Here is a 57,671-nt window from a genome sequence, read left to right on the forward strand (position 1 = left end):
GCCCCGGAACCGCAGCTTGGCGAAGGCGAAACCGGCGACCGTGGAGAGGACCACGATCGTCGCCGCGGACGTCCCCGCCACGATCGTGGTGTTGAGGAACGCCTTGCCGAGGTTGGCGTCGGTCCAGGCGACGTCCAGCTTGTCGAACAGGTTCGAGCCGAACCACAGCGGCGGGGGCGTCTGCGCCAGCCGGTTGTTGTCCCGCGAGGCGGCGATCGCCGTCCACACCAGCGGGAACAGCGAGCCGACGGTGAACAGGATCAGGACGGCGTACGCGAGCGGGCCGCCGTGCAGCTGGCCGCCCGCCCGGGCGGACTTCGGCCGGCGCACGCGGCGGGGCGCCGCCGCGGCGTCCTCCGGCTCGCTCTTGGTCAGGGTCGTCGTCGTCACGGCCGGTCCTCCTAACTACTGGCGCGCAGCCGGCGCGAGATGACGTAGTTGACGATGCCGACGACGATCAGGATCAGGAACATCGTCCAGGCGATCGCCGAGGCACGGCCCAGGTGCTGGTTGACCCAGCCCTGCTCGTACAGATACAGACCGAGCGTCTGGAACTGGTGCTCCGCGCCGCCCGAGGCGCCCTTGTTGGCGTCGAACAGCAGCGGCTCACCGAAGACCTGACTGGCGCCGATCGTGGAGACGACGACCGTGAACAGGATCGTCGGCCGCAGCGACGGCAGCGTCACATGGAAGAACTGCTGCCAGCGGTTCGCGCCGTCCAGGGCCGCCGACTCGTACAGATCCTGCGGGATCGCCTGCATCGCGGCCAGGTAGATCAGCGCGTTGTAGCCGGTCCAGCGCCAGATGATGATCGAGGAGACCGCGATCTGCGAGGGCCACTTGTCGTTCTGCCAGTCGATCGCGTCGATTCCGACGAAGTGCAGCCCCCAGTTGATCATGCCGTAGTCGCGGCCGAAGAGCAGCACGAAGACGAGGGACGCGGCGGCGATCGAGGTGGCGTACGGGGCGAGCATCGCGACCCGGTAGAAGGTCGAGGCGCGCAGCCGGTAGTTGAGGATGTGCGCGAGGCCCATCGCCATCAGCAGCTGCGGGACCGTCGAGATGATGCCGATGGTCAGGGTGTTCTTCGCCGCGTTCCAGAAGAACTCGTCGTCGAAGATCCGGGTGTAGTTGCGCAGCCCCACCCAGGTCATGTCGGTGGGGGCGGTCATCTCCACCTGGTGCAGCGACGCCCAGCCCGTGTAGACCAGCGGGAACAGGCCGAAGGCGAGGAACAGCAGGAAGAACGGCGAGACGAAGGCGTACGGGGACCAGCGGATGTCCCGCTGCCAGCGGCGCGAGAGCCGGTCCCGGCGCCGCCGCTCGGCTTCCGTGGCCTCCGCGGGCACGCGGCCCGGGGCCGCGCCCCCCTCCTTCGCGGGGGGCGCGGCGGTGTCGTGGCGGGTGGCCATACGGGTCACTTGTCCAGGTTGTTGTCGATGGTCTTGGTGGCCGTCTCCCAGGCCTCCTTCGCCGACTTGCCCTTCGTCACGAGGAACACGCCGTTGTCGCTCAGGCCCTGCTGGATGATCTGGTCCTTCGGGCCGATCACCTGGACCGGGGTGGTCTTGGCGGCCTCGGCGAAGATCGTGCCGATCGGCGAGTCACCGGTCATCTCGTTCTTGGCGCCGGTCACCTCGGGGGAGGTGTACGTGCTCGGCGCGCTCGGGAAGTTGCCCTGCACCTTGAACAGCTTCGTCTGCTGCTCGGGCGCGGTCAGCCAGGTGATGAGCGCCTCGGCCTCCTTCACGTGCTTGCCGCTCTTCGGCACGGCCAGGAAGGAACCGCCCCAGTTGGCGGACTTGGGCGCGACGGCCACGTCCCACTTGCCGGCGTCCTCCGGCTTGGCCTTGCCCTTGATGGTGCCGAGCATCCACGGCGGGCAGGCGATGGTGGCGAACTTGCTGTTCGCGATCGTCTGCTCCCAGGTCGGCTGGAACTGGGTCTGGGACTGGACGAGTCCCTCCTCGGCGGCCTTCGCCGTCAGATCGAAGGCGGCCTTCACGGCCGGGTTCGACTTGTAAATGATGTTGCCGGAGGAGTCGTAGAACTTCTCCTTCTCGCTGCCCAGGATCGCGTTGATCAGACCGCCGGGGGAGTCCATGAAGAAGGTGCCCGCCTTGGCCTTCTTCTTGTACTGCTCGCCGGCCTGGACGAACTTGTTCCAGTCGCCCGCCCACAGCTTGCCGACCTCCGCGCGGTCGGTGGGCAGGCCGGCCGCCTGGTACAGGTCCTTGCGGTAGCAGATGGCCATCGGACCGACGTCGGTGCCGAGCCCGATCGTCGAGCCGTCCTTGGCGGTGGCCTGGGCCCACTTCCAGTCGAGCCAGTTGCTCTTGTCCACGCCGGAGATCTTGGAGACGTCCACGAACTTGGCCGCCTGGGTGGCCACGACCTCGGCGATGTTGCCGACTTCGATGGCCTGGACGTCCATCAGGCCGCTGTTGGTGGTGAGGTGGTTGACGAGCGCCGGGTAGTAGTTCTCGTTGCGCTCGGTGACGTTCTCCTCGATCTTGATGTTCGGGTGGAGCTTCTCGTACTCGGCGTAGAGGCCGGCCTCCTTGAAGCCGAACGTGCCGAACAGACCCAGAGTGATCGTGGTCTTGCCCTTGCCGCCGCCGGACGACGAACCGTCGGTTGCGTCGTCGCCGCCGTCGTCGGCACAGCCGGCCAGCAGCCCGGCGCCCAGCGACGCGACCGCCGCGAGGACTACCGCCCGGCGGGCGGTTCGGGTACGTGCGCGCATTGCGTCCTCCTGTTGCCCTGACGTGCCGACCCCCCGGCCAACTGCATTGTTGGGCCCGTTGTTTCTCGCTGCGGCTCGGGCGGGGAACGTGCGGGATGTGTATGTGTCAGGTACCGTGGGAGCGCTCCCACAAGTGATGTGTTGAAGAGTCGTCGGTTCGGGCGGGGGTGTCAAGGGTGGGAACACGGAGAGGTGCGTTCAGTTATCCGGCTGTTAGGTAACCCCGGCGAGTGATGCACATATGGTCCAGTTCGGTGCATAACCGACCGATGGGCTCCGGACGGGCCGAGTGGTCGGGACTGTTAGATTCCAGGCCAGCGTGATGACGACGGCGGGAAGGCGGAGCCCATGGCAAGCCACGGAGTGCGGGGCCGCAGCGGTGGCAGGCCCACCCTCGAAGAGGTGGCCGCCCGGGCCGGCGTGGGCCGCGGCACGGTCTCCCGGGTGATCAACGGGTCGCCCCGGGTCAGTGACGCGACCCGGGCGGCGGTGGAGGCGGCGGTCGCGGAACTCGGCTACGTCCCCAACACGGCCGCCCGCGCCCTCGCCGCGAACCGCACGGACGCGATCGCGCTCGTCGTGCCCGAGCCGGAGACCCGCTTCTTCACCGAGCCGTACTTCTCGGACATGCTGCGCGGTGTGGGTGCCGAACTCGCCGACACCGAGATGCAGTTGCTGCTGATCTTCGCGGGCAGCGACCGGGAGCGCCAGCGCCTGGCCCAGTACCTCGCGGCGCACCGGGTGGACGGCGTCCTGCTGGTCTCGGTCCACGCCGACGACCCGCTCCCGGACCTGCTGGCCCAGCTGGAGATCCCGGCCGTGATCAGCGGCCCGAGGTCCGCCGGGGAGACGCTGCCCTCCGTGGACTCCGACAACTACGGCGGCGGCCGCTCGGCCGTGGAGCACCTGCTGTCCCGGGGCCGGACCCGGATCGCCCACATCACCGGCCGCCTCGACGTGTACGGCGCCCAGCGCCGCCTCGACGGCTACCGCGACGCCCTGCGCGACGCGGGGTACGCGGCGGACGCGGGGCTCGTCGAGCACGGTGACTTCACCGAGGAGGGCGGGCACCGGGCCATGGCCGCGCTGCTCTCCCGCCACCCGTCGCTGGACGCGGTGTTCGCCGGCTCGGACGTGATGGCGGCGGGCGCCCGCCAGGCCCTGCGGGAGGCGGGCCGCCGTATCCCCGAGGACGTGGCGCTGGTCGGGTACGACGACTCGGCCATCGCCCGCCACATGGACCCGCCCCTGACGAGCGTGCGCCAGCCGATCGAGGAGATGGGGCGGCGCATGCTGGACCTCCTCCTGACGGAGATCGCGGACCGCCGCCCGGCGGCCTCCCGCGGCCTGGAACGCCGCCAGGTGGTCCTGGCGACCGACCTGGTGGGACGGGCCTCGTCCTAGTGCCGTGACCGGAAAGGTTCACCGGCTCGCGACGCCCGGCACGGCACCTCGCCGCGTTGTCGCATCACCCGAGTACATCCCGTACGCGGGCGACGCTCTGCCTTGCGATGCACCGCACCGGACGCCGCGAGCTTCCCGGCAAACCTTCCCGGTCACGGCACCAGCCGCGTCGCCCCGCGGCGCCCCGCGTGCCCACGTCGCCTCTCGGCCGCCCCGAGCGGGGTGTGGTGCGTGCGGCTGCGGGGCGGAGGGAGGAGTCGGGTACCGGCGACAACGCCGCAGACGTGCCGCGCCACGCCCCGCCAACGGGACCCCCTAGTCCGCCCGCTCCGGCGGAGGCGCGTCGAGACGCCAGACGGTCTCGCCGTCCTGCTCCTCCTCGGTGGGGGAGAGGCCGGCCGCGCGGGCCACGGCGGCCGAGGCGTGGTGGTCGGGGTGGACGTGGGCGGTGATCGTACGGACGCCCTGCTGCCGTAGCTGTCGTACGAGCCCCCGGGCCGCCTCGGAGGCGAGACCGCGGCCCTGCCAGGGGGTGCCGACCACCCAGGCGATCTCGGCGTGCTCCGTGCCGCCCAGCGTGGCCTGGACGGTGCCGACGAGGCACCCCTCCCCGGTGAGCCGCAGGACCCAGTTGTGCCAGGAGACGGCCGGGTCGGGGGAGCCGGCGACGAGACGCTCGTAGCGGGCGCGCAGGGCCTCGGGGGTGCTCGGGGTGCCGCCGATGAAGGTGTGCAGGGCGGGGTCGGCGAGGACGGCGGCCATCTCCGTGGCGTACGTCACCCGGAGGGGGAGGAGGGTGAGGCGGGGGGTGGAGATCGATGCGGTGCGGATGGCGGTCCCCCGTGCTCCCGGTGCTGCCTGGAAAACGCATCAGCCGGTGACCTCCCTCTCGGGAAGTCACCGGCTGATGACTCAGGGTGAGTGACGGGACTCGAACCCGCGGCATCCTGGACCACAACCAGGTGCTCTACCAGCTGAGCTACACCCACCACGACCGGCTGTTGACTTTGTGTCGTCTCCGACCGGCCGAGAAAAAGTGTACAGGGTCCGAAGGGGTGCTCGCGCACGGCTTTTCCCGGAACCGTCCGAGCGCCGCTTGCGGCGCCTACTGGGCGGGCAGCACGTGCTTCGCGGCGATCGTCCTCGCGGTGTCGGAGTCGGGTCCGGGCTGCGGTACGAAGACGGCCTCGCGGTAGTAGCGCAGTTCCGCGATCGACTCGCGGATGTCGGCGAGGGCGCGGTGGTTGCCGTTCTTCTCGGGGCTGTTGAAGTACGCCCTCGGGTACCAGCGGCGGGCCAGCTCCTTGACGGAGGAGACGTCGACGATCCGGTAGTGGAGGTACCCCTCCAGGGTCGCCATGTCACGGGCGAGGAAGCCGCGGTCGGTGCCGACGGAGTTGCCGCACAGCGGGGCCTTGCCGGGTTCCTTCACATGCTCGCGGACATAGGAGAGGACCTGGGCCTCGGCCTCGGCGAGGGTCGTGCCGCCGGCCAGCTCGTCCAGCAGCCCGGACGCGGTGTGCATCTGGCGCACCACCTCCGGCATCGTCTCCAGCGCCTTGGCCGGCGGCCGGATGACGATGTCCACCCCTTCGCCGAGGATGTTCAGCTCGGAGTCGGTGACGAGGGCGGCAACCTCGATGAGCGCGTCGTCGGACAGCGAGAGGCCGGTCATCTCGCAGTCGATCCACACCATGCGATCGTTCATGCGACCACCCTAAAGCGGAGGTCCGCTTTTGTGGCGCCCCCGTGCTGCGGCGGACCCGCACCGGGGACTCCGTGCCCGCCCGGAAGAAGAACGGGCAGGGGCGGTGGGGGCGACATCGTCGGCCCCACCGCCCCGCTCACGCTGCTACATCCCGCTCCGCTGCCCCGGCAGGCTCGCCCGCGACGTCGCGTACGCCTCGTGCGCGAGGCCGGACGCGGGGCCCAGCGCGCCCGAGGTCGCCGTGCGCCTGATCTGGGGCGGGACGGGGCCCGGGCCCTCCGGGTGGAGGGACGGGGGCGGACCCGCCGGTGACGGCGGTTCGGCCTCCAGTACCCGCTCGCCCTGCGGCCGGCGCGCCCGGTACGCCGCCCGGTAGGCGGCCGGGGACGAGCCGAGCTGGCGGCGGAAGTGGCCGCGCAGCGCCACCGGGGACCGGAAGCCGCAGCGGCCCGCGACCTCGTCCACCGAGTAGTCCGACGTCTCCAGCAGGCGCTGCGCCTGGAGCACCCGCTGGGTGATCAGCCACTGGAGCGGCGCGCTGCCGGTCAGCGACCGGAAGCGGCGGTCGAAGGTGCGGCGCGACATGTACGCCCGTGCGGCCAGCGTCTCCACGTCGAACTGCTCATGGAGGTGTTCCAGCGCCCAGGCGACGACCTCGGCGAGCGGGTCGGCGCCGATCTCCTCCGGTAAAGAACGGTCGAGGTAGCGCTCCTGGCCGCCCGACCGGCGCGGCGGGACCACCAGACGGCGGGCCAGTGCCCCGGCCGCCTCGTTGCCGTGGTCCGTCCGCACGATGTGGAGACAGAGATCGATGCCGGCGGCCGTGCCCGCCGACGTCAGGACGTCGCCGTCGTCCACGAAGAGTTCTCGTGGATCGACGTGCACCGACGGGTAGCGCTTGGCCAGCGTCGGTGCGTACATCCAGTGGGTGGTGGCCGGGCGGCCGTCCAGCAGACCCGCGGCGGCCAGCACGAACGCGCCGGTGCACAGGCCCACGATGCGGGCACCCTCTTCATGCGCCCGTCGCAGCGCGTCGAGCGCGTCCTCCGGTGGCGGAGAAGTGATCGAACGCCAGGCCGGCACGACGACCGTGCCCGCCCGCGAGATCGCTTCCAGGCCATGCGGTGCGGTCAGTTCCAGGCCCCCTGTGGTCCGCAGTGGGCCTTCCTCGCCGCCGCACACCAGAAGGCGGTATCGCGGCACGCCGGCGTCCTGGCGGTCAATCCCGAACACCGACAGCGGAATGGAACTTTCGAAAATGGGGCCGCCGCTGAACAGCAGCACCGCGACGATCTCCTTGCGGCGTCGCCCGGAAAGTTTCCGGGCCGCGGCTTCCGGCGCGGCAGTGGAGTCGTGGCTCATCCTGCTAAGCCCCCCTCGGTGGTCGCGGCTCCTCGGTTGTGTCGCTCCTGCACGTTTCCCCTCGGTCCTGCACGAGTCCCCCGCCGTAGACAGTCAAGATCGAATCTACTGTGTCGCGCGACGCCGGAGTGGCCAGTTCGGCACCCGGCGGATTGTCGACTTGGCAACTTGGCGTGAAGCATTCGATCACGAAGCGTTGCACTCGGGGAGCGTGCAGGGAAGTGCGCCTCGTCGTAGTGGCCAATCCCCGTAGGGTGCGCAGGGCTCCCGAGGGGTTATACGCGCAGGTGGCACGGGGGGTGGGGGGTGGTTACGGCAAGAGATGCGCAGGGGGCGGAAGTTGGCTGAAAAGCACCGGTCCTGTGCGTGAAAACCGGTCAACCGGCCGGTGAGTTTCCCCCGGAGTGACGACCGCCACGGTGGGACCCCGTTCCGGTGCGCTGACGGCGCCCCCGGTGGTGCGCCTGCGGCGCGTGTTCCGTGGTCCGGGCGCCCCGCGCATCCTCCTCCTCGGCGAGCAGCCGGGCCGCGCCGCGCTCGGACTGCCTCAGCAGCAGCCGGCAGACGGCCGTGACGGCGGCGAGGCCCAGCGCGGTCGCGGTGGCGCCGGCGAGGGAGGTGCCGTACCAGAGGAGGACCACCGGGACGAGGGCGCAGGAGAAGGCCGCCCAGCGGATGAGGTCGGTGGTCGCGCGCTCGCCGCCGGGGCGGGGGGTGGACGGCGGGCGCGAGGGGTGCATGGAGCGGGTCTCTCCCTGGGGCGGCGGGTAGGGTGCGGCCGGGGCGACTCCCGGCGCACGGTGCTCAACGCCGGCGGGGCCGGTCGGTCACTCCACGGCCCCCTCCGGTCGGCCACGGGTAAGTGAATCCTGTGCAAACCGCCTGTACGGGGCAGCAACCATTGCGTTACGGGCGCCCCCTCGTGCATGCTCCCTGGAACCCCCACCGAGGGTGCTCGGGGTCTGGGCGGAGGAAGAGTGGCGCCGTACCCTTGGGGGTATGGGGTGGGGAAGACGATTCCCGGACACAGCTCCGACGCTCCAGCCGTCCAACCCATACAAGGATCGATACGCCGAGACAGCCATGGCCGGTCACGAATTCTTCGAACCCGCGGACCGCAAGCGGCCCGTCGCCGACCCCACGGCGGCCGAGCCCCTGGCGGCGGAAGAGGCACGCCCCACCTGCGATCCCGCCTTCAAGCACGGCGTGGTCGTCGGCTTCGACGGCTCCACCTCCAGTGAGCGCGCCCTCGCGTACGCCATCGGCATGGCCCACCGCTCCCGCGCGGGCCTGATCATCGTCCATGTCGCCAACCGGCTGCCCACGACCGTGTGGGCGGGCTGCGAGCCGCCGGTCTTCGTCGATGTGCCCGACCACCGCACCGAGGTGCTCGGCCTGGAGCTGGCCTGTGCGGACTACCTCGCCGAGGTGCCGTGGATCCTGGTCGAGCGCGGCGGTGACATCTGCCACGAACTCGAAGAGGTGGGCCGGGAGTACGAGGCGGACGCGATCGTCGTGGGCTCCACGCACGGCATCGTGGGCCGGATCTTCGGCTCCGTCGCCGGACGCCTCGCCAAGCGGGCGAAGCGGCCGGTCGTCGTCATCCCGTAGCCCTCTCCAGGCCCTTCCGCAACTCCCCTGCTCCCCCTTCGTACGGTGTGCGCGCGCCCCCCGGATTCCCCTGCCCCCGCAGGTGTTTGTGCCCTTGTGAAGGGCATATATCGGTCACCGCGCATCGCACAACCGCATGAAGGGAGCCCGCCGTGGACAATGATGTCTCCGCGGGAAGCAGCACCACGATCGTCGGCCGACTCGCCCTGGGCATCACCCTGTTGGCGTTCGGACTCGGGAACACCGACCTGCTCGACGGCGTGACGGCGGCGGACGCCGTGACCATCGCTCACTACATCGGCGGCGTCGCCCTGTTCGTCGCCGGTCTGCTGGCCCTGCGCGACCGCGACACGGCGGGCGGCACGGCCTTCACCGCTCTCGGCGCGTTCTGGTTCACCTGGGCCGTCTCCGCGGGCTCCCAGGCCTCCGACAACGCCGCCGGGCTCTTCCTGCTCCTGTTCGCCCTCGTCGTGCTCTCCCTGGCCGCGGCGGGCGGGGACCAACTCACCCGGGGGACCTACGGGTTGTTCCTGGTGGCGCTGGTGCTGATGGCCGTCGCCGCGTTCGCCGGCAACGACTCGCTCACCAAGGTGGGCGGTTGGTTCGCCGTCGCCGCGGGAGCGGTCGCCTGGTACGCCGCCACGGCGGCGATGGCCCACTGGCCCACCGCGCTCCCGCGACGGGCTGCCGGCCGCGGTGTGACGGCCGCCGGCTGAAACGGCAGCCGATGCCGGGGAGTTCGGGCAGCCCCCCGGCCGACCGGGCGGACCCCCGCGACCGACGACGTCGCGCGGGGTCCGTTCCCGTTCTCGCCGACGGCTACTCGACCGTGACCGACTTCGCCAGGTTGCGCGGCTTGTCGATGTCCCGGTCCAGGGCCTTCGCCGTGTAGTAGGCGAGGAGCTGGAGCGGGATGCCCATCAGAATGGGGTCGAGCTCGTCCTCGTTCTTCGGCACGACGATCGTCTGGTCGGCCTTCTCCTGGTGGTCGTGGGCCACCGCGAGGATCCTGCCGCTGCGGGCTTTGATCTCCTCCAGGGCCGCGCGGTTCTTCTCCAGCAGGTCGTCGTTCGGGACGATCGCGACCGTCGGCAGGGCCGGCTCGATCAGGGCGAGCGGGCCGTGCTTGAGCTCGGAGGCCGGGTACGCCTCCGCGTGGATGTAGGAGACCTCCTTGAGCTTCAGGGAGGCCTCACGGGCCACCGGGTAGCCCCGGACGCGGCCGATGAAGAGCATCGAGCGGGCCTCGGCGAACTCGTCGGCCAGCTTCTTGATCTCGTCCTCGTGGGAGAGGATCTCCGCGATCTGCCCCGGCAGCTTGCGCAGGCCCTCGATGATCCGCTTGCCGTCGCGGACCGAGAGGTCGCGGGTGCGGCCGAGGTGCAGGGCGAGGAGGGCGAAGGCCACCGTGGTGTTGGTGAAGCACTTGGTGGAGACCACGCAGACCTCCGGGCCGGCGTGCACGTAGACGCCGCCGTCGGCCTCGCGGGCGATCGCCGAGCCGACCACGTTCACCACGCCGAGGACCCGCGCGCCCTTGCGCTTCAGCTCCTGCACGGCGGCGAGGACGTCGTACGTCTCACCGGACTGGGAGACGGCGATGTACAGGGTGTCGGGGTCGACGACCGCGTTGCGGTAGCGGAACTCGGACGCCGGCTCGGCGTCGGCGGGGATCCGGGCCAGCTCCTCGATCATCTGGGCGCCGATCATGCCCGCGTGGTACGAGGTGCCGCAGCCGAGGATCTTCACGCGGCGGATCTGCCGCGCCTCGCGGGCGTCCAGGTTGAGGCCGCCGAGGTGCACGGTGGAGAACCGGTCGTCGATGCGGCCGCGCAGCACGCGGTCCACGGCGTCGGCCTGCTCGTGGATCTCCTTGTGCATGTAGGTGTCGTGGCCGCCCATGTCGTAGGAGGCGGCCTCCCACTCCACGGTGGTGGGCTCGGCCGTGGTGCGGGTGCCCTCCGTGGTGTAGGTGCGGAAGTCGTCGGCCTTGAGGGTGGCCATCTCGCCGTCGTCCAGCGTGACGATCTGACGGGTGTGGGTGACCAGCGCGGCGATGTCCGAGGCGACGAACATCTCCTTCTCGCCGATGCCGAGGACGACCGGGGAGCCGTTGCGGGCGACGACGATCCGGTCCGAGAAGTCGGCGTGCATGACGGCGATGCCGTACGTGCCCTCGACGACCCGCAGGGCCTGGCGGACCTTCTCCTCCAGGGTCTCCGCCTGGGAGCGGGCGATGAGGTGGGTGAGGACCTCGGTGTCGGTCTCGGAGAGGAACTCGACGCCGTCCGCCTCCAGCTTGCGGCGCAGGTCGGAGGCGTTGTCGATGATGCCGTTGTGGACGACGGCGACCTTGTGGTCGGCCGACATGTGCGGGTGGGCGTTCACGTCGGAGGGGGCGCCGTGGGTGGCCCAGCGGGTGTGGGCGATGCCGGTGGTGCCCTTGAAGCGCGCCGGGACCTTGGCCTCCAGGTCGCGGACCCGGCCCTTGGCCTTGACCATCTTCAGACCGGCCGTCTTCGGCGTGGTCACGACGATGCCGGCCGAGTCGTAGCCGCGGTACTCCAGCCGCTGCAGGCCTTCCAGCAGCAGCGGGGCCACGTCACGCTTCCCGATGTATCCGACGATTCCGCACATGTAAGAGGTGTCCCCAAGCTTTCTGTGGTGGTTGCTGTCACCCGTAGACGATGCGCCGCAGCTGCCGTACGGACAGCTCCGGCGGCGCGACGGCCCGGTACTGCAGGTCCGCCGCGATCCGTTCGAAGATCTCCGCGTTCACCAGGCCGTCGGCCTGGAGCTCGCGGTGGCGGCGGCGGACGTAGTCCTCGGTCGTCTCGTCGAAGAAGGCGAGCACGTCCTGGATCACCCGCAGCGCCTCGCCCCGCTGGAGGGGCGTGGACCGCATCAGATGATCAACCAGTTCGTCGTGCACCCGGTAGATCCTGAGGTACCGGAGCGGGTTTCGCAAGAAATCTGCCCGATTTCGGGCAGGGCCCTGTTGAGAGGACTTGGGGGAACCTTGAATGTGTTATGAGCGCCTGTTCGCGAACCGTCCATTTGGCGTCTTGCGGTCCGTCGCCCGGGGCGACGACTTTCAGACGTCATGGACACTCCTCGCATGGGCGTACCCGACAGGCTCGCCGACCGCATGAGCATGGCCGAGCAGCACGAGTACCTGCGCGCACGATTCTCCCGGCGCACGATGATCAGGGGTGGCGCGGTCACCCTGGGCGCCGTCACCGGTGGCGCGTTCGTGACCGGGGCCACGGCCCAGGCCGCCGTTCCCACGCAGCCCCTGTCGCACACCGAGGAGGTCGACGGCTCGCTCGTCGCCCCCTTCGGCCGTCACCTCGCCTGGGGCAACGACCCCCGGACGGAGATCACCGTCTCCTGGCAGGTCCCGGTCGCCGTGAAGAAGCCCTTCATCCGCATCGGCGCCCACCCCTGGGACCTCTCCCGCAAGATCGAGGCCGAGGTGCGCACCCTCTACACCCCGGCCGGGGTCGGCGCGTCCGGCGACCACACCCAGTACTACCTGCACGCCGAGCTCACCCATCTGCGCCCCGGCCGGACGTACTGCTACGGCGTCGGCCACCAGGGCTTCGACCCGGCCGAGGCCCACCTGCTCGGCACCCTGGGCACCTTCACCACCGCCCCCGCCCACAAGGCGCCGTTCACCTTCACCGCCTTCGGCGACCAGGGTGTCAGCTACCACGCGCTGGCCAACGACAGCCTGATCCTCGGCCAGAACCCGGCCTTCCACCTGCACGCCGGTGACATCGCGTACGGCGACCCGGCCGGCCAGGGCAAGACCACCGACACCGGCTTCGACTCGCGCACCTGGGACCAGTTCCTCGCCCAGACCGAGTCCGTCGCCAAGTCCGTGCCGTGGATGGTGTCGTACGGCAACCACGACATGGAGGCCTGGTACTCGCCCAACGGCTACGGCGGCGAGGAAGCCCGCTGGAACCTCCCGGACAACGGCCCGGACCGCAAGAACCTCCCCGGCGTCTACTCCTTCGTCTACGGCAACACCGCGGTCATCTCGCTGGACCCCAACGACATCTCCTTCGAGATCCCGGCCAACCTCGGCATCTCCGGCGGCACCCAGACCACGTGGTTCGAGGGCCGGCTGAAGAAGTACCGGGCCGCCAAGGACATCGACTTCATCGTCGTCTTCTTCCACCACTGCGCGTACTGCACCTCCACCGCCCACGCCTCGGAGGGCGGTGTCCGCCAGGAGTGGGTGCCGCTGTTCGACAAGTACCAGGTGGACCTGGTCATCAACGGCCACAACCACCAGTACGAGCGCACCGACGTGATCAAGGGCAACACGGTCACCAAGAAGCTCCCGATCGGCGGCACGGCATACCCCGAGACCGAGGGTGTCGTCTACGTCACGGCGGGCGCCGCGGGCCGCAGCCTGTACGCGTTCACTGCCCCCGACTCCTACGAGGGCCACGTCAACGAGGTCGACTCGGTGGCGTCCTTCGTCAACACCAAGGACGGCAAGGTCAACGAGACCGTCGCCTGGTCCCGGGTCCGCTACCTGAACTACTCCTTCCTGCGCGTGGACGTCACCCCCGCCCCGAAGGGCCACTACACCACCCTGAAGGTCCAGGGCATCGCCGAGACCGGCGACCGCATCGACCACTTCACGGTGGCCCGCAGGGCCAAGTAGCACAGCGCAGCTCCAGGCGGTCCTCCCCGGCGTCACAAGCGCCTGAGGACCGCCTGCTTGGCCAGGGCGAACTCCTCGTCCGTCAGCACCCCGTCCCGGTGCAGCGCGCCCAGCTCACGCAGCCGGCGCAGCAACGCGTCGTGGTCGTCGTCGGCGGCCCGCGCGGCGGGGACCTCCGGCTCCGGGCCGGACGGCGCTGCGGCGGTCCGTACGGCGTCCCGTACCGCGGCGCCGGGGCCGGCGGGGACCGCGGCCGGATGCGGCAGCCGGGCCTGTACGGCCGCCGCGACCAGCGCCATCAGCGGGTCCTTCTTGAAGCCCCACAGCTCCACCGCGTTCGGGTCGTACTTGGGCGGTGCCTTCGTGGGCGCGTGGCGCACCGTGAACCGCAGATGCCCGTTCTCCAGGCCGACCGCCGGCTGCCACTCCACGCCCACGATGTCCTCGACCCGGATCACACGGGTCCCGGCGGCCGCCTTGGCGTCCTCCGTCTTCCAGTTCCACTCCAGCCGTACCCGCTCCCCGTCGAAGCTCGCGGTGCCGTCCCCGGCGGAGACGGACAGCGGCACGGCCGGGCCGGGCAGCAGGAACGCGGCCACCGGAGAGGTCGGCACCCGGTCCAGCAGCAGCGCGTGCCGCACCTCCTCCACGACGTACTCGGCGACCCCGTACCGGTCGGAGTCCACGAGCAGCTGATACGGGTCGTGCGGTTCGCCCAGCCGGCCGCCGGTGGCGTGCAGCAGGGGATCGGCGCCGTCCCGCAGGCGGAGCCTCAGCCGCCCGCTCCGCTTGCCCTGCTCGAACGAGATTCCCGCCAACGCCCCCAGCGGGACGACGAGTTCACCGAGCTCCTTGCGCAGCAGCCCGACGCCCTTGTCCCGGCCGGGCGTCAGCCGCAGCGCGTCGCCGTCGAAGACCCAGGTGCCGTCCTTCTGGAGGATTTCCGCCATGGGGTGATTCTGGCACCGGACCGTCGGGGCCGCCCCGATCAGAACCCTGCGACGGGATTCTGCAGGGTGCCGATCAGCTGGAGGGCGCCCGCGGGGTCGGACAGGTCCACCATCTGCCGGTTGTCGCGCAGCTGGAGCCGGTTGAGGCAGGACAGGGCGAACTCGGGGGCGAACATGTCGTACTGGCGGAACCGGTCGGCGAGTTCGGGGTTCGCCTCCTGGTAGGAGCGGGTGACCTCGGCGACCGTGCGCCAGAAGTCGTCCTCCTCCAGGATCCCCTCGGCGGCGAGGTTCGCGGCGAGGAAGCGGAAGAAGCAGTCGAAGACGTCCGTGAAGAGGGACAGCAGTTTCTGGTCCTCGGGCACGTCGACCCGGATGCGCCGCACCTCGGGCGGCAGCGCCGCGTCCGGGTCCAGCACCGCGATCTCCTCGGCGATGTCCTTGTAGATCGCCCGCTGCACGACCCCGTCCCGCAGCACGAGGACGGTGTTCTCGCCGTGCGGCATGAAGACCAGGTCGTAGGCGTAGAAGCTGTGCAGCAGCGGGGTGTAGTACGCCTGGAGGTAGTGGCGCAGCCACTCGGCGGGCGGGAGCCCCGACCGGGCGACGAGCGCTCCTGCCACCGAGTTCCCCTCATGGTCCACATGGATCAGGGCGGCCATGGTCGCGAGCGACTCGCCGTCGCGCAGGGAGGGCACCGGGCTCTCGCGCCACAGCGCGGCGAGCATCTTGCGGTACGGCGAGTAGCGGTCCGTCGCCGCCTCGTACTCCAGGTGCCGGTAGCCGACGGCCGCCCGCTCCCGGATGATCGACAGACCGGTCGACCTCAGCACCGGGTCGCGGTCGATGAGCCGCGCCAGCCAGTCGTTGATGGCCGGGGTCGCCTCCATGTACGCGGCGGAGAGTCCGCGCATGAAGCCCATGTTGAGGACGGACAGCGCCGTCTTCACGTAGTGCTTCTCGGGGTGCGAGGAGTTGAAGAAGGTCCGGATGGACTGCTGGGCCAGGTACGTGTCGTCGCCCTCGCCCAGGCAGACCAGGTTCCGGCGCGCGATCTCGGCGGCGAAGGTGACCGAGAGCTTGTTCCACCACTGCCAGGGGTGGACGGGGACGAGGAGGTAGTCGGCCGGGTCGAGGTGCTGCTCGCGCAGGATCGCGTCGAACCGCTCGACGGTCGCCGCGCCCAGCTCCTCGCGCAGGAAGCTCTCGTACTCGATGCCGGCGCCCGCCGTGAAGGCCGCCCGCGACCGGTGCGCGGCCAGCCACACCAGCCGGACCGGGCTCGCGGTCTCGGGGGCGTACGCCAGGTACTCGTGGACGCCGAAGCCGAGCCGTCCGTTGTTGGCGACGAAGCAGGGGTGGCCCTCGGTCATGCCGGTCTCGATGGCCTGGAAGCCGGCCTGGACGAGTTCCGCGGAGGTGACCTGGGGTTTGGTGAGCTTGTAGCAGGTGCCGGAGAGAGTGGAGGAGATCTCCTCCAGATAGACCGGCAGGATCTCGTCGCCGAGGCCGAGGGTCTTCTGCAGCTCGATGAAGAAGTCCAGCGCGGCGAGGGGGAGTTCGGCGCCGTCGCGGGTGCGGGTGATCGAGTCGGCGTCCACCTGCCAGTGGTCGAGGGCGCGGCGGACGGCGGTGAAGCGGTAGGACGTCAGACCGTCGTCGCTGCGGACGACGTACCGCCCGTCCCGCTCCTCGGGCGTGATCAGCCGCTCGTGCGCGAACTCCGCGAGGGCCTTGCGGACGAGCAGGCGGTTGGCCGTCTCCCAGCGCTCGGGGGAGAGGTGCGCCACGGCGTCGGAGAGGCTCACGCGGCCACCCCCGTCGCCGCCAGGAACCGCTCCCGGGTGCAGAAGCTCAGCAGCGCCCTTTTCTCCGGCTTCTCGATCTCGCGTGCGGCGACGAAGCCGACGGCCTCGTTCAGGGCGTGGACGGCCGTGTTGGCGACGTCCGGCTCGACGACGACCCGGGAGGTGGCCGGGTCCTCGAAGAGGTGCGTCATCACGGCGGTGATGACGGCGCGGGTGAAGCCGTGCACGGGCGTGTCGGTCGCCGGGGTGAGGAAGTGCATGCCGACGTCGCCCGGCAACGGCTCGTACAGACCGACCAGTTCACGGTGCACGGGGTCGTACTTCTCCATCAGGAAGACCGGGGTGCCGTCCTCGTCGAGGCCGAGCAGTGCGTGGTGGTGCGGGTCGGCGGCGATGTCCGTGTAGGCGCGCTCGACGTCCGCCGGTGTGGCGTCCTGCATCATCCAGTAGGCCGCTTTGGGGTGCGTCACCCAGGCGTGCAGCAGCTCGGCGTCCCGCGGCGGGTCGAGCGGGCGGAAGGTGAAGGTCATGCCGAGAACTCCTGGAACGCGATGGTCTTCTCGACCGGGTAGTACTCGCTGCCGAGCAGCTCACGGATGATGGTGCTGTTGCGGTACGGGCCCATGCCGAGGTCGGGGGACGTGATGGAGTGCGTGTGGACGCCGCCGTTCTGCAGGAACACGCCCCGGCCGGTGGTGTCCACGGCGTAGTTGCGGGCCACGTCGAAGCGGCCGTGCGCGTCGAAGCGGAGGCGGTCGCGGATCGGCGCCAGGAAGGCCGGCGGCTCGTAGTGGTAGCCGGTGGCCAGCACCAGGCCCTCGGTGGCGATCTCGTAGTCCTTGCCCTGCTCGTCCTGGCGGAAGCCGAGCCGGTACTCGCCGTCCTCCCAGCGGGCGCCGGTCAGGCTGGAGTTGGTGAGGAGGCGGGTGGGGACGGGCCGGTCGCCGTACTCGACGTCCTTCTGGTAGAGCAGATCGAAGATCGAGTCGATGAGGTCCGCGTTGATGCCCTTGAAGAGGCCCTTCTGCTGCTTCTCCAGCTGGTAGCGGGTCTCCTCGGGCAGCGCGCGGAAGTAGTCGATGTAGTCCGGGGACGTCATCTCCAGGGTCAGTTTGGTGTACTCCAGCGGGAAGAACCGCGGGGAGCGGGTGACCCAGTTGAGCCGGTAGCCGTGCACGTCGATCTCGGTGAGCAGGTCGTGGTAGATCTCGGCGGCGCTCTGCCCGCTGCCGACGATCGTGATGGACCTCTTCGTCCGGAGCTCGGCCCTGCGCCGCATGTACTCCGCGTTGTGGAAGAGCCCGCCGTCCAGGCCGCGGCAGACCTCCGGGACGTACGGGGTGGTGCCGGTGCCGAGGACCAGCCGGCGGGCGCGGTAGACCTCCCCGGCCGTGGTGCGCACGGCGTACACCGCCTCGCTCTCGTCGTACGTCACCTCGGCGACGGTCGTCGAGAAGCGCACGCTGCTCAGCTTGCCGGCGGCCCAGCGGCAGTAGTCGTCGTACTCGACGCGCAGCGGGTAGAAGTTCTCGCGGATGTAGAACTGGTAGAGCCGCCTCTTCTCCTTCAGGTAGTTGAGGAAGGTGTACGGCGAGGTCGGGTCGGCCAGGGTGACCAGGTCCGACATGAACGGCGTCTGCAGGTGGGCACCGTCGAGGAACATCCCGGCGTGCCACTCGAAGTCGGGCTTGGACTCCAGGAAGACGCCGTCGAGCGCGTCGATCGGCTCGGTGAGGCAGGCGAGGCCGAGGTTGAAGGGGCCGAGCCCGATCCCCACGAAGTCATGGGTGCGGCTGGCTTCAGCAAGCGCGGTCAAGGGACTCTCCCAGGTACTGCTCGGCGTGGCCGGCGATCAGGTCGAGGACGGCGGCGATGTCGGCCGCGGTCGTCTCGGGGTTGAGCAGGGTGAACTTGAGGTAGTGACGGCCCGCGACCTTGGTGCCCGCGACCACCGCGTCACCGGAGGCGAACAGGGCCTTGCGGGCGTGGAGGTTGGCGTGGTCGATCCGGGCCGGGTCGGTCACGGCCCGCGGGAGGTAGCGGAAGACCAGGGTGGACAGCGAGGGCCGCACGACGACGTCGAAGCGCGGGTCGGCGGCCAGCAGGGCCCAGCCCTCGGCGGCCAGGTCGCACACTTCGTCGAAGAGCTGTCCGACGCCGTCGGCGCCCATCGTGCGCAGGGTCATCCACAGCTTGAGCGCGTCGAACCGGCGCGTGGTCTGCAGGGACTTGTCCACCTGGTTGGGGATACGTTCCTGCACCATCCGGCGCGGGTTCAGGTACTCGGCGTGGTAGGTGGCGTGCCGCAGCGTGGCCGCGTCCCGGACCAGGACGGCGGACGAACTCACCGGCTGGAAGAAGGACTTGTGGTAGTCGACGGTGACGGAGTCGGCGCGTTCGATGCCGTCGATGCGGTGCCGGTACTTCAGGGAGGCGAGCAGCCCGCAGCCGTAGGCCGCGTCGACGTGCATCCAGGTGCCGTACTGCGCGCACAGCTCGGCGATCCCGGGCAGCGGGTCGATGGAGCCGAAGTCGGTGGTGCCGCCCGTGGCGACGACGGCCATGGGGACGAGACCGGCCTTCGTGCAGCGCTCCAGCTCGTGGGCGAGCGCGACCGTCTGCATCCGCTTGTCGTGGTCGACGGGGATCGACACGACCGCGTCCTCGCCCAGCCCCAGCAGTTTCGCGGACTTCTTCACGCTGAAGTGGCTGACCTCGGAGGCGAAGACGCGCAGTGTCGCGAGCGAGTCGCTCTTGGCCTCCTCCCGGGCGAGCAGCAGCGCCTGGAGGTTGGACTGCGTACCCCCGGAGGTGAACACCCCGTCCGCGGCCGGGCCGAGGCCGATGCGCCCGGTCGTCCAGTCGATCAGTTTCCGCTCGATGAGCGTGCCGCCCGCCGACTGGTCCCAGGTGTCCAGGGAGGAGTTGACGGCGGACAGGACGGCCTCGCCCAGCACGGCCGGGATGACCACCGGGCAGTTGAGGTGGGCGAGGTAGCGGGGGTGGTGGAAGTAGACCGCGTCGCGGAGGTAGACCTCCTCCAGCTCGTCGAGCACCGCCGCGGTGTCGTGCAGCGGCTGGTCGAGGTCGATGCCGTCGATGCGGGGGGCGAGGGCGTCGACCGTGACGCCGGTGAACGGACGGTCGGTGGCGGCGAGTTTGGCGGCCACCCGCTCGACTCCTTCGGTCACGGAGCGGCGGTACTGCTCCGTGGTGGTGTCGTTGAGCAGGTGCGAGCGCATGGGGAGCCTTCCGGGGGTGGGGACTGGTCCGCTGCGGGACGGGCCGAGGGGCGGAGCGCCGGGTTCAACTTAGGTTAGCCTAACCTAAGTCGCACTCCGAGGGCTCCGCCCCTCTTATGACGGTGATCACGTCACTCGCGCGCGGCGGTTCGCCTGGGGGCCGCGGGGACCCCGTTCCTCAGCTGACCTTCTTCGCCTTCTCCAGCGCCTCGGCGAGGTTCTCCAGGAGCGGCACGCACTTGTCGTACGACAGGATCGGCTCCGGCGACCGGGCGATGACCTGCCCCGCCTTCACCGCGGGTAGCTTCTTCCATGTGGCCTCGGTGATCGCCGAAGGCTGAAGCGCCGAGGTCCGGTCGTCCATCATGATGATGTCCGCCGCGTACTTGTCGACGTTCTCCCAGCTCAGCGACTCGTACCAGCCGCCGCCCTCCTTCTTCGCGCTCTCCGGCGGCTCCACGAAGTTCACGCCGAGCGCCTTGAAGTACTCCAGGTCGATCGAGAGGTCGGAACCGGAGACGTAGAACAGCTCGGCGCTGGCGGACCCGGCCATGACCTTGATGTCGGGCTTGGCCTTCGCCGCGGCGCGCAGCCGCGTCGCCGCCGCCTCGAACCGCTTCTTCGCGTCGGTCGCCTTCGCCGCGGTCATGTCCGCGCCGAGCGAGGCGGCCAGCTCCCACATCCGCTCCAGCGGAGCGGTGAGCTGACGGTCGTACACGGAGATGCCGACGCTCGGCGCGAGCTTGGCGATCTTGTCCTTGGAGGCCTCGGGGACGTACCAGAGCGTGCCGGCGTCGTCGAACATCGTGGAGATGAGGACGTCGGGCGCGAGGGCGGCGTACTTCTCCACGTTGAACTCGTCCCAGACGTTGCCGAGGATCGTCACCTTGGAGAGGTCCATGTCGCCGGCCTGGACGTCGGCCTTGCCGTCGGTGGTCTTCGTCGGGCCGAACACGCCCTTGACCTGGATGCCGTAGTCGTACAGGGCGGCGCCGACGCCGGTGAACGCGACGATGTCCGCCGGTGTGCTGTCGAGCTTCACGGTGGTGCCGCGGTCGTCCTTGAACGTCCAGGGGCCGGACTTGGCGGAGGAGCCCGCCGAGGAGTCCGGGCCACCGCTCTTCGCGTCGTCGTCCCCGCAGGCCGCGAGCACGGCACCGAGGCCGAGGGCGCCACCGGCGGCGAGGATGCCGCGGCGGGTGGGGTGGTTGGCTCTGGCGTTGGGCATGGGAGTGGCTGCTTTCGGACGTGCGGATCACCGCCGGACAAGTTCGAAGGTAGGTTAGCCTAACCTCAGAACCTGTCCAGGGCGGGGGTGAGGTGATCCCGATGCCGGGGGTTGTCCGGGCACGCTCCCGATCCGTCAACTTGCCGGGAATGGCGGCAAGCTGACGGTGTGTAAGGGGTGACTTCCGGTCAGCCGGCGAGCCCCAGCTCACGGGCGATCAGCATCCGCTGCACCTCGCTGGTGCCCTCCCCGATCTCCAGGATCTTGGAGTCGCGCCACATCCGGGCCACCGGATACTCGTTCATGAACCCGTATCCGCCGTGCACCTGCGTGGCGTCCCGGGCGTTGTCCACGGCGACCGTCGACGAGTACAGCTTCGCCAGCGCAGCCTCCTTCTTGAACGGCTCGCCCGCCACCAGCCGCGAGGCCGCGTCCCGCCACGCCAGCCGGGCCGTGTGCGCCTTCATCTCCATGTCGGCGATCTTGAACTGGATGGCCTGGTTGGCGCCGATCGGCCGCCCGAACGCCTGCCGCTCCCGGGCGTACTTCACCGACTCGTCCACACAACCCTGCGCCAGCCCGGTGGCCAGCGCGGCGATCGCGATCCGGCCCTCGTCCAGGATCCGCAGGAACTGCGCGTACCCGCGCCCCTCCTCGCCCAGCAGGTTCGCCGCCGGCACCCGCACGTCGGAGAAGGACAGCTCCCGGGTGTCGGAGGCGTTCCAGCCGACCTTGGAGTAGGGCTGGGCCACCGTGAAGCCCGGGGTGTCCGACGGGACGATGATCGCGGAGATCAGCGGCCGGCCGTCCGGCTTGCGGCCGGTGACCGCCGTGACCGTCACCAACCCGGTGATGTCCGTCCCCGAGTTGGTGATGAAGCACTTGGTGCCGTTGATGACCCATTCGTCCGTCTCCGGGTCGAGGCGGGCCGTCGTCCGGGTCGCCCCCGCGTCGCTGCCGCCGTCGGGCTCGGTCAGCCCGAACGCGCCCAGGATCTCGCCCGAGCACAGCCGCGGCAGCCACTGGCGCTTCTGCTCCTCGGTACCGAACAGATGGAGCGGCATCGCGCCCAGCGAGACACCCGCCTCCAGGGTGATCGCGACGGACGAGTCGACCCGCGCCAGCTCCTCCAGGGCGATGCCGAGCGCCAGGTAGTCCCCGCCCATCCCGCCGTGCTCCTCGGGGAACGGCAGTCCGAACAGGCCCATGCGGCCCATCTCGCGGACGATCTCGTAGGGGAACTCGTGCCGCTCGTAGAAGTCGCCGATCTTCGGCGCCACCACGTCGTGCGCGAACTCCTCGACCGTACGGCGGAGTTCCTCCAGCTCGGGGCTGAGACGGTGGTCCATGCTGATCACTGGTCCTTGTGGGAGAGGGCGCGGACGGTGCGGGACGGGCTGGGTCGGCCCAGATGGTCGGCCATCCACACGCTGGTGGCGACGAGACGGCCGAGATCGACCCCGGTGTCGATGCCGAGACCGTGCAGCATCCACACGAGGTCTTCGGTGGCGAGGTTGCCGGTGGCGGACTTGGCGTACGGGCAGCCGCCGAGGCCTCCCGCGGAGGCGTCGACGGTGGTGACGCCGTGTTCGAGAGCGGCGTAGGTGTTGGCCAGCGCCTGCCCGTAGGTGTCGTGGAAGTGCACGCCGAGCACGTTCGTCGGCACGCCCTCCTCGTTGAGCAGGGCGAGCAGTTCGAGGACATGGCCGGGCGTCGCGACCCCGATGGTGTCGCCGAGGCTCAGCTCGTCGCAGCCCATGTCGCGCAGCGCCCGGCAGACCCGGACGACCTGGTGCAGCGGGACCGCGCCCTCCCAGGGGTCGCCGAAGCACATGGAGACATAGCCGCGCACGTGCACCCCCTCGTCCTTGGCGCGCCGCACGACGGGCTCGAACACCCCGAGGGACTCGTCGAGCGTGCGGTTGAGGTTGGCCCTGGCGAAGGACTCGGTGGCGCTCGCGAACACGGCGATCCGGCGGGCGCCGAGCGTGAGGGCGCGGTCCAGCCCGCGCTGGTTGGGCACCAGGACCGGCAGCGCCACCGGCACGTCCGCGACCCGTGGGAACAGGTCCTCGGCGTCCGCGAGCTGGGGCACCCACTTCGGGTGCACGAAGCTGGTCGCCTCGATCGTGGTCAGGCCCGCGTCGGCGAGCCGGCGGATGAACTCGGCCTTCACCTCCGTCGGCACGGCCGACTTCTCGTTCTGCAGCCCGTCGCGCGCGCCGACCTCGTGGATCCGCACCCGGGCGGGCAGATCCTGGGCGGGCACGGTCATCGGGAGCCCTTCGGCGGTCATGGCGCTGCCTCCTCGTACGGGGTGACGACGGCCAGCACCTGGTCCATGGCGACCGTCGTGCCCGGGGTGACGTCCAGTTCGGCGACCGTGCCGGCGTGCGGGGCGGCGATGACGTGCTCCATCTTCATCGCCTCGACCACCAGCAGGCTCTGCCCGGCGGTGACCTCGTCCCCGACGGCGACCTTCACGACCGTCACCGTGCCGGGCATCGGCGCGGTGAGCGAGTCGGCGCCGGCGTGCGCGGAGCCGGTGAGGGACGCGGCCACCGGGTCGTGGTCGCGCACGTGCCAGGAGTCGCCGTCACGGCCCAGCCAGTCGGCGGCGCGGTGGAAGGTGTGCCGGACCCCGTCGAGGGTGACCGAGACCCGGTCGTCGGTGACGGTGTGGGCGCCGCGCCGTTCATGGACGACGGGTTCGAGTCCCGGCACTCGGAACGGGAAGCCCACCGGCTTCGGGGTGCCCCCCAGCCGCCAGCCGCTCGGCACCGAGAAGGGGTCCGTCCAGCCGCCGCCCGCCTGCGGCTTCAGCCCCTCCAGCCGGACGGCCGCCGCCGCCTCGTACACCTCCTGCGGCACGTCCGTGCCGACGAGGTCGTCCACCACCCGCTCCACCAGGCCCGTGTCCAGCTCGCCCGCCACCACCGCCGGGTGGCCGAGCAGCCGGCGCAGGAACCCGGCGTTCGTCTGCACGCCCAGGGTCACCGTCTCCGCGAGGGCGGCCCGGAGCTTCCTGAGCGCGGTCGGGCGGTCGGGGCCGTAGGCGATCACCTTGGACAGCATCGGGTCGTAGAGGCTGCCCACCTCGGTGCCCTCGCTGAGCCCGGAGTCGGTGCGCACGCCGTCGCCCTGCGGCTCGCGCAGCCGCAGGACCGTCCCGCCGGACGGCAGGAAGCCGCGGGCAGGGTCCTCGGCGCAGATCCGCGCCTCGATCGCGTGCCCGCTGAGCCGCACGTCCTCCTGCGCGAAGTCCAGCTTCGCGCCCGCCGCGACCCGCAGCTGCCACTCCACCAGGTCGAGGCCGGTGACCAGCTCGGTCACCGGGTGCTCCACCTGGAGGCGGGTGTTCATCTCCATGAAGTAGTACGAGGAGGGGTCGCCGCCCGGGACGATGAACTCCACCGTGCCGGCGCCCCGGTACCCGCAGGAGCGCGCCGCCTGCACGGCCGCCTCGCCCATCGCGGCCCTGGTCTCCTCGTCGAGGAGCACGCTCGGCGCCTCCTCGATCACCTTCTGGTGCCGCCGTTGCAGCGAGCACTCGCGCTCGCCGAGATGGACGACGTTGCCGTGGCCGTCGGCCAGGACCTGGATCTCGATGTGCCGGGGGCGGTCCACCCAGCGCTCGACGAGGAGCGTGTCGTCGCCGAAGGAGGCGCGGGCCTCGCGGCGGGCGGCGGCGATCTCCTCCTCCAGCAGCGTCAGGTCCCGCACCAGCCGCATGCCCTTGCCGCCGCCGCCCGCGGAGGGCTTCAGCAGGACGGGCGCGCCCAGCTCATGGGCCGCCGCGGCGAGGTCGGGGTCCCGGCCGCCGGGGACGACCGGCACCCCGGCCGCCCGCACGGTCTCCTTGGCGCGGATCTTGTCGCCCATGAGGGAGATGGCGTCGGCGGGCGGCCCGACGAAGACCAGCCCCGCCTCCTCGCAGGCGCGCGCGAAGGCGGCGTTCTCCGCGAGGAAGCCGTACCCCGGGTGGACGGCCTGGGCTCCGGTGCGGTCGGCGGCCTCCAGCAGCCGCTCCACCGACAGATAGCTCTCGGCGGCCGGCGCCGGGCCGAGCCGTACGGCGGTGTCGGCCTCCCGGACGTGCCGGGCGTCGGCGTCGGCGTCGGAGAAGACCGCCACCGAGCGCACGCCCAGCGAGCGCAGCGTGCGGATGACCCGGACGGCGATCTCGCCGCGGTTGGCGACCAGTACTGTCTCGAACATCGGTCCTCACATCCGGAAGACGCCGAACTGGGGGTCACCCAGGGGCGCGTTGGCGCAGGCGGTCAGGGCGAGGCCGAGCACCTGGCGGGTCTCCAACGGGTCGATGACCCCGTCGTCCCAGAGCCGGGCGGTGGCGTAGTAGGCGTTGCCCTGACGCTCGTACCGGTCGCGGATCGGGGCCTTGAAGGCCTCTTCCTCCGCCGGCGGCCAGCTCTCGCCGCCGGCCTCCAGCTGGTCCCGCTTGACCGTCGCGAGGACCGACGCGGCCTGCTCGCCGCCCATGACGGAGATCTTGGCGTTGGGCCACATCCACAGGAAGCGGGGGGAGTAGGCCCGTCCGCACATCGAGTAGTTGCCGGCGCCGTACGACCCGCCGACCACGACCGTCAGCTTCGGCACGCGCGCGCAGGCGACGGCCGTCACCATCTTGGCGCCGTGCTTGGCGATGCCGCCGGCCTCGTAATCCTTGCCGACCATGAACCCGGAGATGTTCTGCAGGAACACCAGCGGGATCCCGCGCTGGTCGCACAGCTCGATGAAGTGGGCGCCCTTCTGGGCGGACTCGGAGAACAGGATGCCGTTGTTGGCGACGATCCCGACCGGGTGGCCGTGGATCCGGGCGAAGCCGGTGACCAGGGTCTGCCCGAACTCGGCCTTGAACTCCGCGAACCGCGAGCCGTCCACCACGCGCGCGATGACCTCCCGGACGTCGTAGGGGGTACGGGAGTCCACCGGGACCGCGCCGTACAGCCCGTAGGGGTCGACCTTGGGTTCGACGACCGGCGCGGTCTCCCAGGGCAGCGGCCCGCGCGCGGGGAGCGTGGCGGCGATGGTGCGCACGATCCGCAGGGCGTGCGCGTCGTCCTCGGCGAGGTGGTCGGTGACCCCGGAGACGCGGGAGTGCACCTCGCCGCCGCCCAGCTCCTCGGCGGTGACGACCTCACCGGTGGCGGCCTTCACCAGCGGGGGACCGCCCAGGAAGATCGTGCCCTGGCCGCGCACGATCACGGCCTCGTCGCTCATCGCCGGGACGTACGCCCCGCCGGCCGTGCAGGAGCCGAGGACGGCCGCGATCTGCGGAATCCCGGCCGCCGACATCCGGGCCTGGTTGTAGAAGATCCGCCCGAAGTGCTCGCGGTCGGGGAAGACCTCGTCCTGCATCGGCAGGAAGGCGCCGCCCGAGTCCACCAGGTACAGGCAGGGCAGCCGGTTCTCCAGGGCCACCTCCTGCGCCCGCAGGTGCTTCTTCACGGTCATCGGGTAGTAGGTGCCGCCCTTGACCGTGGCGTCGTTGGCGACGATCACGCACTCGCGCCCGCTGACCCGCCCGATCCCGGCGATCACCCCGGCGGCCGGGGCCTGCCCCTCGTACATCCCGTCGGCCGCGAGCGGCGCGAGTTCGAGGAAGGGCGAGCCGGGGTCCAGCAGCCCGTCGACCCGGTCCCGGGGCAGCAGCTTGCCGCGCGCGGTGTGCCGCGCCCGAGCCCGCTCGCCGCCCCCGAGCCGGGCGGCGGCCAGCTTGCCGTGCAGTTCCCCGACGAGCTCGCGGTGCGCCCGCTCGTTGGCCCGCCAGGCCTCCGACGCGGGGTCGGCCGCGCTCGTCAGCTCCGGTGCCTGCTCCATCCTGCGGTTCCCCTCACCCGTCGTCCGTCACGAGGATCGTCTGTTAATGAGCGTTAACCATTTCCCTCAGGTTAACGAGCGCTAACCTCCCTGTCTAGAATTACTGCCATGGCCACCAGAACCGACGCCCCCACCCGCCGCGAGCAGATCCTCAAGGAGGCCGCGCGGCTGTTCGCCGAGCGCGGTTTCCACGGCGTCGGGGTGGACGAGATAGGGGCCGCGGTCGGGATCAGCGGCCCGGGTCTGTACCGGCACTTCCCGGGCAAGGACGCGATGCTCGCCGAGCTGCTGGTGGGGATCAGCGGCCAGCTCCTGACCGGCGCGAAGCGCCGTCTGGCGGAGGCCGACGGGGGTGCGGCGGAGACGGTCCTCGACTCGCTCATCGAGGGGCACATCGACTTCGCGATCGACGACCGCCCCCTGATCACCCTGCACGACCGGGAGCTGGACCGCCTCCGCGACAGCGACCGCAAGCTGGTCCGCCAGCTCCAGCGGCAGTACGTCGAGCTGTGGGTGGAGGTGGTCCGCGAGATCTACCCGGCCCTCACCGAACCGGCGGCCCGCTCGGCCGTCCACTCGGTCTTCGGCCTGCTGAACTCCACCCCGCACCTGGCCCGCCCCGGCTCCGTCCCGGGCCGCGCGGCCACGGCGGCGCTGCTGCACCGGATGGCGCGGGGGGCGTTCGCGGCGGCGGGCGCCTGACGGCGGCGCCCGGGGCCGCCCGGCGGCGTGACGAGCGTTACGGGTGCCGCCCCCCGCAGGCTCTGGACTCCTCTCGCTACCCACCGGTACGGTAATCATCTGAGCAAGCGCTTAGATTTGGACCCTTTGAGCCAGGTGGAGGTGGCGGCGGTGCGCCGTACGGTGTTCAACGAGGATCACGAGGCGTTCCGGGAAACCCTCCGGGCCTTCATCGAAGCCGAGGTCGTCCCGGTCTACGACGCGTGGCTCGAGGCCGGCCAGGCGCCGCGCGACTTCTACTACAAGCTCGCCGAGCTGGGCGTCTTCGGCATCCGCGTCGACGAGGAGTACGGCGGCGCCGGCATCGAGTCGTACAAGTTCGAGGCCATCCTCTACGAGGAGACCGCCCGCGCCGGCATCACCTTCGGCGGCTCCGGCGTGCACGTCCTGCTCGGCCTGCCGTACATCAAGCTCCTCGCGACCGACGAGCAGAAGAAGCGCTACCTGCCGAAGTTCGTCTCCGGCGAGGAGATGTGGGCCATCGCGATGACCGAGCCGGGCACCGGCTCCGACCTCGCCGGCATGCGCACCACCGCCAAGCTCTCCGAGGACGGCACGCACTACGTCCTCAACGGCGCCAAGACCTTCATCACCGGCGGCGTGCACGCCGACCGCATGATCGTCTGCGCCCGCACCTCCGCGCCCTCCGCCGAGGACCGCCGCTTCGGCATCTCCCTCTTCGTCGTCGACACCAAGGCCGAGGGCTACTCCGTCGGCCGCAAGCTCGACAAGCTCGGCCTGAAGACCTCCGACACCGCCGAGCTGGCGTTCGTCGACGTCAAGGTCCCCGTCGAGGACCTCCTCGGCGAGGAGAACAAGGGCTTCTACTACCTCGGCCACAACCTCGCCTCCGAGCGCTGGGGCATCGCCTACGGCGCCTACGCGCAGGCCAAGGCCGCCGTCCGGTTCGCCAAGGACTACGTCAAGGAGCGCACCGTCTTCGGGCAGCCCGTCGCCGCCTTCCAGAACACCAAGTTCGAGCTGGCCGCCTGCCAGGCCGAGGTGGACGCCGCCGAGGCCGTCGTGGACCGCGCCACCGAGGCCCTCGACGCGGGCGAGCTGACCCCCGCCGAGGCCGCCTCCGCCAAGCTGTTCACCACCGAGGTCGCCCACCGCGTCATCGACCGCTGCCTCCAGCTGCACGGCGGCTACGGCTTCATGAACGAGTACCCGATCGCCCGCCTGTACGCCGACAACCGCGTCAACCGCATCTACGGCGGCACCAGCGAGATCATGAAGTCGATCATCGCGAAGGACATGGGGCTGTAAGGTCCCGGCCACCACTGCCGAGTACAACCGGACGCCATGAGCCAGGCACTTCAGGATCTCCTCGATCTGCTCGACCTCGAACAGATCGAGGAGAACATCTTCCGCGGCCAGTCCCGCTCCGCCGTCGTCCCCCGGGTCTTCGGGGGACAGGTGGCGGCGCAGGCGCTGGTCGCCGCCGGGCGTACGGTCCCCGCCGACCGGCACGCCCACTCCCTGCACGCGTACTTCCTGCGCATGGGCGACCCGGGCGCGCCCATCGTCTACAACGTCGAGCGGATCCGCGACGGCCGGTCCTTCACCACCCGCCGCGCGGTCGCCGTCCAGCACGGCCGGCCGATCTTCACGCTGTCGGCGTCCTTCCAGGCGTACGAGGAGGGCCTCGACCACCAGGCCCCCATGCCGCCCGCCCCCGACCCCGAGTCGGTCCCCACCGGCCAGGAACGGCTGCGCGGCTACGACCATCTCGACCCGGCGATCGTCGAGCGGTTCCTCGAAGCCCGCGAGGCCATCGACCTGCGGTACGTCGACGACCCGCCCTACGGCAGGTTCGGCGAGCCGCGCGAGCCGCACAGCCAGGTCTGGTTCCGCACCAACGGCAAGCTCGCGGACGACCCGCTCCTGCACGTCGTCCTCGCCACCTACGTCTCCGACATGACCCTGCTCGACTCCATCCTGCTCGCGCACGGACGCGGCGGCTGGGCCGTCGGGGACGTCGTCGGGGCCTCCCTGGACCACGCGATGTGGTTCCACCGCCCGTTCCGCGCCGACGAATGGCTGCTCTACGACCAGGAGTCGCCGTCCGCGTCCGGCGGGCGCGGCCTCGGCCAGGCCCGCATCTACACGCAGGACGGACGGCTCGCGGTCTCGGTGATCCAGGAGGGCGTGGTCCGCGTCCCGCGGGGTACCAGCGCCCCGCCAGGCAACGTTTGCCCGTGAAGGAGCGGCGTCCGGTGCGTGCTCTCGCTGTGCCGGCCGGAAGTCCTCGTACTGGATGTACTTGGGCTTTCGGCCGGTGCGGCGAGAGGGCGTGCCGGGCGTCGCGACGGGGCGAACGTTGCCTGTCGGGGGACTAGCGCTCCCTGAGGCCGGCTTCGGCCAGCAGGTACGCGACCATCGGGTCGTAGTGCCGCGGGCTGGGCACATGGTCGTCGAGGGGAACCGCCACCTGGACGGTCCCCTCCGCCTCCGCGAGGAACAGCGCCGGGTCGTTGCAGTCGGCGTACCCGACGGAGTCCACGCCGTGCTGTCCGGCGTACCCCGCCCAGCCGTGGTCGGCGACCACCAGGTCGGGCAGCGGGCGGCCCTCCCGCTCCAGCGCGGTCAGGATCGCCTTCATCGGCTCGCCCGAGTGGGTGTGCCACAGGGTCGCCCCGTGCTCCAGCACCGCCACCCCGGCGAGCTGCCAGACGTACCCCTCGTCCGTCTGGAGCCTCTCCGGGATCACCACGATCTCGCAGCCGGCCGCCCGCAGCGCGGCGGACGTCTCGTGGTGCACGTCCAGCAGACCGCCCGGGTGACCGGTCGCGAACAGCACCCGCTGGCGCCCCTCGGCGGCCTTGCGCAGCCGCGCCGCCATCCGGTCCAGACCGTCCACGGTCAGCTCCGGGTCGATGGTGTCCTGGCCGTAGCGGTGCTCGGCGTCGTCGTTGACCCCCACCCGCTCCGCCATCACCGCGAGCACGTCCTGCTCGTCCGTCCAGCGCTCGCCGAATTCCAGACCGAACCAGTAGTTCCGGTTGCCGTTCGCGAGCTGGCGGTAGTGGGAGAGGTTGTTCTCGCGCGGCGTGGCGACCTCCCCCGCGATGCGGGTTCTGACGAGGTGGTCGACGAGTTCGGCGCGGCTGGGGGTCCCGGGTATCGGCATGGTCCCCATTGTGGGGCAGCGGACTGTGGCCGTCGTCACCGTTCCGGGCGCTGGGACGTGCGTCACTGGTCCGTCGCGCGCAGGGCGAACCACAGCTCCATGCGGACGTCCGGGTCGTCCAGATCCGTCCCGAGCAGGGTGGCGCACCGGGCCATCCGCTGGCGGACCGTGTTGCGGTGCACGGAGAGCGCGACGGCGGTCCTGTCCCAGCTGCCGTGCAGGGAGAGCCAGGTGCGGAGGGTTTCCTTCAGGGCGGGGGCGGCGGCGAGGGGGGCCAGGAGGGTGCGGGCGTGTTCCTCGGCCTCCCCCGGGGGGAGCAGGGAGGTGAAGGCCCTGGGGGGTGTGTGGCGGGCGAGGGGGGTGCGGGTCGCTCGGGCGCGGGCGAGGGCGCGGGCCGCTTGCGCGTCGGCCGTGGGGAGGTGGTGCGCGGGTACGTCGTTGCTGATGCCGAGGGTCCAGCCGGGCTGGGGTTCGGGGGTGCGGTCGGCCGGTACGAGGATGCGTACTACGTCGGCGGTGAGGTCCACCAGGGGGGAGCCGAGGGATGCGCCCAGTGCGGTGGCGGCGAAGCTGGTCCGGCGGGTGCGGGAGCGATGTGGCTGGTCGCGCAGTTCCCCGCGCCCCTGGGTGGGGATGCTCCCGTTGCGCAGAGGGCGAGGCGTGCACGACGAGCCATCGGGTGCCGGTGTCCAGTAGGGGGGTCACCTCCTCCGGGGCCGATCCCAGGAGGAGGCGTACCAGGGCCGACGTGCGGGCCGTGGCCGAACCCGTTTCCCGGGTGCCGGTGAGAAGCGTCAGGAGGACCGCCGCCACCGAGGCGATGGTGTGGTCGCCGGGGGCGTGGGCGGGGGTGGCCACCGTCAGGACGAAGTCCTGGCTCAGGGCGTAGGCCGTGAGGCGGGTGCCCGTGGGGGTGGTGGCGCTGGCGGTGGCGGAGCCGCGGGCGGTGAGCCGGTGGGCCAGGGCGGACAGGGAGCCGTCGGGGTCCACGGCCGTCCCCGCCGACGCGATCTCGGTGCCCTCCGGGCCGTACAGGACGGCCCGGCCCCCGATCCGCGCGGCCAGGCGGCGCAGGACGGACGGGACCGGGTCGGGGCGGGCGGCGGCCGCGGCGAGACTCTGCTGTGCCTCGGTGACCCGGCGCAATTCGGCGGTGCGGGCGCGTTCCATGAGCTGCCAGACCGCGCGGGCCACGGCCGCGAACGTCGTCCGGGGCGGGACCTCGACCAGGGGGAGACCCTGGGTGTCGCAGGCCGCGACCAGGGCCGGCGGGACCGTGTCGTGCACCGGCGCCACCCCGAAGCCCAGGGCGGCCCCGCCCGCCGCCGTGATCCGGGAGACGTAGGCGTCGAAGTACGGGCCCGGGTCGGCCGCCGGCGGGATGTGGACCCCGGCCGTGAGCAGCAGCTCACCGCCCAGCAGATACGGGTACGGGTCGGCCATCTCCGAGGCGTGCGCCCCGTGCAGGACCGTGCCGGGGGCGGCGGGACCGGCGATCAGCCGCAGACCCAGGTCCTCGCGGGCCAGCAGCGCGGCGAGCGGGACCGGCGGGGTGAGGGGGACCGCGGGCTTCCCTGGCACGGCGGGCGTTCCCTCCATTGTGCGTTCCCTCCATTTCCTGGACGCCGTATGGAGGAAACGTACGCTTCGCAGCCGCGGGCCGGCCACCTACCGTGGAGACACCCCCCCGAGAAAGAAGGCCTGTGACCATGCACGGCAACGACACGCCTCGCGGCCCCGTCGACTCCTCCCGCATCCCGCGGTACGCCGGACCCGCGACCTTCGCCCGGCTGCCCCGCCTCGACGAGGTCGGCCGCGCCGACGTGGCCGTGGTCGGCGTGCCGTTCGACTCGGGTGTCTCCTACCGGCCGGGTGCCCGCTTCGGCGGCAACGCGATCCGTGAGGCCTCCCGGCTGCTGCGCCCCTACAACCCGGCGCAGGACGCCTCCCCCTTCGCCCTCGCGCAGGTCGCGGACGGCGGCGACATCGCGGTGAACCCGTTCAACATCGACGAGGCCGTCGAGACGGTCGAGGCCGCGGCCGACGAACTGCTCGGCACCGGCGCCCGGCTGATGACCCTGGGCGGCGACCACACCATCGCGCTGCCCCTGCTGCGGTCCGTGGCGAAGAAGCACGGCCCGGTCGCGCTGCTGCACTTCGACGCCCACCTGGACACCTGGGACACCTACTTCGGGGCCGAGTACACGCACGGCACGCCGTTCCGCCGGGCCGTCGAGGAGGGCATCCTCGACACCGAGGCCCTCTCGCACGTCGGCACCCGCGGCCCCCTCTACGGCAAGCAGGACCTCACCGACGACGAGAAGATGGGCTTCGGCATCGTCACCTCCGCCGACATCTACCGGCGCGGCGCCGACGAGGTCGCCGACCAGCTCCGGCAGCGCATCGGCGACCGGCCCCTGTACATCTCCGTCGACATCGACTGCCTGGACCCGGCGCACGCCCCGGGCACCGGCACCCCCGAGGCCGGCGGCATGACCTCGCGCGAGCTGCTGGAGATCCTGCGCGGACTCGCCTCCTGCAACGTGGTCTCCGCCGACGTCGTCGAGGTGGCGCCCGCGTACGATCACGCGGAGATCACGTCGGTGGCCGCGTCCCACACGGCGTACGAACTGACGACCATCATGTCCCGGCAGATTGCGGAGGCCCGCGCGCAGTGACCCACGACCACGACCTGGTGCTCCGCCCGACCGCCGCGCAGACGGAGGCCGCGCTCAACCCGCCGCCCGGCCGGATCGGCGGAGACCTGGTCGTGGAGACCCTGGCCGCGCTCGGCGCGACCACGGTCTTCGGACTGCCCGGCCAGCACGCGCTGGGCGTGTTCGACGCGCTGCGCCGCTCCTCCCTGCGGTACGTCGGCCTGCGGGTGGAGAACAACGCGGGCTTCGCGGCGGACGGCTACGGCCGGATCACCGGGGAGGCCGCCCCGCTGCTGCTGTCGACCGGCCCGGGCGCGCTCACCTCGCTCGCCGCGCTGCACGAGGCGGCCTCCGCGTCCGCACCCGTGCTGGCGATCAGCAGCCAGATCCCCACGGCGGGACTGGGCGGCGGCCGCCACGGCTATCTGCATGAACTCCCCGACCAGTCGGCGTCCTTCCGCGGGGTGGTGAAGTCGGTCCACACGGTCCGCAGCGCGTCACAGATCCCCTCGGCCGTCGCGGCGGCCTGGACGTCGGCGCTGACGGCCCCGCACGGGCCGGTGTGGGTGGAGATCCCCCAGGACGTGCTCCTCGCACCGACGTCGATCCCCGTCGTCACCGGCGTCGACGCCTTCCCCGAGGACCTGCCGCCGCGCCCCGAACTGACGGCGGTGGCGGCCGACCTGCTCGCGCGCGCGGCCCGGCCGGCGATCATCGCGGGCGGGGGAGTGGTGCGGGCGGACGCCTCCGGCAAGCTGAGGCAGCTGGCGGAACGGATCGACGCGCCGGTCGTCACCACCTTCGGCGGCAAGGGCGCCTTCCCCTGGACGCATCCCCTGTCCCTCCGGTCCTGGCTGGAGGACCGCCACACCACGGACTTCCTGGAGGACGCCGACGTCCTGCTGGTGATCGGCTCGGGCCTCGGCGAACTCTCCTCGAACTACCACACCTTCACCCCGCGCGGCCGGGTGATCCAGATCGAGGCCGACCTCGGCAAACTGGAGTCCAACCACCCGGCCCTCGGCATCCACGCCGACGCCCGCCTCGCGCTCCAGGCCCTCCTGGAGACGGTGGACCGGCGCGAGGACCAGGAGGCACCGGCCCGGGTACGGACCGTCCTGTCCCGTGTCGCGGAGCGCATCGCCTCCCAGGACCTCACCCTGGAACAGGACCTGCTCGCGTCGGTCCGCAGGGCCCTGCCCGCCGACTCCCCGTCCTTCTGGGACATGACCATCCTGTCCTACTGGGCCTGGTCCGCCTTCGACGCCAAGGGCCCCAACACCATGCACTCCGCCCAGGGCGCGGGCGGTCTCGGCTATGCCTTCCCGGCGGCGCTCGGCGCGGCCGCCGCCGACCCCGGCCGCCCCGTCCTCGCGGTCTCCGGCGACGGCGGCGCCCTCTACTCGATCGCCGAGCTGGCGACGGCGAAGCAGTACGGCCTGTCCGTCACCTGGCTCGTCGTCGACGACGGCGGCTACGGCATCCTCCGCGAGTACATGACGGACGCCTTCGGCGCCACCACGGCGACGGAGCTGACCCGCCCCGACTACGCGGCTCTCGCGGAGTCGTTCGGCGTACCGGGCGTGCGGACCTCCCCGGAGACCCTGGAGCGGGATCTGGCCGAGGCCCTCGCCACCCCCGGCCCCTCCGTGGTCGTCCTCCCGGCCCTGCTGCGGATGTTCGCCCCGACGCACCTCGGCTGAGCCGCCTCCGGGCGCCCGGCGGGGCACACCCCGCGCCCCACCGGGCAGCGACCGTGGCCCCTTCGGGCGAACTCCCCTTGCGGGCGTGGGTGATTGCCGAGAATCGGAGGCATGCGCCCACGCGATCAGCAGCAGGACGACACCGCCCGGCCGGCCGCCCGGGCCCGCGAGAGCGGCCCCGCCGCCGAGGGGCCGGCCGCCCGGCACCTGCTCACGCTGCAGCGGACCGCCGGAAACGCCGCCGTCGTCCAGGCGATGGAACGCCAACGCCGGACCCAGCGCGCTGCGCACGACTCCGGCTGGGGTCATGCCGCTGGCGTGCCGGTGCAGCGTGCGTCGGTCCCGGAGGCGCTGCGCGGCGCGGCGGCCGGGCTGGCGGCGCGGGCCGAGGGCCATGTGCACGGCTCTGCCTGCGGTCACGGTTCCGGGGTGGCGCCGCAGGTCCAGCGTCATGTGCACGACGCTGCCTGCGGTCACGGTTCCGGGGTGGCGGTGCAGCGCCATGTGCACGACCCGTCCTGCGGTCATGCCCCCGGCGCGCCGGTCCAGCGTTCGTCCGTGCCGGAGGTGCTGCGTGGGGCCGGGCAGCCGTTGGGCGGGGCGGTCCGTGCCGAGATGGAGGCTCGGCTCGGGGCCGACTTCTCCGACGTACGGCTGCACACCGGCCCCGCCGCCCAGCGCTCGGCCGCCGAGATCGGCGCCCGCGCCTACACCTCGGGCAGCCATGTCGTCATCGGCGCCGGAGGCGGCGACCGGCACACCCTCGCCCATGAGCTGACGCACGTCGTCCAGCAGCGCCAGGGCCCGGTCGCGGGCACCGACAACGGCTCCGGGCTCAGCGTCTCCGACCCCACCGACCGCTTCGAACGCGCGGCGGAGGAGAACGCCCGCAGGGTTCTGGCCGGCCCGGTCCCCGCCCCGGCCACCGGCGAGCCGGTGCAGCGGACGGCCGCCGCGGCTCCCGCGCGGGCCGGGGGCGGCCCCGTCGCCGTACAGCGCTACGGCGAGGGCGAGGTGCCCTTCGACCACGCCCAGTACTACGCGAAGACGGGCTGGCAGGCCGCGGCCGAGGAGTTCGAGACCCGGCTGGGCGCGTACGCCTTCCGGCACCCGAAGGCCCTGGCGGCGGCCCGCAAGACGGTGGCGCGGCTCAAGCAGCTGCTCATCGCCTACGCCGCCCAGTCACGCAAGGACCCGGCCCTCGCCAACAAGTCCTTCTTCAAGAACGACAGGACGAGCGGCGGGCAGGTCGGCGAGGGAATGGCCACCGCCCAGATCAACGACTTCTTCTCCCGCGACGGCAACCTCCGCGAGCTGATGACGGCCCTCTACAACGCCGCCTACTACAACACGACCGGTCCGGACGGCGGCGCGGGCAAGCTCTCCCTCAAGGAGATCCTGAACGGCATCATCGGCCCCCGGCCGCAGCTCGCGGCGACCCTCGGCATGAACCAGGAGGAGCTGAAGAAACACTCGGCGTTCCTCAACAGCTGGACCAGGTCGGCGATGGAGACGGCCGCCGGCCTCAAGGGCAAGGGCTACAACTACGCCAAGGACCCCTACGCGCTCGGCAACATCCTGTGGCAGTCCACCCCGGAGACCCTCGTCGGCGACACCCGGGAGATGATCAACAGTCAGGGGCCCCGCAAGGAGCGCAGCGACGCCGACAAGGAGGCCAACCGCAAGACCCCGCGCGACTACGAGACCCGGGGCGCCCCGCTCAGCGACCGCGAGCTGGCCTTCGCGGGCAGACCGGGGCCGGACGACAAGCTGCCGTGGACCGAGGGGTTCGCCTGGTACGAGATCAACCAGGAGGCGGACTGGGCCAAGAGCAGTGCCGCGCGCGGCATCCCGGTCGTCGCCGGCATGTCCGGCACCACGACCCGCATGCTCAAGACCTTCCAGTGGATCAACGTGTCCGGGGTGGACGTCTTCGACTACCGGACGGCCGTGATGGGCTGGATGCTGCCGTCCTGGGACCACTCGCTCTACGAGATCCTGCGCGGCTCCTGGGCCGCCGGGGTCAAGGGCCCCAAGGAGTCCGCCCTGAACGCCGGCAAGGGCGCCGCCCTGATGTACCAGAACATCGCGCCCTTCACGGAGGAGGAGCTGCGGCAGAACGTCTGCACCGGCGGCCAGTTCCCGCACGAGCTGATGTACCTGGCCGAGGCGAGGCGGCCGCGGGACACGGACCCCCGGGCGAGCGGTTTCATGGAGCCCGGCGTGGGCGCGGCCGCCGACGCGCAGGACAAGTACGACGTCTTCGCGCAGGGGACCGATCCGAGTCTCGACAAGTGGAAGACGGACAACGGCGGGGCCGACCCCGCCGCCCTCTCCGCGAGGTTCAAGCCCGCCCACGCGACCGCCCTGATGGCGTACACCGGAGGGGCGCACCAGATGATCAACGCGGTCGTGCGCGGCCGGCTCCTGCCCGAGGGGTACGCCCCCTACGGCACCGGCGGCCTGGCCGCGGCCGGAGCCGAGGCCCTCACGCTCCGGCAGGTCAAGAGCCAGCTGCGGTGGGCCGCGCAGCACCCGGGGCACGAGTACCTGCCCACCCTCGACGAGGACCCGGTGATCAGCCGGCACCTCACGGCGGCCCGGCACCCGGACGAGGCGGTCAAGAAGGCGGCGATGCACGTCATCGAGCGGCGGATCGACGTCCTCGCGCCGGTGCTCCTCGAGGAACTGAAGGCGCACGCCGACATGACGATGGACGCCATGCACCGGCTGCCTCCGGTCGTCGGCAAGGTGTACCGCGGCGACTGGAACATCGGCGGGGAGGGCGCGGTCAGCCAGCTCGGGAAGATCGCGGCGCTGAACTACGGGACGGGCTCCGTCTTCACCAGCTCCTTCGACAGCACCAGCCGGAAGGAGAGCGTGGCGAAGTCCTTCATGTGGGGCCAGGACCCCAAGGTGATGCGCCACCGCATCCTGCTGGAGCTGACCCTGACCGGCAAGTACGGCCGTGACATCGACCCGTTCCACCAGTACCAGGGCACGGAGGACGAGGTGCTGCTCATGCCGGGCGCGCGCTTCAAGGTCACCTGGAGCACATGGGTGAAGGAGAGCCCCAAGCCCGGCGATCCGGAGGCCTGGTACGAGCACGTCAAGGCGACGGAGGTCTGAGGCCCCCGCCGGCCCGGTGCGCGGCGGGGGCCTTTCGGGTTCCCGCCGGTCAGCCGAACCAGAAGAAGATCGAGTCGTCCCTGCGGCCGAGTCGGCGGGCCGTCTCCCACTCCTCCGCCTCGAACCGCATCAGCTCGGCGAGCCGCCTCGCCGGTCCCGCGAACTCCTCGTCCAGCAGGCTCAGTACCCGCTCGTACGTCTCCGCCAGCAGCGCCGCCCGCTGGGCCGGCAGCACCCCGATCTGCGGGACCGTGTCACCGGGGTGCGGCAGCCGCAGCGGCGGTCCGCTGAAGAGGTAGGTCGCGGGCAGGACCTCCCTCGGGACACCGTGCCGGGCCAGCTCGCTGTCCAGCGCGAAGAACCAGGACGGCCGCTGCCAGGTCCCCAGGGAGGTGACGTCGGAGAAGTACGGCGCCACGGCCTCGCGGAAGGCGTACGTGTACGCCGGACACAGCTCCGCGCTCGGCGGCCCGCCCTCGATGAGTTCCTCCAGCGCCCGGGCGACCGGCACCCGCAGGTCGCTGCCCGCCTCGCGCAGCCGTGCGTCGGCCTTCCGGCACCGCTCGCGCACGATGGCGAGCATCCGTTCCTGTTCCTGCGTCCGCTCCACCGCCGTGAGCAGCCGGATCACGCCTCGCATGTCACCGGTGCTCATCTCCAGGCAGTAGCCCACTGGTTGGTCCTCCCCGCTCCCACGCCCGCCCTGGCGATCATCATGACCATGATCCACCAAGACGCCCATGACACAGGGCCCTCCCGGCAACACTCCGGGAGGGCCCTGTGGCGGGGCTGTGCGGCGCGGTGTCCTACCAGATCGCCTCGACCCACTCGGGGTGGTCGACGAACGGGTTGCGGTTGTGCTGGTAGGTGTCGTAGATGACCTGGTTGCGCTTCTCCTCGAAGGCGCTCGGCGGGTCCGCCTCGTTCCACGCCTTGAGCACGGAGAGCTTGCCCATGTACGGGTTGCTGCCGTTGTTGACCTTCTCGTTGGGCTCCAGGTCGGCGAAGCCGTCGCCGCCGTCGTAGCGGACGGCCATGTAGAGGATCATGCGGGCCACGTCGCCCTTGTCGGCGTCGCGGGGCTCGAAGGAGTCGGAGTCGACCTTGCTGCCGCCGCCGCTCGCGACCGCGCTGCCGCCGTTGTCGAAGTCGAGGTTGCCGCGGGTGCTGTTGACCTGGACGTCGCAGGCGCGCAGGTGGTGCAGGTCGGTGCCGGGGCCGGTCACCTCGCCGAAGTCGCCGTGGGACTTGGCCCAGGTGTGCTCGCGGTTCCAGTCGCCGACGTCCCCGCCGTTGAGGGACTTGCTGCGCGAGACACCGCTGTACAGCAGGAGCACGTTGCTGCTGTTGTTCGGGTCCTGGTCGGTGACCTTCAGCGCGTCCCAGACCGCGGAGTACGAGATCTTCGAGACGCCGGTGCTGATGATCGTGTGGAGGGACGACTTCAGGCTCGTACCGGTCTTGCCCACCGCGTTCTTGTAGTACGTCGAGTCGTACGCGGTCGTCGTCGCCGCTGCGGGGGTCGCGGTGAGCGCGGGCACGGTGAGGCCGACCAGGACGGTGGCGGTGCCGAGCGCCACCGACTTCCATCGGCGGATGCGTGTCGCCAGCATGTGGGGTGTCCGATCTACGCGGGTTGACGGGGGCGGCAATCGGGAGCGTGACATGGACATGCGACCGTGTAAATGGACTGCGCGTGTCCATTCGGTGACCGGGAACGGCAAATCGCCCCTTGTCTACGCGAGTTGACAGTGTGCGAAACTACGAAAACGGCCCCTGACGGGACGTCAGGGGCCGTGGGGACCGTCGGGTCCGTACCGGTCAGCCGGGTGTCAGCTCACGTCGGACGGGTCCAGCCGGTAGACCGAGGAGCCGGACGAGCCGGAGGAACTCGAGGAGCCGGAAGCGCTGGACGTCGAGGAGCCGGAAGCGCTGGACGAGCCGGAGCCGTACTCGCTCTCCTCCACCGCCGTCCCGTGCTGCTGCACCCACTCCGGCGCCATCATCTGCCAGGTGCCGAACCCGAGGACCCGGCAGGACAGGCCCATGACCATGAGTGCGAACGGCGGTTTGTCGACGGTGATGAAGTTCCCGGCGTCGAGCGAGCCGAAGAACCACGCCTCCCAGCTCTTCGTCCCGCTGTGGACGGCGGCGCTGTAGAAGCTGTTGAGGCTGTCGCCCGACAGGTTCCAGCCGTAGAGCACCGCCGCCAGGACCAGGATCGCGAGCAGCGCGGGCAGCGACCGGCGCGGCGCCTTCTCCTGCGGGGGTGCCGCGGGGGCCGCCCCGGACGGCGGCGCCGGCGGCCGGTCGGGGGGCGGCGGCTGACGCCCCCCTGTGAAGACGCCAGGGGCCGGTAACGGATTGTCCACGCTTTGCCCAATCCCCACGGCTCGTACAACCATTCGCCCGAACTGATGCGTCAACAGGGCATGACTCACCGGACTCCCAGACGCAGCAGGGTGCTGGCCGCCACCGCCCTCGGCACCGGCGTCCTGCTCGCCGGCGTGGCCACCGCCGCGCCCGCCTCGGCCGTCACACCCACCGTCAGCTGTACGTCCAGCAAGGCGGCGCTGGCCACCAAGCTGAAGAGAGACATCACGGCGGCCCTCGCCAACCGCAGCGGCACCGTCGCGGTCGGGCTCTACGACCGCTCCACCAAGACGACCTGCAGCCTGCGGGCCTCCACCGCCTACGACTCCGCCAGCGTCGTCAAGGTGACCGTGCTCGCCACGCTGCTGTGGGACGCGCAGAAGACGAACCGGGCGCTCACCAGCACCGAGAAGTCGCTCGCCACCAAGATGATCACCCAGTCCGACAACACCTCCACCTCCACCCTGTGGCGGCAGCTCGGCATGACCAAGATCAAGGGTTTCCTGACCGCCGCCGGGATGACCCAGACCAAGCCGGGCGCGGATGGCTACTGGGGCCTGACCCAGATCACGGTCACCGACGAGCAGAAGCTGCTCAAGCTGATCACCGCCTCGAACTCGGTCCTCACCACCGCCTCGCGCACCTACATCAGCACGCTCATGGGCCAGGTCATCTCCTCGCAGCGCTGGGGCACCCCCTACGGCCGGCCCTCGAACGTCACCTGGCACGTCAAGAACGGCTGGCTCTCCCGGGCCACGCACGGCTGGCGCGTCCACAGCGTCGGCACCTTCAAGGGCGGCGGCCACGACTACATGATCACCGTCCTCACCCAGGACAACAGCACGATGAACTACGGCATCACGACCATCCAGGGCGTGGCCAAGGTCATCCACAAGGACCTCGCGGCGTCCTAGGGGCGACCGGGGCCGGCTCTTCAACGGCTCGCCCCCCGCACGTCACCGGTCCGTCCTACGGTGACGCCCATGCGCCTGCGAACCGTACTCGCCCCCCTCGTCGCCGGCCTGGCGGCGGCCGCCACCCTCACCGCCGCCGGGCCCGCGCACGCCGACGCCCCGGCCGGCCACGCCTGTTCGCCCACGGTCTTCCTGGACCGCTTCTCCGACGCCCTCGACAAGACGACGTACCAGGGCACCTTCGTCGGCAACTTCTCCGCCCTCGCCCTGGACCGGGACGGCTCCCTCGCCGCCCTCTCCGACCGCTCCTCCCTCTTCGACCTGGACGCCCGCACCCTCGCCCCGAGGAAGGCCGTGCCGCTCGCCGACGAGAACGGCGCCGCGCTCGACAGCGAAGGGCTCGTCGTCGACCGGGACGGCACCCGGCTCATCACCTCCGAGACCGAGCCGTCCGTCCGCCGCTACGGCACCGACGGCACGATCCTCGACCGTCTCCCGGTCCCGGCCGCCCTCCTCGTCGCCCCGGCCGGCCGCGCCACCACCAACCAGACCTTCGAGGGCCTGACCCTCCTCAACGGCGGCCGCACCCTCCTCGCCTCGATGGAGTACGCCATCGCCGGCGACACCGCGGGCATCGTCCGCTTCCAGACCTGGCGCCGCACGAAGGGCGACCGCTTCACCCCGTCGGCCCAGTACGCCTACCGCACCGACGCCCCCTTCCTCGGGGTCCCCGAGGTCCAGGCCCTCCCCGACGGCCGCCTCCTCGTCCTGGAGCGCGGCTTCACCCCCGGCGTCGGCAACACGGTCCGCCTCTACCTCGCCGACCCCCGCCACGCCACGGACACGAGCGGTGTCGCCGCGCTCACCGGTCAGGACGACGTCCACCTGATCAGGAAGACCCTCCTCGCCGACCTCGTGACCTGCCCGTCCCTCGGCGCGACCGCCAGGCAGCCCCAGCCGAACCCCCTCCTCGACAACATCGAGGGCATGGTCGTCACCGCCCGCACGAAGGGCACGTACAAGGTCCTCCTGGTGAGCGACGACAACCAGAACGCGACCCAGACGACCCGCTTCCTTTACCTCCGGGTACGGGTCTGACCACTCGCTCGGTTTGTTGCGGTGGGATGAAATCCCCCGCCGTCGACGTTGGTGCTTCCGGTAGAGCAGGTCTGTGATCGGAGGGCTCCGGCGTGAGCGGGAAACAGGGTTGGGCACGGCGGCTGGCCGGATACGCCTGGCGGTATCCGAAGGACGTCGTGCTGGCCCTCGGCTCCTCCCTCGCCGGCATGGCCGTGATGGCCCTCGTCCCCCTGGTCACCAAGGTGATCATCGACGACGTCATCGGCGCCCACACCCGCGACATGGCCCCCTGGGCGGGCCTGCTGATCGTCGCCGCGCTGCTCGTCTACGTCTCCACCTACGTCCGCCGCTACTACGGCGGACGCCTCGCCCTCGACGTCCAGCACGACCTCCGCACGGAGATGTTCGCGACGATCACCCGCCTCGACGGCCGCCGCCAGGACGAGCTGTCCACGGGCCAGGTCGTCGGCCGGGCCACCAGCGACCTCCAGCTGATCCAGGGCCTGCTCTTCATGCTCCCGATGACCGTCGGGAACCTCGCCCTCTTCGTGATCTCCCTCGTGGTGATGGCCTGGCTGTCCCTGCCCCTGACCCTGGTCGCCCTCGCGGTCGCCCCGGCCCTGTGGTGGATCGCCAAGCGCAGCCGCAGCCGTCTGCACCCCGCCACCTGGTACGCCCAGGCCCAGGCCGCGGCGGTCGCGGGCGTGGTCGACGGGGCCGTCAGCGGCGTACGCGTGGTGAAGGGCTTCGGGCAGGAGGAGCAGGAGACCGGCAAGCTGCGCGAGGTCGGCCGCCGGCTGTTCGCGGGCCGCCTGCGCACCATCCGGCTGAACTCGCGCTACACCCCCGCCCTCCAGGCCGTCCCCGCCCTCGGCCAGGTCGCGATGCTGGCGCTCGGCGGCTGGCTCGCCGTACGCGGACACATCACGCTCGGCACGTTCGTCGCCTTCTCCACCTACCTCGCCCAGCTCGTCGGCCCGGTCCGCATGCTGGCGATGGTCCTCACCGTGGGCCAGCAGGCCCGCGCCGGCACCGAGCGCGTCCTGGAGCTGATCGACACCGAGCCGTCGATGACGGACGGCACCAGGGAACTGCCCGCCGACGCGCCCGCCACCGTCGAGTTCGACGACGTCTCCTTCGGCTACGACGCCGCCCGCCCCGTCCTCGACGGCCTCAGCTTCGAGATCCGCCCCGGGGAGACCCTCGCGGTCGTCGGCTCCTCCGGCTCCGGCAAGTCCACGGTCTCCCTGCTCCTGCCGCGCTTCTACGACGTGACGCGCGGCGCCGTCCTGATCGGCGGCCACGACGTCCGCGAGCTGACCCAGGACTCGCTGCGGGCCGCGATCGGCCTGGTCCCGGAGGACTCCTTCCTCTTCTCCGACACGGTCCGCGCCAACATCGCCTACGGCCGCCCCGACGCGACCGACGAGCAGATCGAGGCCGCCGCCCGCGCCGCCCAGGCCGACCGTTTCATCGCCGAGCTGCCCGACGGCTACGCCACCAAGGTCGGCGAGCACGGACTGACCCTCTCCGGCGGCCAGCGCCAGCGTGTCGCCCTCGCCCGCGCGATCCTCACCGACCCCCGGCTGCTCGTCCTCGACGACGCGACCTCGGCGGTGGACGCGGCCGTCGAGCACGAGATCCACGAGGCGCTCAAGCAGGTCATGCAGGGCCGCACGACCCTCCTCATAGCCCACCGCCGCTCCACCCTCAACCTCGCCGACCGCATCGCCGTCCTCGACGCCGGCCGGCTCGCCGACCTCGGCACCCACGAGGAGCTCCAGGAGCGCTCGGCGCTGTACCGGCGCCTGCTGACCGACCCCGACGAACTGGGCGGCGTCTCACCCGGCCACGCCCAGCAGGTCGAGAGCGCCGAGGACACCTCCGTACGGGAGGAGCTGGACGCCGAGTTCGACGCCGAGCGCGGGGTGACGCCCCGGCTGTGGACCGGTGACCGCGAGCCGAAGGACACCGCGCTGGCGGGCATGCCGGCCACGCCCGAGCTGCTCGCCCAGGTGGAGGCGCTGCCGCCCGCCACCGACACCCCGGACATCGACGAGTCCCGTGCGGTCACCCCCGAGGAGTCCTACGGCCTGCGCCGACTGCTCCGCGGCTTCGGCGCCCCCCTGCTGATCAGCCTCGGTCTGGTCGCCGTCGACGCCGGGATGAGCCTGCTGCTGCCGATCATGATCCGGCACGGCATCGACGACGGCGTGACACGGCTCGCGCTCGGCGCGGTCTGGACGGCGTCGCTGCTCGCCCTGCTCGCGGTGGCCGTGCAGTGGGCGGCCCAGACCGGGGAGACCCGGATGACCGGCCGCACCGGCGAACGCGTCCTCTACAGCCTCCGGCTGAAGATCTTCGCCCAGCTCCAGCGCCTCGGGCTCGACTACTACGAGCGCGAGCTGACCGGCCGGATCATGACGAGGATGACGACGGACGTCGACGCCCTCTCCACCTTCCTCCAGACGGGCCTGGTCACGGCCTTCGTCTCGGTGGTCACCTTCTTCGGGATCATGGTCGCCCTGCTGGTGATCGACATCCAGCTGGCCCTGGTCGTCTTCGCGACGCTGCCGCCGCTGATCGTCGCCACGTACTTCTTCCGCAAGGCGAGCGTGAAGGCGTACGAGCTGGCCCGGGAACGCGTGTCGGTGGTCAACGCCGACCTCCAGGAGTCGGTGTCCGGGCTGCGGATCGTGCAGGCCTTCCGGCGCGAGCGGGACGGCGGGGCGCGGTTCGCCGAGCGCAGTGACAGCTACCGCCGAGCCCGGATCCGGGGGCAGTGGCTGATCTCGATCTACTTCCCGTTCGTCCAGCTGCTGTCCTCCGTGGCCGCCGCGGCCGTGCTGATCGCGGGCGCGGGCCGGGTGGACGCGGCGACGCTGACGACCGGCGCGCTGGTCGCGTACCTGCTCTACATCGACCTGTTCTTCGCCCCCGTGCAGCAGCTCTCCCAGGTCTTCGACGGCTACCAGCAGGCGACCGTCTCCCTGGGCCGCATCCAGGAGCTGCTGCGCGAGCCGACCTCCACCCGGTCGGCCGACGCGCCGCTGGAGGTCCCCGCCCTGCGCGGCGAGATCGCCTTCGAGGACGTGCGCTTCGCCTACGGCACCGAGGAGGAGGCGCTCGCCGGCATCGACCTGCGCGTCCCCGCCGGGCAGACGGTCGCCTTCGTCGGCGAGACGGGCGCCGGGAAGTCGACCCTGGTCAAACTGGTGGCCCGGTTCTACGACCCGACATCGGGCCGGGTGACGGTCGACGGCACGGATCTGCGCACCCTCGACATCACGGCGTACCGCCACCGTCTGGGGGTCGTCCCGCAGGAGGCGTACCTCTTCCCCGGCACCGTCCGCGACGCGATCGCCTACGGCCGCCCGGACGCCACGGACGCCGAGGTTGAGGCGGCCGCGCGGGCGGTCGGCGCCCACGAGATGATCGCCACCCTCGACGGCGGCTACCTCCACGAGGTCGCCGAACGCGGCCGCAACCTCTCCGCCGGCCAGCGCCAGCTCATCGCCCTGGCCCGCGCGGAGCTGGTCGACCCGGACATCCTGCTCCTCGACGAGGCCACCGCCGCCCTGGACCTGGCGACCGAGGCCCAGGTCAACCAGGCCACCGACCGTCTGGCCGGCCGCCGTACCACGCTGGTCGTCGCCCACCGGCTGACCACCGCCGCCCGCGCGGACCGGGTGGTCGTCATGGACCACGGCCGGGTCGTGGAGGACGGCACCCACGACGAGCTGCTCGCCCTCGACGGACGCTACGCCCACCTGTGGCGGACCTTCGTCGGCGCCGCCGAACCGGAGGAGCCCGTCGGCGCGGTCCGGTGACGGCCGTGCAACCCTCGACGCGTCTCGGGCGTCCGTACATCAGTACGGCAAGCGCGTGTGCGGCATGTGTGTGCGGCATCGCGCACGGCGAACGTGGGAGGGGTCGGGGACCGTGGGCAAAGACGCGCGGGGTGGGCTGAGGCGACGCCTGGCGGTCGGCATGGCGCTGCTGACCGCCTCCGGGCTGCTCGCGCTCGCGGCGCCGGCCGAGGCCGGGGCCGCGTCCGCGCACTGCGGGGGGCGCAAGGTGCGGACCCTGACCTTCACCACCGGCTATGTGAACGTCTACAAGCGCAACGGCACCGTCTGCGCCATGACCTTCCAGAAGAACCCCGGCAGGGACCGCAGCATGACGGTCAGCGTGCAGGCCCGCGGCCTCTTCCCGGTGCCCGCCGCGGGAGTGGCCCCCCGCAGCATCGGCCCGGTACAGACCCACGCGGGACACCGCTGCGTACGGGTGAAGGGCTCGGTCGGCACGGGCTCGATCAGCACCGGCTGGATCCTCTGCTGACCCCGTGCAACGGGCAACAGGGGCGCCGCGCTGCCTGCTGCCCGGGAGGCAGGCAGGCAGCGCGGCGCCCCTGTGTTGCTTACTGTTCGACCGTCAGGGCCCAACGAACCGTGGAAGAGGCCGTGATGCGAACGGACGCCTCAGCCCGGGCGCGCTTGAGGTAGACCTCGTTGTAGGTACTGCTCACCTCGTCCTCTACGCAGGTCAGCGGAAAGCTGACGTTTGCGGGTTCGAGAGCGACTTGCAGAGTGCCCGGCCCCTGGCAATTGACCTGGATGCTGAGCGGTCCGGAATCCGTGCCTTGCCTCAGCGGAAATGTTGCGTTGCCCCGGCGCGAGGCGACGCTGACAAGCGCGGCGCCACCGTTGACCGGTTTCGGGGCAGTTGCGACGGACTCACCGTCGACGTGCTCAGCTCTGTCTGCTCCCGGACTCGTAGACCGGCTGGTCGAGGCGCTGGGGTGACGGGAGGCGGTGGTGGAAGCACCCTCGTCGCCGGTACAGCCGGTGACGGCTGCTGCCAAGAAAACGGTGCTGGCAACTGTTAGGAGACCCGGCCGCCATGGCGCGCTTTTGCTCACTCTTCCCACAGGTACCAGCCCACCCTCCAGGGTGTGTAGCTGGTGATGGTCTTCTTGGCGCTGGTTTGGCAGTTGCTGTAAATCACGTAGCTGGTGCCGGTGTTCTTCAGACGGAAAACGCCGTATTTTGCGTTGGTGGTCTTCTTGGCCGGTGTGTCGACCGAGATGGAGTTGCCCAGCTTTGCGGTCAGCTTCAGTGAAAGATTGACCTCATACTTGGACTCGATCTTGGCGACCATGACGTCAACACTCGTGGACAGGCCGGCGGTGAGGTTGACTCCGACTTCGCCTGTCACCTCCGAGGTGAACGTGGATCGTGCCACACGTGTACCGTTGTTGTAGTTCGACTGCGTCGCTCCCACCCCCTTGTGCTTCCTGCCGAGGTTTGCCGTGGGGATGTAGACGTGTGTTTTTTCGCAGTACTCGCTGGGGAGTTTTCCGGTGGGAGGGATGTCGGGAATGTTCGGTTCGCCTTGGATCGGATCTGTCAGGTCGGTCTCCTGGGGTGCCTCGGGCGGCGCCGTGCCCATCTCGACGATCGGGTCGGAGTCGTCGGCGTATGAAGGTAAGGACATGCTGGCGAGAGCGGCGAGCGCGACTGTGGATATCGCGAGACCTCGGGTCTTTCTCATGCCCATCGTGTGCCCTTTCATTCCATGCTCCCCTCGTGGGGAATCCGAAACACATAAGACCATAGGCATGTCACCTCGGTCAGGGGGGCGATCAACTTCTGAGCTGGAATTGAGGTGCGGTCGCGTGGGGTGGAGAAAAGTCGACGCGGCACATTCTCGCCAGTCGAGGTAATGGCTGGAATTAGACCCATTTGCATCATCCGTGCTCCTGAGCTGACTCACCGCCGAATACGCCCCACTCAGTACGTCAGCCCGTGGCCCAGGGGATACAGCACCCGTGTCGGATCGTCCGCCCGTGGCACCGGCACGGGGAGCCTCCCCTGCGGCCCGGCCGCCCCCGCGATCACCCGGGCGGCGGCGCGCAGTTCGACGTCGGTCCAGGAGTAGGTGGCCAGGAAGGCCGGGACGGACGGCAGTTGAGCGATGTCGTACGGGTTGCGCACGGCGACCGCCACCACCGGGCGGCCGGTCGCCGTGAGCCGTTCGACCAGGGTGCGCTGGGGGCTCGCGGCGGTGACGTCGTACGTCGCGACGACCACCGCGTCCGCCTCGCCCGCCGCCGCCACCGCCCGCTCGATCGTCCCCGCGGACGGGTCGGTCCCGGTGGACAGCGCCGTCGCCGTGAAACCGAGGGCGCCGAGGGCGTCGGCCAGCACCGTGGTGGGCGGGCCCGTGGTGCCGGAGGGGGAGGCCGGGTCGGCGCCCAGGACGAGGAGCCGGGGGTGCGCGCGGGGCGAGAGGGGCAGCAGCGGACCCTCGTTGACCAGCAGGGTCGTCGTCCGTACGGCGATCCGGTCGGCCTCGGCCGCATGACCGGGGCGGCCCACCACCCGGCCGACGGCGTCCGGATCGGTGTACGGCTCGGCCAGCAGCCCCAGCTTCTCCTTCAGCCGCAGGATGCGCAGCACCGACGCGTCGAGCCGCTCCTCGGTGAGTTCCCCGTCCTGTACGGCCTTCAGGACCGCGCCGTGCGCGAGCGCCAGGTCGGGCGGGTCGAGGAAGCTGGTCCACGCCGGCCTTGAGGGCGAGCACCGGCACCCGGTCGTCCCCGTACGTGGTGCGGACGCCCGCCATCCCGAGCGCGTCGGTGACCACCACCCCGTCGTAGCCGAGGCGTTCGCGCAGGATGCCGGTGATGACGGGGCGGGAGAGGGTGGCCGGGTCACCGGAGTCATCCAGGGCGGGGACCAGGAGATGGCCCGTCATGATCGCGTCGACGCCCGCCGCGATCGCCGCACGGAAGGGGGGCGCGTCCAGCCGCTCCCAGACCTCGCGGGTGTGCGTGATCACCGGGAAGCCGGTGTGGCTGTCCACGGCGGTGTCCCCGTGCCCCGGGAAGTGCTTGGCGGTGGCCGCGACCCCGGCCTCCTGATAGCCCCGCACCTCCTCGGCGACCAGCGCGGCCACCGCCTCCGGGTCCGCGCCGAACGAACGGACGCCGATCACCGGGTTCGCCGGGTTCACGTTCACGTCGGCCACGGGGGAGTAGTTCTGCCGGACGCCCATCGCCCGCAGTTCCAGCCCGGCGATCCGGCCGAGGGCGCGGGCGTCGGCCGGATCGCCGCCCGCCCCGAGGGCCATCGCGCCGGGGAACAGGGTGGCCGGTCCGCCGATCCGGCAGACGATGCCGTGCTCCTGGTCGGTCGCGATCAGCACGGGCACACCGCGCGGCTGCCCGAGCGCGGCGCGCTGGATGCCGTCGGACAGCTCGGCGATCTGGCGCGGGTCGCGGGTGTTGTGCGCCCAGCTGAAGTAGATGATCCCGCCCACCCGGTACTTCGCGACCAGCTCGGCCGCGGTGCGGACGCCGAGTTCCGCCTGGTTGGCGTCCGCGTCGGCCCGGTCGGGCTCGGTCGCCGAATGGCCGTACACCCGGGCCACGAAGAGCTGGCCGACCTTCTCCGCCGGCGTCATCCGGGACAGCAGGGCGGCCGGCCGGCCGTCGTCCGCCCGGGCGGTGCCGCCGACGGCGAGCGCGGCGGTGACGCCCGCGCCGGCGGCGAGTACGGAACGTCGGGAGGGCATGGGACGCGCTCCTTCACGGGGTGGGGGAGATGCGGGCGGGCGAGGCCGGCGAGAGGGAGGCCGGCGAGGGGGAGGACTGGGGCGCACGCTACCCGCGCCGACGCCGCCATCGGCGCATTGACGGGCCAGGGACGCCGCTCACGGCTGTTCGTGCGGGGGGTACCGGCGGCGGTTCTGCACGGGGGTACCGGCGGCGGTTCTGCGCGGGGAGCTGACGGCCGCTCATGCGGGTGGTGCTGACGGCCGCTCATGCGGAGGGTGTTGGGGAGCCGTTCAACCGGGTGGCGTGGCGCTCACGGCCGTGCACGCGGGTGCCGGTGGCGGCCGTCCATGCGGATGGTGAGGGACGGCTGTTCGCGCAGATGGGTGCTGACGGCCGTTCATGCGGCTGGTGCTGACGGCCGTGCACGCGGGTGCCGGTGACGGTGTTCATGCGGATGGTGATGGACGGCGGTTCATGCGGGTGGCGCTCACGGCCGTGCACGCGGGTGCCGGTGGCGGCCGTCCATGCGGCTGGTGCTGACGGCCGTACAAGCGGAGGCTGCTGACGGCCGCCCAAGCGAACGCCGCTCACGGCCGCCCAAGCGAACGCCGCTCACGGCCGCCCATGGGCCGACGCCCTCGGCCACCACTCCCGCAGGACGCGTACCGTCTCCGAGATCGCCGGCCGTCGGGCCGCCCCCGTGCGCCACACCGCGTACAGCCGGCGGACCGGCATCGGGTCGAGCGGGACCTCCACCACCCCCGCCGGCAGCGGCCCGCGCCCGAGCCGGGGGATCAGGGCGACCCCGAGGCCGGCCGCGACGAGCGCCACGAGGGTCGGGTTCTCCTCGGCGGTGTGCACCAGGTCCGGCTCGTGCCCCGCCGCGCGCATCGTGCGCACCAGCCAGTCGTGGCACACCCGGCCGGGCGGCTGGCCGACCCACCGCTCGCCGCCCAGCTCCTCGCGCCGCACGGCCGTACGTCCCGCGAAGGGATGACCCTCGGGGACCAGCAGATCGCACAGGTCGTCCCCGATCACCGCGTGCTCCACACCGGCCGGCGCGGGCAGCGGGGCGATGTCCCAGTCATGGGTGACGGCGAGGTCCACCACGCCCTTGGCGACCAGGTCCACCGACAGATGCGGATCGATCTCGGCGAGCCGGGCGTCCAGGGCCGGGTGGCCGCGGGCGAGGTCCGCGAGGACCGACGGCATCAGCCCGCGCGCCGCCGAGGCGAACGCCGCGACGGCGAGCCGTCCGGCCGGCACCCCGCGCCGCTCCTCCAGCTCCGTCTCGGCCCGCTCGACGATCGCCATCAACTCCTTTGCGGTGGCGGCGAGTTGCAGCGCCTCGTCGGTGAGGCGAACACCCCGGCCCTCCCGCTCCAGCAGCACCGTCCGGGTCTCCCGCTCCAGCTTGGCGATCTGCTGGGAGACGGCGGACGGGGTGTAGCCGAGCGCGGCGGCCGCGGCGCCCACGGTGCCGTGGACCGAGACGGCGTGCAGGGCGCGCAGTCGCTGGAGATCGAGCACCAGATCCTCCAATGGTGAGCGTTGCTTCATCCGATCGTGCAGCAATCGTCGCTGGTGCTTAACGATCCCGGCGAGTGATCCTCGACGCATGCGACCCGCCCACTTCGCCCTCGCCGTGCTCGTCGCCGCCGTCTGGGGCGCGAACTTCACCGTCGTCGAGATCGGCCTCGGACACTTCCCGCCGCTGCTCTTCTCGGCACTGCGCTTCCTGACGGCCGCCCTGCCCGCCGTGTTCCTCGTGGGCCGCCCCAAGGTGGCCTGGAAGTGGATCGTGGCGGTCGGCCTGGTCCTCGGCGTCGCCAAGTTCGGCCTGCTCTTCGTCGGTATGGACGCGGGCATGCCGGCCGGCCTGTCCTCCCTCGTCCTCCAGATACAGGCGGTGTTCACGGCGGCCATCGCCTTCGCCGTCCTCGGTGAACGCCCCGGCCGGCTGCGGCTGTTCGGCATGGCCGTGGCGCTCGCCGGCATCGGGGTGGCGGCGGTGGACGAGGGCACCTCCGGCCCGCTCGGCGCCTTCGCGCTGGTCGTCGCCGCGGCCGTCTGCTTCGGCGCCTCCAACGTCCTCACCCGCAAGGCCGCCCCGCCCGACTCCCTGAACTTCATGGTGTGGGTGAGCACGGTCCCGGTGCTGCCCCTGCTGGCCCTCTCCCTCCTCACGGAGGGCCCGAGCCGGGACTACGACGCCCTGCGCGCCCTCGACTGGCAGGGCGCCGGCACCGTCGTCTACGTCGCCTGGGTCACCACCGTCCTCGGCTTCGGCGCCTGGGGCCGGCTGCTGCACCGCTATCCCGCCTCCACCGTCGCCCCCTTCGCGCTGCTGGTCCCCGTCTTCGGCATGTCGTCGGCGGCCCTGTTCCTCGGCGAGCCGATCAGCGGCCTGCGCTGGTGCGCGGCGGCCCTCCTGGTGGGCGGGGTGGCCCTGACCTCACTGGCACCGGCCCGGGCGGCGGCCGGGCCCCCGCCGCCGGTGCCCGCCCCGGCCCCGGTCCATCCCCTGGACTCGCCCCCGTCGCAGCCGGTACGCACGGGATCATGAGGGCATGGCCCTCGTCGACATCCCCGGTTCCAAGTCCATCACCGCCCGTGCCCTGTTCCTCGCGGCCGCCGCCGACGGTGTCACCACCCTTCAGCGGCCCCTGCGCTCGGACGACACGGAGGGCTTCGCCGAAGGGCTGGCCCGGCTCGGCTACCGCGTCGGCCGCACCCCGGACAGCTGGCAGGTCGACGGCCGCCCCCAGGGCCCCGCCGTCACCGAGGCCGACGTCTACTGCCGCGACGGCGCGACGACCGCCCGCTTCCTGCCCACCCTCGCCGCCGCCGGCCACGGCACCTTCCGCTTCGACGCCTCGCCCCAGATGCGCCGCCGCCCCCTCCTGCCGCTCACCCGCGCCCTGCGCGACCTCGGCGTGGACCTGCGGCACGAGGAGGCCGAGGGCCACCACCCGCTCACCGTCGCCGCGCACGGCGTCGAGGGCGGCGAGGTGGTGCTGGACGCCGGCCAGTCCTCCCAGTACCTGACCGCCCTCCTCCTGCTCGGCCCGCTCACCCGCACCGGGCTGCGCATCACCGTCACCGACCTGGTCTCCGTGCCGTACGTGGAGATCACGATCGCGATGATGCGGTCCTTCGGCGTGGAGGTCGGCCGCGAGGGCAGCACGTACGTCGTCCCGCCGGGCGGCTACCGCGCGACCACCTACCCGATCGAACCCGACGCCTCCACCTCCAGCTACTTCTTCGCGGCGGCCGCGCTCACCGGCGGCGAGGTCACCGTGGCCGGCCTCGGCGAGGGCGCGCTCCAGGGCGACCTGGGCTTCGTGGAGGTGCTGCGCCGGATGGGCGCGCGGGTGGAGATCGGCGCGGACCGCACCACGGTGCGGGGCACCGGCGAACTCCACGGCGCCACCGTGAACATGCGGGACATCTCCGACACCATGCCGACCCTCGCCGCGATCGCCCCGTTCGCCTCGGGCCCGGTGCGCATCGAGGACGTCGCCAACACCCGCGTGAAGGAGTGCGACCGGCTCGACGCCTGCGCGGAGAACCTGCGCCGGCTCGGCGTGGACGTGGCGACCGGCGAGGACTGGATCGAGATCCGGCCGGGCGTGCCGAGCGGCGCGGAGATCAAGACGTACGGCGACCACCGCATCGTCATGTCCTTCGCGGTGACCGGCCTGCGCACCCCCGGGATCTCGTTCGACGACCCGGGCTGCGTCCGCAAGACCTTCCCGGGTTTCCACGAGGCGTTCGCGCGGCTGAAGGAGGAGATCGTCGGGTGACTTCCGTACGGCGGGGGCGGTCCGCTCCCGGGCGGCCGCCGCGCGCCGACCGTGCCCGGATCGGCTGACCGCGCCCGGATCAGCCGAGGGCGGCCGCCGCCGCCCGCAGCTCCTCCCGTACGGCACCCAGTACGGGATCCCCCTCCGCCCCCGCCCGTACGGCGACGAAGACGTTCCGCGACGGGGGCTCGCCCTCGGCGGGGCGCAGGACCGGCGCGCGCCGGACGGGGACGGAACGCACCAGCCGGGGCACCAGCGCGACCCCCGCACCCGCCTCCACCAGGGCGGCCACGGCGGCCCAGTCGTCGACGGCGTGCCGGACGTCGGGGGTGAAACCGGCCGCCGCGCAGACCGAACGGGTCACCGCACCGCAGCAGCTCGCCGCGTCGCCGACGATCCACACCTCCCGGGCCAGCTCCCGCAGGGGCACCTCGGCGCGGTCCGCGAGCCGATGGCCGGGCGGGAGGGCGACGTCGAGGACGTCGGTGAGGAGGTCCTCGCGGCTGTAGCGGGGGTCGGTGTGCGGGGGCGCGGCGGCGAAGTCGACCGCCACGGCGACATCGAGCTGCCCGGCGTCGAGCGCGGTGAACAGATCAGGGGGCTGGGCCTCGACGACGTCGACCCGCAGCCGCGGCAGCCGCTCGCGCAGGCCGCGCAGCGCGGTGGGCAGCAGCCCCAGGATGGCGCTGGAGAAACAGCCGACGGTCACGGTGCCCCGGCCGCCGTCGGAGTACGCCGCGAGGTCGGCGCGGGCCCGCTCCAGCTGGGCGGCGATGACGTCGGCGTGGGCGAGGAGGACCCGGGCCTGTCCGGTGAGCCGTACTCCTCTGCCGTCGCGTTCGGTGAGGGGGACACCCAGGTCCCGGGCGAGGGCGGCGAGCTGCTGGGAGACCGCCGAAGGGGTCAGATGCAGGGCTCGGGCGGTCCGCGCGAGGCTGCCGCGGCGCTGGAGCTCGCGCAGGACGGTCAGACGACGCAGATCAAAAGTGAAGGCGTTGCTAAACGGTTCCACCGCGAAAGATTAACTGGACCTGGCTGATGGAGGCAGGAAATGATCCCAACATGCCCACCACACCTTCCTCCACTTCCTCCACTTCCTCCGCTTCCCCCGCCTTCCTCGTCCTCCACGGCTGGCAGAACCACCGCCCGGAAGCCCACTGGCAGCACTGGCTGGCGGACCGTCTCACCGCCCTCGGCCACTCCGTCACGTACCCCCAGCTCCCCGACCCGGACACCCCGTCCCTGGATGCCTGGCTGTCCGAACTGGAGGGCCTCCTGGCCGACTTCGGCCCCGCCGCTTCCGAACGGGTCGTGATCGCCCACAGCCTCTCCGCGGTCCTCTGGCTGCACGCCGCCGCCCGCGACCTGCCCGGTGTCACCGGCCCCGACCGCGTCCTCCTGGTGGCCCCGCCCTCCGCCTCCGTGGTCCGAAGCCACCCGGAGATCGCGGGATTCGCACCCCCGCCCCTGTCAGGCCTCCGTCTCCCCACCCCCACCCACCTGGTGGCGGGCGACGACGACCCCTACCTCCCCGAGGGCGCCCAGGCCGCCTACGGCACCCCGCTGGGCCTCACCGCCGACCTGCTCCCCGGAGCGGCCCACCTCGACCTGGACGCGGGCTACGGCCCCTGGCCGTCCGTACTGGAGTGGTGCCTGAACCCGACGACCCGACTCCGGGTGCGCCCCTAGCCGGTCACGGCACCAGGGCGCTGGGGCTTGGCGCCGAGGGCGGGGCGCGGGCGTGGCTGCGGGCGGGTTCGGCGGGCGTGGCTGCGGGTGTGCGTCCTGCGGGGCCCCGGGTGTGTGTCCGGCGGGGCCGCGGCTGCGGGTCCGGGCGGGGCCGGCACCTTGCAGCCCACGCCGGCTCGATCAGCCCGTCCGGCGTTTGAGGACGAGGCCCGTTCAGGGCGGAAGCAAGGGACCGGGGGCGGCAGCCCCCGGAGACGGCCAGTCCAACACCCGCCACTCGGGCAAGCGAACGGTGCCTAGACCCGCGGCCCCCCGGAGGACCCCCGCACCATCAGTTCCCCCCGCACCGTCGCGATCCCCCCGGGCGGCGGCTCCTCCCGCCCCATCGCGATCCGCCCCGCCCGCGCCCCCGCCTCCGCCAACGGCAACCGCACCGTCGTCAGGGCAGGCACCGCGTCGATGCTGAACGGCAGATCGTCGAACCCGGCCACCGACACGTCCTCGGGAATCCGCAGCCCCGAGTCCCGCAGCGCCGCACACGCCCCCAGCGCGACGGAGTCGTTCGCGGCGACCACCGCGGTCAGGCTCGGGTCCCGCCGCAGCAGCTCCAGCGTGGCCTCGTACCCCGCCCGCCGGTCGTACCGCCCGTGCACGGTCCACCGGGGGTCCTCCTCGATCCCCGCGGCCTCCAGCGCCGCCCGGTGCCCCTCCAGCCGGTGCCGGGTCGTCGTGCGCTCCTCGGGACCGGCGATGTACCCCAGCCGCCGGTGCCCGAGCCCGATCAGGTGCTCGGTCAGCTCCCGCCCGCCGCCCCGGTTGTCGAAGGTGAGCGCGATCGCCGAGGTGTCCGGCGCCGGCGGCCGCCCGCACAGCACGATCCGCGTCCCCGCCTCGCCCAGCTTGCGCAGCTTCGCCGCCATCGCCGCCGCGTGCGGCTCGTTCTCCATGGCCCCGCCGGTCAGCACCACGGCCGCGGCCCGCTGCCGCTGCAGCAGGGTCAGATAGGTCAGCTCGCGCTCCGGCGAGCCCCCGGTGTTGCAGACCACCGCCAGCCGCTCGCCCCCGGCGCGCCCGCCGGGTCCCCCGATCTCCCCCTGGATCGCACTGGCCATGATCCCGAAGAAGGGGTCGGCGATGTCGTTGACCAGGATTCCCACCAGGTCGGAGGTCGCCGCCGCGAGTGCGCTCGCGGGTCCGTTCAGTACATAGTCCAGCTCGTCCACAGCCCGCAGCACCCGCTCACGGGTGGATGCGGCGACGGGATAGTTCCCGTTCAGCACGCGCGACACCGTCGCGGGCGAGACCTGCGCGCGGGCCGCCACGTCCGCCAGGGTCACCGTCATCTCGTCGTCCTCCGGTCACGCATCTCGTCGTACGTCCCCATACGTCCACGTACTCATACGTCCACGTAAGACAGGCCGGCCGCGGTCGCGGTTCCGGGCGTGTCCGAGCAGACCCTACGGCCACAACCCCCTCTTGTTCGCCCCCTCGAACAACTCGGGATGGACACGGTCTTGTCCGGACCACGGGTCAGAGGCTAGCTTCTCCTTGGATAGAAAGCGCTTGCTGCAACGCCGATCAGGAAGAGGCGTACGCGGCGCACACCACCGCGTACTACGCCTACGAAGGGACCGACGTGACACGCAAGACGGTGCGTATCGCCATGAACGGCGTGACCGGACGCATGGGCTACCGACAGCACCTCGTCCGCTCCATCCTCGCCCTGCGCGACCAGGGAGGACTCGACCTCGGCGACGGCACCGTGCTGTGGCCGGAGCCGATCCTCGTCGGCCGCCGCGAGCACGCCCTGAAGGCGCTCGCCGAGCGGCACGGCCTGGAGCACTGGGCGACGGACGTCGACGAGGTCCTCGCCGACCCGACCGTGGACATCTACTTCGACGCCCAGGTCACCTCCGCCCGCGAGGAGGCGCTCAAGAAGGCGATCGCCGCGGGCAAGCACCTCTACACCGAGAAGCCCACGGCCACCGGTCTCGACGGCGCCCTGGAGCTGGCCCGCCTCGCGAACGCGGCCGGCATCAAGCACGGCGTCGTCCAGGACAAGCTGTTCCTGCCCGGTCTGCTCAAGCTGAAGCGACTGATCGACGGCGGCTTCTTCGGCCGCATCCTGTCCATCCGCGGCGAGTTCGGCTACTGGGTCTTCGAGGGCGACTGGCAGACCGCCCAGCGCCCCTCCTGGAACTACCGCGCCGAGGACGGCGGCGGCATCGTCGTCGACATGTTCCCGCACTGGGAGTACGTCCTGCACGAGCTGTTCGGCCGCGTGAAGTCCGTCCAGGCCCTCAC

The 57,671-nt window shown here is 71.6% G+C and carries 44 protein-coding genes, 1 tRNA gene and 3 pseudogenes (2 of these 48 running past the window's edge); 18 read left to right on the forward strand and 30 right to left on the reverse strand.

The features are described 5' to 3' along the window. The 3 genes in view from U5640_RS28720 to U5640_RS28730 are tightly spaced (at most 11 nt apart) and all read right to left on the reverse strand, a layout consistent with a single transcriptional unit that may run on beyond the window. Window positions 1–390 carry the 5' end (the start) of a carbohydrate ABC transporter permease gene (locus tag U5640_RS28720; protein ID WP_340378848.1) on the reverse strand. Its footprint begins 522 nt before the window's first position, so only the first 390 of its 912 coding nucleotides appear in the window; its start codon is at window positions 388–390; its stop codon lies beyond the left edge, outside the window. Between the two features lie 11 nt (window positions 391–401). Next, entirely contained in the window at window positions 402–1,412 is a 1,011-nt protein-coding gene (locus U5640_RS28725) for a sugar ABC transporter permease (protein ID WP_340385390.1), read from the reverse strand. A 5-nt stretch (window positions 1,413–1,417) separates the two neighbouring features. After that, complete coding sequence (locus tag U5640_RS28730; protein WP_340378850.1) at window positions 1,418–2,746, reverse strand: extracellular solute-binding protein; 1,329 nt, start codon at window positions 2,744–2,746, stop codon at window positions 1,418–1,420. Window positions 2,747–3,094: 348 nt separating this feature from the next. Here U5640_RS28730 and U5640_RS28735 point away from each other — a divergent pair, with 348 nt between their 5' ends. Beyond that, a complete protein-coding gene (locus U5640_RS28735) occupies window positions 3,095–4,150 on the forward strand; it encodes a LacI family DNA-binding transcriptional regulator (RefSeq protein ID WP_340378851.1) in 1,056 nt (351 codons plus the stop codon). A gap of 315 nt (window positions 4,151–4,465) precedes the next feature. Here the strand turns inward: U5640_RS28735 and U5640_RS28740 are convergent, their stop codons facing one another. The 5 genes from U5640_RS28740 to U5640_RS28760 form a co-directional block, all read right to left on the reverse strand. Further along, on the reverse strand, window positions 4,466–4,981 hold the full coding sequence (locus tag U5640_RS28740; RefSeq protein WP_340385392.1) for a GNAT family N-acetyltransferase: 516 nt from the start codon (window positions 4,979–4,981) through the stop codon (window positions 4,466–4,468). A gap of 85 nt (window positions 4,982–5,066) precedes the next feature. Then, window positions 5,067–5,139 (reverse strand) — tRNA-His (locus U5640_RS28745). 116 nt (window positions 5,140–5,255) lie between these two features. Continuing rightward, the gene (gene orn / locus U5640_RS28750) at window positions 5,256–5,858 is read right to left on the reverse strand and encodes an oligoribonuclease (protein ID WP_340378854.1); all 603 of its coding nucleotides are present in this window, start codon (window positions 5,856–5,858) and stop codon (window positions 5,256–5,258) included. Between the two features lie 144 nt (window positions 5,859–6,002). Next, window positions 6,003–7,220 (reverse strand): helix-turn-helix domain-containing protein, encoded by a 1,218-nt coding sequence (locus tag U5640_RS28755; RefSeq protein WP_067243942.1) that lies wholly within the window; start codon window positions 7,218–7,220, stop codon window positions 6,003–6,005. Window positions 7,221–7,597: 377 nt separating this feature from the next. Next, window positions 7,598–7,960, reverse strand: coding sequence for a hypothetical protein (locus tag U5640_RS28760; RefSeq protein ID WP_340378856.1), 363 nt, complete (start codon window positions 7,958–7,960; stop codon window positions 7,598–7,600). Between the two features lie 343 nt (window positions 7,961–8,303). Between U5640_RS28760 and U5640_RS28765 the strand changes: the two genes are divergently transcribed. Both U5640_RS28765 and U5640_RS28770 read left to right on the forward strand, forming a co-directional pair. After that, window positions 8,304–8,831 carry a universal stress protein gene (locus tag U5640_RS28765; RefSeq protein ID WP_340378858.1) on the forward strand — a complete coding sequence of 176 codons (528 nt, stop codon included), beginning with the start codon at window positions 8,304–8,306 and terminating at the stop codon, window positions 8,829–8,831. Between the two features lie 152 nt (window positions 8,832–8,983). Continuing rightward, complete coding sequence (locus U5640_RS28770; protein ID WP_340378860.1) at window positions 8,984–9,547, forward strand: GPR1/FUN34/YaaH family transporter; 564 nt, start codon at window positions 8,984–8,986, stop codon at window positions 9,545–9,547. Between the two features lie 103 nt (window positions 9,548–9,650). On the opposite strand, the gene glmS is transcribed toward U5640_RS28770, so the two are convergent. Together glmS and U5640_RS28780 are read right to left on the reverse strand one after the other, a co-directional pair. After that, the gene (gene glmS / locus U5640_RS28775; RefSeq protein WP_340378861.1) at window positions 9,651–11,468 is read right to left on the reverse strand and encodes a glutamine--fructose-6-phosphate transaminase (isomerizing); all 1,818 of its coding nucleotides are present in this window, start codon (window positions 11,466–11,468) and stop codon (window positions 9,651–9,653) included. Between the two features lie 37 nt (window positions 11,469–11,505). Then, window positions 11,506–11,763, reverse strand: coding sequence for a hypothetical protein (locus U5640_RS28780; protein WP_055632282.1), 258 nt, complete (start codon window positions 11,761–11,763; stop codon window positions 11,506–11,508). Window positions 11,764–11,949: 186 nt separating this feature from the next. On the opposite strand from U5640_RS28780, the gene U5640_RS28785 reads away from it, so the two are divergent. Next, window positions 11,950–13,512 (forward strand): metallophosphoesterase family protein, encoded by a 1,563-nt coding sequence (locus tag U5640_RS28785; RefSeq protein WP_340378863.1) that lies wholly within the window; start codon window positions 11,950–11,952, stop codon window positions 13,510–13,512. 32 nt (window positions 13,513–13,544) lie between these two features. Here U5640_RS28785 and U5640_RS28790 read toward each other — a convergent pair whose 3' ends face one another. The 10 genes from U5640_RS28790 to U5640_RS28835 form a co-directional block, all read right to left on the reverse strand. Beyond that, window positions 13,545–14,462 (reverse strand): DUF4429 domain-containing protein, encoded by a 918-nt coding sequence (locus U5640_RS28790; protein ID WP_340378865.1) that lies wholly within the window; start codon window positions 14,460–14,462, stop codon window positions 13,545–13,547. Between the two features lie 38 nt (window positions 14,463–14,500). After that, window positions 14,501–16,270 carry an IucA/IucC family siderophore biosynthesis protein gene (locus U5640_RS28795; protein WP_340378866.1) on the reverse strand — a complete coding sequence of 590 codons (1,770 nt, stop codon included), beginning with the start codon at window positions 16,268–16,270 and terminating at the stop codon, window positions 14,501–14,503. Then, window positions 16,267–16,800: a GNAT family N-acetyltransferase gene (locus U5640_RS28800; protein ID WP_340378868.1), complete on the reverse strand. Its 534-nt coding sequence runs from the start codon at window positions 16,798–16,800 to the stop codon at window positions 16,267–16,269. The genes U5640_RS28795 and U5640_RS28800 overlap by 4 nt, the downstream gene beginning before the upstream one ends. Further along, window positions 16,797–18,086 (reverse strand): lysine N(6)-hydroxylase/L-ornithine N(5)-oxygenase family protein, encoded by a 1,290-nt coding sequence (locus tag U5640_RS28805; protein ID WP_340378870.1) that lies wholly within the window; start codon window positions 18,084–18,086, stop codon window positions 16,797–16,799. The genes U5640_RS28800 and U5640_RS28805 overlap by 4 nt, the downstream gene beginning before the upstream one ends. Continuing rightward, window positions 18,070–19,512: a lysine decarboxylase DesA gene (gene desA, locus U5640_RS28810; RefSeq protein ID WP_340378872.1), complete on the reverse strand. Its 1,443-nt coding sequence runs from the start codon at window positions 19,510–19,512 to the stop codon at window positions 18,070–18,072. Before desA ends, U5640_RS28805 begins: the two co-directional genes overlap by 17 nt. A gap of 178 nt (window positions 19,513–19,690) precedes the next feature. Further along, window positions 19,691–20,740: an ABC transporter substrate-binding protein gene (locus U5640_RS28815; RefSeq protein ID WP_340378874.1), complete on the reverse strand. Its 1,050-nt coding sequence runs from the start codon at window positions 20,738–20,740 to the stop codon at window positions 19,691–19,693. 188 nt (window positions 20,741–20,928) lie between these two features. Continuing rightward, window positions 20,929–22,089, reverse strand: coding sequence for an acyl-CoA dehydrogenase family protein (locus tag U5640_RS28820; RefSeq protein ID WP_340378876.1), 1,161 nt, complete (start codon window positions 22,087–22,089; stop codon window positions 20,929–20,931). Between the two features lie 5 nt (window positions 22,090–22,094). Next, complete coding sequence (locus tag U5640_RS28825) at window positions 22,095–23,036, reverse strand: hydroxymethylglutaryl-CoA lyase (protein ID WP_340378878.1); 942 nt, start codon at window positions 23,034–23,036, stop codon at window positions 22,095–22,097. Continuing rightward, the gene (locus U5640_RS28830; protein ID WP_340378880.1) at window positions 23,033–24,958 is read right to left on the reverse strand and encodes a biotin carboxylase N-terminal domain-containing protein; all 1,926 of its coding nucleotides are present in this window, start codon (window positions 24,956–24,958) and stop codon (window positions 23,033–23,035) included. Before U5640_RS28830 ends, U5640_RS28825 begins: the two co-directional genes overlap by 4 nt. A gap of 6 nt (window positions 24,959–24,964) precedes the next feature. Then, entirely contained in the window at window positions 24,965–26,581 is a 1,617-nt protein-coding gene (locus U5640_RS28835) for a carboxyl transferase domain-containing protein (RefSeq protein ID WP_340378882.1), read from the reverse strand. A gap of 108 nt (window positions 26,582–26,689) precedes the next feature. Here U5640_RS28835 and U5640_RS28840 point away from each other — a divergent pair, with 108 nt between their 5' ends. The 3 genes from U5640_RS28840 to U5640_RS28850 all read left to right on the forward strand — a co-directional run bounded on the left by U5640_RS28840 (window position 26,690) and on the right by U5640_RS28850 (window position 29,527). Further along, window positions 26,690–27,283 (forward strand): TetR/AcrR family transcriptional regulator, encoded by a 594-nt coding sequence (locus U5640_RS28840; protein WP_340378884.1) that lies wholly within the window; start codon window positions 26,690–26,692, stop codon window positions 27,281–27,283. Between the two features lie 150 nt (window positions 27,284–27,433). After that, window positions 27,434–28,591 (forward strand): acyl-CoA dehydrogenase family protein, encoded by a 1,158-nt coding sequence (locus U5640_RS28845; protein ID WP_340385394.1) that lies wholly within the window; start codon window positions 27,434–27,436, stop codon window positions 28,589–28,591. A gap of 36 nt (window positions 28,592–28,627) precedes the next feature. Then, window positions 28,628–29,527 carry an acyl-CoA thioesterase II gene (locus U5640_RS28850; RefSeq protein ID WP_340378886.1) on the forward strand — a complete coding sequence of 300 codons (900 nt, stop codon included), beginning with the start codon at window positions 28,628–28,630 and terminating at the stop codon, window positions 29,525–29,527. Window positions 29,528–29,660: 133 nt separating this feature from the next. Here the strand turns inward: U5640_RS28850 and U5640_RS28855 are convergent, their stop codons facing one another. Together U5640_RS28855 and U5640_RS28860 are read right to left on the reverse strand one after the other, a co-directional pair. After that, window positions 29,661–30,455: a phosphatase gene (locus tag U5640_RS28855; RefSeq protein WP_340378888.1), complete on the reverse strand. Its 795-nt coding sequence runs from the start codon at window positions 30,453–30,455 to the stop codon at window positions 29,661–29,663. A gap of 62 nt (window positions 30,456–30,517) precedes the next feature. Next, window positions 30,518–32,054, reverse strand: a pseudogene (locus tag U5640_RS28860) (helix-turn-helix domain-containing protein). 110 nt (window positions 32,055–32,164) lie between these two features. Between U5640_RS28860 and speB the strand changes: the two are divergent. The 3 genes from speB to U5640_RS28875 all read left to right on the forward strand — a co-directional run bounded on the left by speB (window position 32,165) and on the right by U5640_RS28875 (window position 37,944). Further along, complete coding sequence (gene speB / locus U5640_RS28865) at window positions 32,165–33,133, forward strand: agmatinase (RefSeq protein WP_340378890.1); 969 nt, start codon at window positions 32,165–32,167, stop codon at window positions 33,131–33,133. Beyond that, window positions 33,130–34,815, forward strand: a complete 1,686-nt coding sequence (locus U5640_RS28870; protein ID WP_340378892.1) for a thiamine pyrophosphate-binding protein — start codon at window positions 33,130–33,132, stop codon at window positions 34,813–34,815. The genes speB and U5640_RS28870 overlap by 4 nt, the downstream gene beginning before the upstream one ends. Before the next feature lie 111 nt (window positions 34,816–34,926). Continuing rightward, on the forward strand, window positions 34,927–37,944 hold the full coding sequence (locus U5640_RS28875; protein WP_340378894.1) for a DUF4157 domain-containing protein: 3,018 nt from the start codon (window positions 34,927–34,929) through the stop codon (window positions 37,942–37,944). A 49-nt stretch (window positions 37,945–37,993) separates the two neighbouring features. Here U5640_RS28875 and U5640_RS28880 read toward each other — a convergent pair whose 3' ends face one another. From U5640_RS28880 to U5640_RS28890, 3 genes and pseudogenes are all read right to left on the reverse strand, one after another. After that, complete coding sequence (locus tag U5640_RS28880; protein ID WP_340378896.1) at window positions 37,994–38,599, reverse strand: hypothetical protein; 606 nt, start codon at window positions 38,597–38,599, stop codon at window positions 37,994–37,996. Between the two features lie 151 nt (window positions 38,600–38,750). Further along, window positions 38,751–39,557 (reverse strand): endonuclease, encoded by an 807-nt coding sequence (locus tag U5640_RS28885; RefSeq protein WP_340378898.1) that lies wholly within the window; start codon window positions 39,555–39,557, stop codon window positions 38,751–38,753. 378 nt (window positions 39,558–39,935) lie between these two features. Continuing rightward, a pseudogene (locus U5640_RS28890) lies at window positions 39,936–40,184 on the reverse strand (hypothetical protein); the annotation flags it as partial. A gap of 192 nt (window positions 40,185–40,376) precedes the next feature. Between U5640_RS28890 and U5640_RS28895 the strand changes: the two are divergent. From U5640_RS28895 to U5640_RS28910, 4 genes are all read left to right on the forward strand, one after another. Continuing rightward, window positions 40,377–41,231 carry a serine hydrolase gene (locus U5640_RS28895; protein WP_340378900.1) on the forward strand — a complete coding sequence of 285 codons (855 nt, stop codon included), beginning with the start codon at window positions 40,377–40,379 and terminating at the stop codon, window positions 41,229–41,231. A gap of 69 nt (window positions 41,232–41,300) precedes the next feature. Then, window positions 41,301–42,329 carry an esterase-like activity of phytase family protein gene (locus tag U5640_RS28900; RefSeq protein WP_340378902.1) on the forward strand — a complete coding sequence of 343 codons (1,029 nt, stop codon included), beginning with the start codon at window positions 41,301–41,303 and terminating at the stop codon, window positions 42,327–42,329. A gap of 92 nt (window positions 42,330–42,421) precedes the next feature. Further along, window positions 42,422–46,141, forward strand: a complete 3,720-nt coding sequence (locus U5640_RS28905) for an ABC transporter ATP-binding protein (protein ID WP_340378904.1) — start codon at window positions 42,422–42,424, stop codon at window positions 46,139–46,141. Window positions 46,142–46,301: 160 nt separating this feature from the next. Beyond that, entirely contained in the window at window positions 46,302–46,652 is a 351-nt protein-coding gene (locus U5640_RS28910; RefSeq protein ID WP_340385396.1) for a hypothetical protein, read from the forward strand. Window positions 46,653–47,228: 576 nt separating this feature from the next. Here U5640_RS28910 and U5640_RS28915 read toward each other — a convergent pair. The 3 genes and pseudogenes from U5640_RS28915 to U5640_RS28925 all read right to left on the reverse strand — a co-directional run bounded on the left by U5640_RS28915 (window position 47,229) and on the right by U5640_RS28925 (window position 51,402). Then, on the reverse strand, window positions 47,229–47,885 hold the full coding sequence (locus U5640_RS28915) for a hypothetical protein (RefSeq protein WP_340378906.1): 657 nt from the start codon (window positions 47,883–47,885) through the stop codon (window positions 47,229–47,231). Window positions 47,886–48,103: 218 nt separating this feature from the next. Then, window positions 48,104–49,889 (reverse strand): annotated as a pseudogene (locus tag U5640_RS28920) (glycoside hydrolase family 3 N-terminal domain-containing protein). A 595-nt stretch (window positions 49,890–50,484) separates the two neighbouring features. Next, the gene (locus U5640_RS28925) at window positions 50,485–51,402 is read right to left on the reverse strand and encodes a LysR family transcriptional regulator (protein WP_340378908.1); all 918 of its coding nucleotides are present in this window, start codon (window positions 51,400–51,402) and stop codon (window positions 50,485–50,487) included. An 88-nt stretch (window positions 51,403–51,490) separates the two neighbouring features. Between U5640_RS28925 and U5640_RS28930 the strand changes: the two genes are divergently transcribed. Then, window positions 51,491–52,438, forward strand: coding sequence for an EamA family transporter (locus U5640_RS28930; protein WP_340378910.1), 948 nt, complete (start codon window positions 51,491–51,493; stop codon window positions 52,436–52,438). 4 nt (window positions 52,439–52,442) lie between these two features. After that, on the forward strand, window positions 52,443–53,678 hold the full coding sequence (gene aroA / locus U5640_RS28935; RefSeq protein WP_340378912.1) for a 3-phosphoshikimate 1-carboxyvinyltransferase: 1,236 nt from the start codon (window positions 52,443–52,445) through the stop codon (window positions 53,676–53,678). A gap of 79 nt (window positions 53,679–53,757) precedes the next feature. Here aroA and U5640_RS28940 read toward each other — a convergent pair whose 3' ends face one another. Beyond that, window positions 53,758–54,690 (reverse strand): LysR family transcriptional regulator, encoded by a 933-nt coding sequence (locus tag U5640_RS28940; protein ID WP_340378914.1) that lies wholly within the window; start codon window positions 54,688–54,690, stop codon window positions 53,758–53,760. Between the two features lie 50 nt (window positions 54,691–54,740). Between U5640_RS28940 and U5640_RS28945 the strand changes: the two genes are divergently transcribed. Then, window positions 54,741–55,367, forward strand: a complete 627-nt coding sequence (locus U5640_RS28945) for an alpha/beta hydrolase (protein ID WP_340378916.1) — start codon at window positions 54,741–54,743, stop codon at window positions 55,365–55,367. A gap of 296 nt (window positions 55,368–55,663) precedes the next feature. Here the strand turns inward: U5640_RS28945 and U5640_RS28950 are convergent, their stop codons facing one another. Further along, window positions 55,664–56,710, reverse strand: a complete 1,047-nt coding sequence (locus U5640_RS28950) for a LacI family DNA-binding transcriptional regulator (RefSeq protein ID WP_340378918.1) — start codon at window positions 56,708–56,710, stop codon at window positions 55,664–55,666. 293 nt (window positions 56,711–57,003) lie between these two features. Between U5640_RS28950 and U5640_RS28955 the strand changes: the two genes are divergently transcribed. Continuing rightward, a protein-coding gene (locus U5640_RS28955) for a Gfo/Idh/MocA family oxidoreductase (protein ID WP_340378920.1) crosses the window boundary here: on the forward strand, window positions 57,004–57,671 show its 5' portion. Its footprint extends 484 nt past the window's final position; only the first 668 of its 1,152 coding nucleotides appear in the window; its start codon is at window positions 57,004–57,006; its stop codon lies beyond the right edge, outside the window.

It is taken from the genome of Streptomyces sp. SS7, assembly GCF_037993025.1.
GTDB lineage: Bacteria > Actinomycetota > Actinomycetes > Streptomycetales > Streptomycetaceae > Streptomyces.

Bases quoted from the DNA above. Each gene is read 5' to 3' on its own strand.
- U5640_RS28945 (WP_340378916.1), top strand. From the start codon at position 54,741: ATGCCCACCACACCTTCCTCCACTTCCTCCACTTCCTCCGCTTCCCCC.
- U5640_RS28735 (WP_340378851.1), top strand. From the start codon at position 3,095: ATGGCAAGCCACGGAGTGCGGGGCCGCAGCGGTGGCAGGCCCACCCTC.
- orn (WP_340378854.1), bottom strand. From the start codon at position 5,858: ATGAACGATCGCATGGTGTGGATCGACTGCGAGATGACCGGCCTCTCG.
- U5640_RS28785 (WP_340378863.1), top strand. From the start codon at position 11,950: ATGGGCGTACCCGACAGGCTCGCCGACCGCATGAGCATGGCCGAGCAG.
- U5640_RS28830 (WP_340378880.1), bottom strand. From the start codon at position 24,958: ATGTTCGAGACAGTACTGGTCGCCAACCGCGGCGAGATCGCCGTCCGG.
- U5640_RS28730 (WP_340378850.1), bottom strand. From the start codon at position 2,746: ATGCGCGCACGTACCCGAACCGCCCGCCGGGCGGTAGTCCTCGCGGCG.
- U5640_RS28800 (WP_340378868.1), bottom strand. From the start codon at position 16,800: ATGACCTTCACCTTCCGCCCGCTCGACCCGCCGCGGGACGCCGAGCTG.
- U5640_RS28840 (WP_340378884.1), top strand. From the start codon at position 26,690: ATGGCCACCAGAACCGACGCCCCCACCCGCCGCGAGCAGATCCTCAAG.
- U5640_RS28790 (WP_340378865.1), bottom strand. From the start codon at position 14,462: ATGGCGGAAATCCTCCAGAAGGACGGCACCTGGGTCTTCGACGGCGAC.
- speB (WP_340378890.1), top strand. From the start codon at position 32,165: ATGCACGGCAACGACACGCCTCGCGGCCCCGTCGACTCCTCCCGCATC.
- U5640_RS28815 (WP_340378874.1), bottom strand. From the start codon at position 20,740: ATGCCCAACGCCAGAGCCAACCACCCCACCCGCCGCGGCATCCTCGCC.
- aroA (WP_340378912.1), top strand. From the start codon at position 52,443: ATGGCCCTCGTCGACATCCCCGGTTCCAAGTCCATCACCGCCCGTGCC.
- U5640_RS28880 (WP_340378896.1), bottom strand. From the start codon at position 38,599: ATGAGCACCGGTGACATGCGAGGCGTGATCCGGCTGCTCACGGCGGTG.
- U5640_RS28725 (WP_340385390.1), bottom strand. From the start codon at position 1,412: ATGGCCACCCGCCACGACACCGCCGCGCCCCCCGCGAAGGAGGGGGGC.
- U5640_RS28950 (WP_340378918.1), bottom strand. From the start codon at position 56,710: ATGACGGTGACCCTGGCGGACGTGGCGGCCCGCGCGCAGGTCTCGCCC.
- U5640_RS28855 (WP_340378888.1), bottom strand. From the start codon at position 30,455: ATGCCGATACCCGGGACCCCCAGCCGCGCCGAACTCGTCGACCACCTC.
- U5640_RS28850 (WP_340378886.1), top strand. From the start codon at position 28,628: ATGAGCCAGGCACTTCAGGATCTCCTCGATCTGCTCGACCTCGAACAG.
- U5640_RS28825 (WP_340378878.1), bottom strand. From the start codon at position 23,036: ATGACCGCCGAAGGGCTCCCGATGACCGTGCCCGCCCAGGATCTGCCC.
- U5640_RS28885 (WP_340378898.1), bottom strand. From the start codon at position 39,557: ATGCTGGCGACACGCATCCGCCGATGGAAGTCGGTGGCGCTCGGCACC.
- U5640_RS28910 (WP_340385396.1), top strand. From the start codon at position 46,302: ATGGCGCTGCTGACCGCCTCCGGGCTGCTCGCGCTCGCGGCGCCGGCC.
- U5640_RS28875 (WP_340378894.1), top strand. From the start codon at position 34,927: ATGCGCCCACGCGATCAGCAGCAGGACGACACCGCCCGGCCGGCCGCC.
- U5640_RS28895 (WP_340378900.1), top strand. From the start codon at position 40,377: ATGACTCACCGGACTCCCAGACGCAGCAGGGTGCTGGCCGCCACCGCC.
- U5640_RS28755 (WP_067243942.1), bottom strand. From the start codon at position 7,220: ATGAGCCACGACTCCACTGCCGCGCCGGAAGCCGCGGCCCGGAAACTT.
- glmS (WP_340378861.1), bottom strand. From the start codon at position 11,468: ATGTGCGGAATCGTCGGATACATCGGGAAGCGTGACGTGGCCCCGCTG.
- desA (WP_340378872.1), bottom strand. From the start codon at position 19,512: ATGCGCTCGCACCTGCTCAACGACACCACCACGGAGCAGTACCGCCGC.
- U5640_RS28835 (WP_340378882.1), bottom strand. From the start codon at position 26,581: ATGGAGCAGGCACCGGAGCTGACGAGCGCGGCCGACCCCGCGTCGGAG.
- U5640_RS28760 (WP_340378856.1), bottom strand. From the start codon at position 7,960: ATGCACCCCTCGCGCCCGCCGTCCACCCCCCGCCCCGGCGGCGAGCGC.
- U5640_RS28765 (WP_340378858.1), top strand. From the start codon at position 8,304: ATGGCCGGTCACGAATTCTTCGAACCCGCGGACCGCAAGCGGCCCGTC.
- U5640_RS28820 (WP_340378876.1), bottom strand. From the start codon at position 22,089: ATGGACCACCGTCTCAGCCCCGAGCTGGAGGAACTCCGCCGTACGGTC.
- U5640_RS28915 (WP_340378906.1), bottom strand. From the start codon at position 47,885: ATGAAAGGGCACACGATGGGCATGAGAAAGACCCGAGGTCTCGCGATA.
- U5640_RS28900 (WP_340378902.1), top strand. From the start codon at position 41,301: ATGCGCCTGCGAACCGTACTCGCCCCCCTCGTCGCCGGCCTGGCGGCG.
- U5640_RS28930 (WP_340378910.1), top strand. From the start codon at position 51,491: ATGCGACCCGCCCACTTCGCCCTCGCCGTGCTCGTCGCCGCCGTCTGG.